Origin of the sequence: Pseudomonas sp. UV AK001 (assembly GCF_046097675.1) — a bacterium.
Lineage (GTDB): Bacteria > Pseudomonadota > Gammaproteobacteria > Pseudomonadales > Pseudomonadaceae > Aquipseudomonas > Aquipseudomonas kribbensis.
Map to the genome: position 1 here is coordinate 1 of NZ_JBJUVZ010000011.1, position 55,713 is coordinate 55,713.

Below are 55,713 nucleotides of genomic sequence, written 5' to 3' on the forward strand. Positions count from 1 at the left end.
GCGTTCGGCGGTGATCTGGCCGTAGGCGCTGTAGGACCAGGCACGGGTGGCGCCATTTGGCGAGGTGGTCTGGATCAGCCGGCCAACGGCGTCGCAGGCGTGGTGAGTGACCGCACCGTGCTCGTCCTGAACAGTCGTCCGCCGCCCCAACGCATCGTAGGAAAACTTTCGAACCCCGCCATCCGGCAGGCTTTCCTCGACCAACTGTCCGAGGTCGTTCCACACGAACACATGCCGGCCACTGTCCGGATAACGGATCGACCGCAACCGCCCCTGCAGGTCGTAGTGGTAATGGGTGACATGACCATCCGGATCGACCGCCTCGGTGACATCGCCCTGAGCGTTGCGCCGGTAGGTCCACTCCGCGTCGCCCCGACTACGGCGGTGCAGGAAACCATTGCGGTATTCGTAGGACGTCGGCGCATCGTCCGGCGGAATCAGCGCGATCAGCCGTCCGACATCGTCATAGCGGTATTCGGTGACCGCCCCCAGCGCATCCTGCTCGGCGACCAAGCGGCCCTGCGCGTCGTAGGCCTTGAGCTGCTCTCCACCGTCGGCGGCCACCTGGCGTACCAGCCGCGCCGTATCGTCGTGGACGTAAACCTCTTCACGGCCATCGACGTACTGCACCCGAACGCTGCCGGCGTCATCCCAGACGTAACGCGTGTCCATCTGCGAAAACGACGCCCAGTGCCGCACGCAACGTGCCGCCTTGCCGGCACGCTCCCACTCCCAGAAGAAGCTCGCGCCGCCCGTTAACTGCCGCTGCAGGATGACGTGGGCATCGTCGTAGTCGTAACGCTCGCTCTCGCCAACCGCGTTGGTCGCCTCGATCAGTCGATGACGGGCATCAAAGCGGTAGCTGACCAGCGTCTGCTCGGTGCGCCAGGCAGCTTCGCGCCAGACTTGATAGTCCACGGCCACCAGATGCGCCCGCTCATAACGCAGCAGCAGCGAACGACCGGCCCCGTTGTCGAGGCGCTCAATGCGATCCAGACGATCCCGGGTAATACGCAGCCGATTGCCGTAGGCATCGCTGACAACCGTCAGACGCCCAGCCCGAAAGTGATAAAACCGCGCCGCCTCACCCGCCAAAGCGAGGATCAACTCCTCCGGCTCATCCCCGAGAAAGATCGCCGCCCGCGACAGGCTGTTGTGAATCGCCGGCCGCTCGACACTCGGCAGCGGAAACCGCGTCCGCCGGTTCTCATGGTCAACCCAGACCACGTCATCGCCCTCGACCTCCAGCCGATGCGCCAGCGAATGACTCCAGCCAAACCCCAACCCGACATCGATCTCAACCGCACTGGTGCGATACAACCGGCTGAACTCGAACGGCAACAACCCATCGAGCACGCCATCGGTCAGGGTCAGCAGCTCTTCGCCGGTGACCATCGACACCGGGCAACCGTTGGTGCAGGTGCGGGGGACGCAATCGGCGCTGTCGCCGTTGGGGTTCTTCGCCTGATCAGGCTTGTCGTCGTGATGCTCGTCTTTTTTCAGGGAAGCGTTGCGTTTGGCATCCCAACGCAATTGCATGCGGCCCTTTTTCACCCCGGCGGCGATGCCCCGTGCGGCAACGGATTTGTATTGGTTCACGTAGCCGATGAAGGTGCTGACGATGCCGAACATCGCCTTCATCAGACGCGTCACCGCCGACAACAACTGAGCGCCACGATCCACCAGGCGCAAGGTCAGATACGCAATCCCCGCCCCGGCACCAACGAAGGTCAGCACAACGCCGATCAACACATCGATTAGCAGTTGCACTACCACCATCGATAATGCCTCGGCGGTTTTCCCGGCAATTTCACTGGGTGGCAGCATCTCCAGCCAGAGGCTGGCAGTCCGCAGCAACAAACACAGCGCCGCCTCGTCACTGACGAGCAGTTGAAGCTGCTCCATTTTCTCCGGCATCGACTGCGCGAAATCGGCCAACGCCGTCGCGCTGTCTCCCAGCCGGTCAGCAAACTGAAGAGGATCCTTGAGAATCTCCGACAACAACCCGATGCTGTCCCACACCCCCTCGATCGCCGCCCAGCTCCCGGCCAGCATTCCGTTGCCGGCAGCAGTGGCCACCGACTGCGACCACTGCGGCTTGAAGCCCTGCCACTCGCTGCGCAGCCAACTGTCCAGTTGCCGAGTCAGGCCATCGTAGGACTCGAAAAGCTCATCAACCTGTTGCTCGCTGGCGCCGCCGTGCACCACCACCCGATAGAACTTGCCCGGCTCACCGGCGAACAAACCCTTGCCCTGAGCATCGAGCGTGACGGACTTGACCTCGCCGCTATCCACCGCCACCACATCGACAGCGATGTCGCCCAATGGAATGTCGTACACCGACTCGAACTTGCTCTCGATCTCCATCCGCCCGGTTTCCGGGCATTGCACGACGGCCGAAGAGAAACGTTTGTCGTCAATGGCGACCGCCGTGCTGTGTTCGCCGAAACGGATGATCCGCTCCATCCCCATCAGCGACGGCAGATCGGCTGCATGGCTGATGCTGTCTGCCGAGCGACTGAGCCAATGCCTGAGCTGTTCGCGATAGAGATTGAGGGTACGGGGAAAGCTGTCGAGCGCTTGCTCGATGCGGGTGACGGCTTCCATCAACGCATTCCCATGCGCATGACGAAATGAAAAACCGGGTCGAACATGGGCGTTCCCTCGCGCAAAAATCAGGCGAAGGACTTTGCGGGGGATCAAACAGAAAAGAAGTCAGGCGAGTAGGCGGAGGATGTAGGATAAGTCTGTAACTGATCTTTATCGAATCGCAGATGCAAAAACGGGGCGGGAGGTTTCCCTCACGCCCCGCTCACGGAACAGATGACTTATTTACGAAGAACAGTCCGGGCCGGCCAGCTCCTTCAATTTGAGCTCGGCCAATGGATGTCCTGCCTTGGCGGCCATGGTCCACCAGCGAGCAGCTTCCGAAGGGTCCGGAGCCTTGCTCGGCGTACCGGCAAGACTGATGACACCGACCTGATACGCAGCCTTGCCATCCCCGGCCAGCGCCGCCAGCCGCAGCAACCGGACGCCCTCCTCACGCGCCCCCAGGCCCACGCCGCGAAACGTCAGGATGTGCCCGTAAAAGCTTTGCGCGCCGACATCGCCCAGGTTGGCCATTCGCGCAAATTGCCCTTCGAGCCAACGCCAGCCTCGGGGCTGACGGACAAACCAAGCCCAGTGAAACAGCCTACGGGCGAGCCAGTAACTTGCCCGCGCCTTGAGTCGTAAAAACACTCAGGCCTCCGCCGATTCCGGGTACTCGTACTCAAAGACACGCACCACTTCCGAGGCATGCCATGAGGCGGCGGCAACACCATCGGACGGCCCGGAAAAACGCCCCAGACGCTCGACACATTCAAAGAAACCGGTGCGTGGCAGGCGACTGGCGCCCTGGCTGATGACCAGCGAACTGCGCAACGGTTGTTCGGCTTTCGCGTCCAGCGCAGCCAGATGCTCCAGTGCAGCGGTCAGGGTCTGCATCGCCGGAGTCGGCAATTGCAGACGTTCGAGCAAGGCTCGATAGGTCAGAAGATGGCGCTGCCTGCGCGCCTGGTCCAGCTCCCCCAGCAATCCGTCCCAATGTTGACGACTGATGCGTACGCTCACGATTGTTCCCTCCACCCTGGCACCGTCAACTCCCAGGCCAGGCTGCGGCGAATCGCAGCGTCGGGCAGACGCTCACCGCTTTCGATCATGGCCAGGTAAGACGGGCTGATGCCTACCGTGCGGGCGAGCGCCTCAATGGCGATGCCCTTCCCTTCGCGCAAACTGCGTAATTGATCCAGACCTGGAAGAATCGGGTCCGGTGTGGCCGCAAGCGGCGCTGGAGCCGGTTGCGACGATGCTTCGTTAATGCCTGCTGCTTTCAGTAGAGCCTGATACTGAGCCCATGGCAGAACCGCATATTCGGGTTCGCCATCGCGTGCAATTATCTGAATATCCATGACTACCCCGTAGGACAACAACACTTAGCGAGTCGGCACTTTTCCCTAGAAGTGTAATCCTAGCAGCGGCCAAGGTCGTGGGGGGTATCTATCTGTATAAGAGGCTGTCGCGATTCAGGACTTTTTCGGACCCTGAAGCTGAAGTTGTTCGGGTGTATCGGGCAATCGCTCGACAACCCTGAGCTTTTCCGGCGCCTGCCGTTGACGCCACAAACGGAACGCACTGAGCTCGTCGTCGAGGGTTTTCATGACCCAGGCAAGAACCGCAATGTCATCGAGCATGCCGAAAACGGGAATGAAATCCGGGATCGCATCCACCGGACTGAGGAAGTACATCAGGGCCGCAACGACCGAAACAATGGCCTTGGGACTGATCGCGCGATACTCGCCACGCCAGTACGCCAGACACAGCGCCTGGAGCAGGCGCAGATCATCCTTCAGCTTGCCGAGACGATTGCCCTGGGCGGCGCCTTTGCTGGCCACGGCAAACAGCAGCGTCGGCAAACGGCCACGGGCCAGGAGTCGTCCGGCCAATGGCAGGAACCGGGCGAAATCCCATGGAGTTTTCATCTATTTCTCCCGTTGAAATGTTATCCACACAAATTGTGGATAACCTTGTGAACAGAGCTGCATTTCAACGCTGAGAGCCCCGGTTCATAAGGGCTGCGCTCAGATCGGGCGTTTTTTACTCACATAAAAAACCCCAATATTTCATTGACTTGGCGGCTCAGGGCGTCTAGCGCGGGCAGCTACAAAGTCTAGGACTGTCGTGGCGCCTGTCGGTTCGCTCTGTTTACGCCGGGCGCCGACCAGATGCAACAACGCCCCGCATTAGCGAGGCGTTGTTGTCGAAACCGGGGCCAATTACTTGGCTGCGGCGTCTTCCTTGGCTGGATCCTTGATGGCCAGCAGTTCCAGGTCGAAGACCAGAACCGAGTTGGCCGGAATCGCCGGGCTTGGCGATTGGGCGCCGTAAGCCAGATCGCTAGGGATGTACAGCTTGTACTTCTCGCCAACGTGCATCAGTTGCAGGCCTTCGACCCAACCCGGGATCACACCGCTGACCGGCAGATCGATCGGGCTGCCGCGCTCGACGGAGCTGTCGAATACGGTGCCGTTGGTCAGCTTGCCGGTGTAGTGAACGGTCACTACGTCGGTAGGCTTAGGCTGTGGGCCGTCGGCTTTCTTGACCACTTCGTACTGCAGACCGGAAGCGGTGGTAGTCACGCCAGCTTTCTTGCCGTTTTCTTCGAGGAATTTCTTGCCGGCGGCTGCCGACTCTTCACTCATCTTGGCCATGCGCTCTTCGGCACGCTTTTGCAGTGCAGCGAAGGCTTCGACCAGATCTTCATCTTTCAGCTTCTGTTCTTTCTTGCCGACGGCATCTTCGATGCCCTGGGCTACCGCTTTGGAGTCCAGATCATCCATGCCTTCCTGAGCAAGGCTCTTGCCCATGTTCAGGCCGATACCGTAGGAAGCTTTTTGCGCCGGGGTTTTCAGCTCTACGCTGGTCTGCGAGTCACAACCCGCGAGTACCAGGCTAACCAGGGCAACCGCCGCCGCCAACCGATGCTGTTTCATGCTATTTCCTTGTTCATGCGCCGAAAGGGCAATCGAGTAAAGCCGCGAGCTTATCAGGCCGCCACGACCAATGGCTACCGGCATGAGAGCAGGAATCTTCCGATAAGTTCAGGGATTAAAAAGCATTTGGGCAAAGCCATGATGAAGCTTCTGTCATCTTGCCCTGACAGTGACCGATACCCCTTCCCACAACACTTGGCGTAATGGCCACTTGCCGCACACGACCCGGCTCAGGCATAACAGCGCAACAACTCGACAAGGATGTTCATCTTGCGCCTCTTATTCCGTGTACTGATGCTGATCGTGGTACTGCTGGGACTGGTCCTGGCGGTGGTTCTCTACTATGTCGCCAATCCCAAATTGCCCTTCCCCGCGCCTGCAAAACAGGTGCATTACCTGAACCAGTGGACTGAGCAAGAGCGCCAGACCTATTACTTCACGCCGCAAGGCACTCAGGTCAAAGGCCTGCGTTATGAGTGGTTCCAGGCTCTGGAGCTGCCGTTCTCGCAGCAACGTTTCGCGTCCCCGGAATACCTCGCACGCTTCGGTTTTCTGATTGATCCGCAACAAAAAGCCACGCCGAACAACCCGGGGAATCTGCCAGTGGGTTTCACCCGGCATCAGAATCCGGGCAGTTCCGAGCAATATCTGGACATCACCTGCGCGGCCTGCCACACCGGTGAACTGCATCTCAATGGCCAGGCCGTGCGCATCGACGGCGGCTCGGCGCAGCACGTATTGCCTTCCAGCGTTCCTACATTGCGCGGAGGCAGTTTCGGGCAGGCCCTGGTTGCCAGTCTGGCTTCCACTTACTACAACCCGTGGAAATTCGAACGCTTCGCCCGAAACGTATTGGGCAACGATTACGACGCGCACCACGAACAACTGCGCAAAGACTTCAAAGGCTCGCTGAACACATTCCTGAAAGTGGCGTGGAACGACACCCATCGCGGCCTCTATCCCACCGAGGAAGGTCCTGGCCGAACCGATGCATTCGGACGGATCGCCAACGCGACCTTCGGCGACGCGATTTCCCCGAGCAATTACCGCGTGGCCAACGCTCCCGTGGATTACCCGCAACTGTGGGACATGTGGACCTTTGACTGGGTGCAATGGAACGGCTCGGCGCAGCAACCGATGGCTCGCAACATCGGCGAGGCGCTGGGGGTTGGCGCGACCTTGAATTTCTTCGATGCCAACGGCCAGCCGCTGCAGGGTGATGAACGTTACGCCTCGAGCGTGCGCGTGCGCGATCTGCACAAGATCGAAGAAACCCTGCAAAAACTACAGCCGCCCGCCTGGCCGGAAGAACTGTTCGGAACAGTCGACAAGCCACTGGCGGCCAAGGGGCGAGCCCTGTTTGCCGAAAACTGTGCCGGCTGCCATGTCCCTCGGGTGACGCAAGAAGCTGAACGCTGGGTCCAGCATCTGCACATGCTGCCGGTGGATGTCATCGGTACCGATCCGAACGCGGCCAACAACATCGCCAACCACCGTTTCGACCTCACAGCCCTGCAATGGAATCCGGCAGAGTTGGAGCAAATGGACGTGAAGTTACACCCCACGCCCAAAGAACCGCTCGACCTCAGCCAGTTATCCGTGGCCAAAGGTCTGGCTTACGTGACGGCATTCGTTGAAAACCGCGCTTATCGTGAAGCGGGCGTCACAGCGGAGGAAAAACCAAAACTCGACGGTTTCGGTCTGCCCATCGGCGTACGCGAGAAAATCGCCTATAAGGCTCGCCCGCTCGCCGGTGTGTGGGCCACCCCGCCATTCCTGCACAACGGCTCGGTGCCGAGCCTGTATCAACTGCTGTCGCCGCAGGATGAACGCTCCACCACGTTCTACAAAGGCACTCTGGAATACGACCCTCGGCATCTGGGTTATCGCACCGAAGCCTTTACCAACGCGTTCCTGTTCGACACGCGCATCACCGGCAACCACAACAGTGGCCATGAATTCCGCGCTGGCGAGCGTGGTAACGGGGTCATCGGGCGGTTGCTGCAACCAGAGGAGCGCTGGGCGCTGCTGGAATATCTGAAAGTGCTGGGCGGCCCACTGGAGGCGCAATTGCCATGATCTTCAATTCGTTCAAGAAGCCATCGATGCTGGCGCGTTTCTGGTTGTGGCTGGGGCGGTTGCTGGGCAAAACCCTGCTGTTCTTGCTGGTGATCGGCCTGATCAGCTGGGCTTTGGCGACCGCCTGGTTTGCCTGGCAGCACCGGGGACCGGTATCGGCACGGGAGCAGATTCCGGACGGCGAAGCGGCCATGACGCAGGACGTTATCCAGACCGCTGTGCGAATTGTCGATCAGCACCGGGAAAGCACGCGTTTTCTGCGCGACGCCCATGCCAAGGCCCACGGTTGTGTGAAGGCCGATGTGCAAGTACTACCGGATCTGCCTCAGGATCTGCGGCGCGGTGTGTTCAGCGAGCCGGGCAAGATCTGGCAGGCGACGATGCGCCTGTCCAACGGCAACGCCTATCCGCAGTTCGACAGCATCCGCGATGCCCGGGGCATGGCGATCAAATTGCTCGATGTGCAGGGCAAGCAGTTGCTGGGTGATCGTCAGGGCCTGCACGAGCAGGATTTCGTGATGTTCAGCCATCCGAATTTCTTTGTCAGCGATGTCGCTGAATATCGTCAGAATGTGGCAGCGCAGGCTGATGGCAAGAAGGTCATGGCGTTCTTTCCGGGCTGGGACCCGCGAAACTGGCAGATCAGGCATTTGTTCATTGCGTTGGCAACGCTTTCTCCACCACCAGAAAGCCCGACGCGTACGACCTACTTTTCGGTTTCGCCCTACAAGTTCGGTGAGGCCAATGCGAAATTTCGGGTGATGCCGGATCCGGACAACTGCCCGGCCTACACGCTGCCGAAGCAAAACCAGGATCTGCCGAACTTTCTGCGCAGTGCGTTGAATCAGCAACTGTCCACGGATCGGGTGCCTGCGTGTTTTGTGTTGCAGATCCAGCGCCAGGACGCGAACAAGTACATGCCGATCGAAGACACAAGCATCGAGTGGCGCGAACAGGACAGTCCATTTCAGACCGTAGCCAAAATCACCCTGCCCCCGCAGGACTTCGACACCCCGGCCCTGAACCTGCAATGCGACAACCTGTCGTTCAACCCCTGGTTCGGAATCGACACCCATCGCCCGATTGGCGGAATCAACCGCCTGCGCAAAGCGGTGTATGAAGCAGTGAGTGATTACCGGCATAGCCGCAACGCCAGCCAGTAACAAACCGCAGAAACGAAAAAAGCGACCCGCAGGTCGCTTTTTTTTCATGCCCGGACGAGCAAAAAGCCAATCGCCAGACAGCAAAAAGCCCGCACTTGGCGGGCTTTCCGTGGTGACCTGGCGTTCAGTGTTCCAGGTTACCGAATATGGCGCAGCGGACGGGACTCGAACCCGCGACCCCCGGCGTGACAGGCCGGTATTCTAACCGACTGAACTACCGCTGCGCGAAACGCTTGAAACGAATGGTGGGTGATGACGGGATCGAACCGCCGACATTCTGCTTGTAAGGCAGACGCTCTCCCAGCTGAGCTAATCACCCTTCGCTTCGTTACGGGACGCATTATGCCACAAGTTTTCGTAAAGTGTTGATTTAATTGAAGTATTTTTCAAATAAATCCGAAAACCGGTGAAACGACACATTCCGCATGTACAACTCGAGGCAGAAAAAAACCCGCCTTGGCGGGTTCTTCCGTGGTGACCTGGCGTTCAGTGTTCCAGGTTACCGAATATGGCGCAGCGGACGGGACTCGAACCCGCGACCCCCGGCGTGACAGGCCGGTATTCTAACCGACTGAACTACCGCTGCGCTAAACACTTGAAACGAATGGTGGGTGATGACGGGATCGAACCGCCGACATTCTGCTTGTAAGGCAGACGCTCTCCCAGCTGAGCTAATCACCCTTCGCTTCGGTGTGGCGCGCATTCTACGGAGCGACCCAACCTCTGGCAAGCACTTTTTTAAATAATTTTCTCAGGCCTTCCAAAGGCTTAGAGAAGGGTTGGCCTATGACCCGGCGAAGACAATAATGCCCCCCTTTGTATAAAGGAGAGACTCACCCCATGTGGTTCAAGAACCTGCTTATCTATCGCCTGACCCAAGACCTGCCTGTCGATGCCGAGGCGCTGGAAACTGCACTGGCCACCAAACTGGCGCGTCCATGTGCAAGCCAGGAGTTGACCACCTACGGTTTCGTCGCACCGTTCGGCAAGGGCGAAGATGCGCCACTGGTGCACGTCAGCGGTGACTTCCTGCTGATTTCCGCCCGTAAAGAAGAACGCATCCTGCCAGGCAGCGTCGTGCGTGACGCGGTCAAGGAAAAGGTCGAAGAGATCGAAGCCGAGCAGATGCGCAAGGTCTATAAGAAGGAACGCGATCAGATCAAGGATGAAATCATCCAGGCGTTCCTGCCGCGCGCCTTTATTCGTCGCTCGTCGACTTTCGCTGCCATCGCGCCGAAACAGGGCCTGATTCTGGTCAACTCGGCCAGCCCGAAACGCGCCGAAGACCTGCTCTCCACCCTGCGCGAAGTGATCGGCACCCTGCCGGTTCGCCCGCTGACCGTGAAAACCGCACCGACCGCCGTGATGACCGAATGGGTCACCACCCAGCAAGCCGCCCCGGACTTCTTCGTCCTGGACGAATGCGAACTGCGCGACACCCACGAAGATGGTGGCATCGTCCGCTGCAAGCGTCAGGACCTGACCAGCGAAGAAATCCAGCTGCACCTGAGCACCGGCAAAGTGGTGACTCAACTGTCGCTGGCCTGGCAGGACAAACTGTCGTTCATGCTCGACGACAAGATGACCGTCAAACGCCTGAAATTCGAAGATCTGCTGCAGGATCAGGCGGAACAGGACGGCGGCGATGAAGCCCTCGGCCAACTGGACGCCAGCTTCACCCTGATGATGCTGACCTTCGGCGACTTCCTGCCGGCGCTGGTTGAAGCACTGGGTGGTGAAGAGACGCCGCAGGGAATCTAAGCCTCTGCCCAGTCTTTAAGTTATCTTCAAACGCCACCGCTTCGGTGGCGTTTTCACATAATAAGGAACAGGCCATGCGCGCACTGGCTGCACTGAGTCGTTTTGTCGGCAACACCTTCGCTTACTGGGTTCTGATTTTCGCCGTGGTCGCGTTTCTGCAACCGGCGTGGTTCCTCAACCTGAAAGGCGCCATCGTGCCGCTGCTCGGGCTGGTGATGTTCGGCATGGGCCTGACCCTCAAACTCGACGACTTCGCCGCCGTCGCCCGCCACCCATGGCGTGTGGCGCTGGGCGTGGTCGCGCATTTCGTGATCATGCCGGGAATGGCGTGGCTGCTTTGCCAGGTTTTCCACCTGCCGCCGGAAATCGCCGTCGGGGTGATACTGGTTGGTTGCTGCCCGAGCGGCACGTCCTCGAACGTCATGACCTGGCTGGCTCGGGGCGATCTGGCGCTGTCGGTAGCCATCGCAGCCGTCACCACCCTCCTCGCCCCGCTGCTGACGCCGGCGCTGATCTGGCTGCTGGCCTCGGCCTGGTTGCCGGTTTCGTTCATGGAATTGTTCTGGTCGATTCTGCAAGTGGTGTTGCTGCCGATCGTACTCGGCGTGGTGGCGCAACGTGTACTCGGTGAAAAGGTCCGACATGCGGTGGAAGTGTTGCCGTTGGTATCGGTGGTCAGCATCGTGATCATCGTCGCCGCAGTGGTGGCTGCCAGTCAGGCGAAAATCGCCGAATCCGGCCTGCTGATCATGGCCGTGGTGATGCTGCACAACAGTTTCGGCTATTTGCTGGGTTACTTCACCGGGCGCCTGTTCGGTTTGCCGCTGGCTCAGCGAAAATCTCTGGCGCTGGAAGTCGGCATGCAGAACTCGGGGCTGGGTGCCGCGCTGGCCAGTGCGCACTTTTCGCCTTTGGCGGCGGTGCCGAGTGCGCTGTTCAGCGTCTGGCACAACATTTCCGGGGCGCTGCTTTCGACGTACTTCCGACGCATGAGCGAGAAGGAAGATCGTGAGGCTTTGGCTCAGCAGCCTGCAGACTGACCGGAACCCCGGCGCACATTATTAGGTACTATGTGCGCCACGCGGGGACGACCCTGCGGCTCAATCGAGTTTTCAATCCGGGGACGGCCCCGTCAATCGATGGAGGTCTTTCATGTCCTGGATCATTCTGTTTTTCGCCGGTCTGTTCGAAGTCGGCTGGGCCGTCGGCCTGAAATACACCGATGGCTTCACCCGTCCACTTCCGACCGTTCTCACCGTCGCCGCCATGGCGGTCAGTCTTGGCCTGCTGGGCCTGGCGATGAAAGAACTTCCGCTGGGCACGGCTTACGCGATCTGGACCGGCGTCGGTGCCGTGGGCACGGTGATTGCCGGGATCATTCTGTTCGGTGAGTCGATGGCGTTGATTCGGCTGGCCAGTGTTGCACTGATCATCACCGGGTTGATCGGGCTCAAGGTCAGCGCCTGAGCCATTGCCGCCATCCTTCGGGGATGGCGGCTTCACCCACATCAGCTACCTGACTGCCCCGCGCAACTCTCCGACCAGCGCCTGCAACTCGGCAGGCTGAGCCGACTCGACCGCCACTGGCGAGCCCGCCACCAGCGTCACTCGCGACCACAAGCGGTGAAACAGTCCTTTATTCGGATCGCGACTGAAGAAACTCCCCCACAACCCCTGCAACGCGAGCGGAATCACCGGTACCGGTGTCTCTTCGAGAATCCGCGTCAGCCCGCCCTTGAACTCGTTGATCTCGCCATCGGCGGTCAACTTGCCTTCCGGGAAGATGCACACCAGTTCACCGTCCTTCAGATACTGGGCAATCCGGGTGAAGGCCTTTTCGTAGATCTGGATGTCTTCCTGGCGTCCGGCGATAGGAATGGTCCCCGCCGTGCGGAAGATAAAATTCAGCACCGGCAGGTTGTAGATCTTGTAGTACATGACAAAGCGAATCGGCCGACGCACCGCGCCGCCAATCAGCAAGGCATCGACGAACGATACGTGGTTGCACACCAGCAACGCCGCGCCCTCATCGGGAATCGCTTCAAGGTTGCGATGCTCGACGCGGTACATGGAATGGCTGAGCAGCCAGATCATGAAACGCATGCTGAACTCGGGGACGATCTTGAAGATGTAGGCGTTGACGCCGATGTTCAGCAGCGACACAGCCAGGAACAACTGCGGAATCGACAGCTTGACCACGCTCAGCAACACGATGGAGACGATGGCCGAAATCACCATGAACAATGCGTTGAGGATGTTATTGGCGGCAATCACCCGCGCCCGCTCGTTCTCGGCGGTGCGTGACTGGATCAGCGCATATAAAGGCACGATGTAGAAACCGCCAAAGATGCCGAGGCCGAGGATGTCGACCAGCACAGCCCAGGTGTGACCGAAGCCCAGGACTTCAATCCAGCTGTGGCCAACGGCACTCTCCGGGATTCCACCGGAATGCCACCACAGCAACAGCCCGAAAACCGTCAGGCCGAACGAGCCGAAAGGCACCAGACCGATCTCGACCTTGCGCCCGGAAAGCTTCTCGCAAAGCATCGAACCCACGGCGATGCCGACCGAAAACACCGTAAGAATCAGGGTCACCACGGTTTCGTCGCCGTGCATCCATTCCTTCGCGTAAGCCGGGATCTGCGTCAGATAAATCGCCCCGACAAACCAGAACCACGAGTTGCCGACAATCGAGCGCGACACCGCCGGCGTCTGGCCCAGACCGAGTTTCAGCGTGGCCCAGGACTGGCTGAAAATGTTCCAGTTCAGGCGCATTTCCGGCGAAGCGGCGGCCGCTCGCGGAATGCTGCGGCTGGCGAGGTAACCGAGTACGGCGATGCCGACAATCGCGGCCGACACCAGCGGTGCATAGTGCGACGAGGACATGATGACCCCGGCGCCGATGGTGCCGGCCAGAATCGCCAGAAACGTGCCCATTTCCACCAGACCGTTGCCGCCGACCAGCTCATCCTCGTGCAAGGCCTGCGGCAGGATCGAATACTTCACCGGCCCGAACAGCGCCGAGTGCGTGCCCATGGCAAACAGTGCCACCAGCATCAGCGACAGGTGATCGAACAGGAAACCGACGGATCCCACGGCCATGATGGCGATTTCTGCAAGCTTGATCAGACGGATCAGCGCATCCTTGGCGAACTTCTCGCCGAACTGTCCGGCCAGCGCCGAAAACAGAAAGAACGGCAGAATAAACAGCAGCGCACACAGGTTGACCCAGATCGAGCGGTCACCTTCGATGGTCAGCCGATAGAGAATGGCGAGGATCAGCGATTGCTTGAACACGTTGTCGTTGAACGCGCCCAGCGACTGAGTGATGAAGAACGGCAGAAAGCGCCGGGTACGCAGAAGGTTGAACTGTGAGGGGTGACTCATCTTCCGTGTGTCCCTGATGTTGGGTAACGAGTGGCCTGGATACGCTTATTGGAATGTCGATCCGCGATCCAGGCCACACCTTACCTAAACTTTTCAGGTTATTTCTTCAAACCTGCAATGCACGGTGAAACAAACAGCTCGCCGCGCCAGGCGCCTTGCAATGTGCGCTTGCCGACGATCAGCCACATCACCGCCAGCAACGTCACCAGCACGCAACCGGCCACGCTGAAGAATGTCAGGTGCAACGTGCTGCCCAGTTTCAGGGTCGCCAGCGAATACACGCCCAGCGGAAAGGTAAAACCCCACCAGCCGAGGTTGAACGGGATGCCGTCGCGCAGGTAACGCACGGTGATCAGCAGCGCCATCAACATCCACCACAAGCCAAAGCCCCAGAGCGTGATCCCGGCCACCAGACCCAGGCCCGAGGCAATTTCACCGATCCCCGGCAGGCCGTTGGCCGCGAAGATCGCTGGCGCATCGCCGCCCAGCAGCAACATGCCCAGGGCACCGGTGCCGATCGGCCCCAATGCGAGCCAGCTCGATGCGGCCATGTTTTCGTGAGGCAGTTTGTGCAGGGCCATGCGCAACAGCAGGATGGTCAGAATGCTGAACGCCACCGGTAGAGAAAACGCCCAGAGCACGTAGCTGGTCGTCAGCACCACCAGTTGCGAGTGCGCGTCGACCAGATGCGGCGCGAGCAGTCCACCGCTGGCCGCCGCCACTTCCGCCGCCACCACCGGCAACAGCCAGACGGCGGTCATCTGATCGATGCTGTGTTCCTGTCGGGTAAACATCATGTAGGGAATCAGCACACCACAGGCCAGCGACATCGCCACGTCCAGCCACCACAGCACTTCAGCCAGATGGATGACACCCTCGCCCCAGCGCGGCAGACCGAACAGCAGAAAACCGTTGATGATGGTCGCCAGGCCCATGGGAATGGTGCCGAAGAACATCGAAACCGTGGAGTGCCCGAAGATTCGACGCGCCTCGTCGAAAAACAGAATCCAGCGCGCGGCGTAAGCAGCGGTAAACAGCACGAACAACAGAATGTTGAACATCCATAGCCCTTCGGCCACGGCGTGCAGTCCCGGGATGGCGACGGGCAGTTGCGCCAGCGCTAACGCCAGCACACCGGTACCCATGGTCGCGGCGAACCAGTTCGGTGTGAATTGGCGGATCACTTCACGGGGATGCTGAAGCTGGCTGAAAGGCTTGATACCGGGTTTGGCACTGTTGGGGCAAATCATCATGAACTCCTGTCCTCAGGTGAGGTTGAGTCCATGGTAGAACCGAATCGAATATCTATATAACGGGTAATTTCTCTAACTGTTATCTATTTTGCAGATATAGGCCTAAACGCTGCCCTCAGTCTCGATCACCAGAATCCGCGCGGCGCCTTGCGGGTGGGCAACATGCTCGGTACCGACGGAGGCGTAGAAGATGTCACCGACATCGAGTTGCACCTGCTTTTCTTCGCCCTCTTCGCGGTAGCGCATAAGCACCTGACCGTCGAGCACCACGAACACTTCCTCGCCGTCGTTGACGTGCCATTTGTACGGCTGATCGGTCCAGTGCAGGCGCGTGGTGATGCCGTTCATGTTGGCGATGTCGAGCGCGCCCCAGGCACGCTCGGCGGTGAAGGACTTGCTGCGGATAATCTTCATGAATCGATCCGTGAGAAGAATGGGCTGGCCAAGGCTAACCGAATCCGCAGGTTTATGGCGCGCTGCAGGTCTTGGCCGCCTGCGCACGGAAACTCATCAACAGCGCGCCGACCGCCAGCACGATCAGTACCGCGCCATACACATCGGTGGTCGCCAGCAGGCCCAGGCTGTGGGTGAAGTGCCCGGCCAGCAGCGCCGGCAGACAGAACGCCAGGTAACTCAGCACATAAAATGCCGACATCAACCCGGCCCGTTCGTGGGGCAACGCCAGCGGCACCAGACTGCGCACCGCCCCCAGAAACCCGGAGCCGAATCCACACCCGGCGACCAGCGTACCGAAGAAGAACAACGACAGACTGGCGCTGTGCACGCCCAGCAGCATCAACACGATGCCGGCCGGTAACAGGCTTGCGCCAAGTTGCAGCGCCCGGGAAGCAGGACGATTGCGCAGGGTGAAAATCATCAACGCGCCGGTAACGGTCAATGCCGCCACGGTCGCGCCGCCAATCAGATTGGAAGTAGAACCGGTCGCCGTGCGTACCAGCGACGGAGCGAGCGAGGCATAGAAGCCGCCGAGTGCCCAGGTCGCGGTGTTCAACGGCAATACCCGCCAAAGCGTGGAACGAGCCTGAACCGGCACATGCAGGGTCGGCCGCAGCGAGGCCCACGCTCCGGCCTGTGGCGAAACGCTTTCCGGCAGGCGCCAGACATAAACGCCCTGCAACACAAACAGCACGAGCAGCAGCCAATAGGTCAGTTGCAGTGGTGCAGGCGCGAATTCCACCAGCAAACCGCAGCCCATCGAACCTAGCGCCATGCCAAGCAACGGCGCCACACTGTTGATCAGCGGCCCTTGTTGACGGTCAGTGTCCAGCAGCGTCGCGCTCAACACAGCGGTAGCCATGCCGGTGGCAAATCCCTGCAGCACTCGCGCGCCGATCAGCCAGCCGACACTGTCGGCGTAGATAAACAGCAGCATCGCCAAGGCGTTCAGGACAACCGCGGTGAAAATCACCGGTTTGCGTCCCAGGTGATCCGACAGCGAACCGACCGTCAGCAGCGCGGCCAGCAGACTCAGCGCGTAAACGCCGAAAATCAGGGTCAGCACCGCTGCCGAGAAATGCAGGTGGTCCTGATAGAGGTGATACAACGGCGTCGGCGCGGTGGATGCGGCGAGAAAACTGAGTAAGGTGATCGCCAGAAACCACAGGCTGGAACGGTTGGAAGCAAGGCCGGACATGAGCACACTCCTTAAAAGCTATTTTTTTGCTTTTGCGGAGTGTGCGCCCGACTTGCGCTTAAAGCAAATTCTTTGTGTTAAGGTCTGGCACATGCCAATTAAAGAAAGTAGCCGTCCCGGCGGCCGAAGCGCCCGGGTACAGGAATCGATTCACGGCGCTGTGCGCGCACTCCTCGAAGAACAGGAGCGCTCCACCGTGACCGTCCCGCAAATTGCCGCTCGGGCCGGGGTCACGCCCTCGACCATTTACCGGCGCTGGGGCGATCTGGCGGCGCTGCTCGCCGACGTCGCCCTCGCCCGCCTGCGTCCTGAAAGCGATCCGCTGGAAACCGGCAGCCTGCGCGGTGATATCCGCGCCTGGGCCGAGCAGTATCTGGACGAAATGAGTTCCGAGCCGGGGCGCAATGTCATGCGTGACGTGCAGGCCAGCGCCACACCGGGATTCTGCGTCGCGATCATCGCCGATCAGTTGCAGACCATTGTCGACCGTTTCCCGGATCAATCGCCGCCGAGCGTGGATCACCTGATCAACCTGGTGGTTTCGCCGACAGTGTTCCGCATTCTGTTTGCCGTGGCACCGCTGGAAGTCGAAGAACTGCACCGGCTGATCGACATCGCGCTGCGTCAGGACTGACAACGCAGAACCGCCCGGTTCTGCGCCTGCGACACCCCGCCACGCCACGACCTTGGTCGACACTGACTAACCGCCGCGCACATGCGAGACTGTCTGGCCGGGCGCGAGTCCGGTCGTATTTTGTCGGGAGTGCTCCATGTCGTTGTCCACCGGGCTGATCGCCGCCGTCGCCCTGGCCTATATGGCCATCATGTTCGCTATCGCCTTCTACGGCGACCGTCGCAGCGCGCCGTTGCCGCCGCGGATGCGTGCCTGGGTGTACAGCCTGTCGCTGGCGGTCTACTGCACCAGCTGGACGTTCTTTGGGGCGGTCGGTCAGGCGGCCGAACAACTGTGGTCATTCCTGCCGATTTACCTCGGGCCGATCCTGCTGTTGCTGGGCGCGCCGTGGGTCCTGCAAAAAATGGTGATGATCAGCAAGCAGGAGAACATCACCTCCATTGCCGACTTCATCGCCGCCCGTTACGGTAAATCTCAATCGCTGGCGGTGGTGGTTGCGCTGATCTGCCTGGTCGGCGTCCTTCCCTATATCGCTTTACAACTCAAAGGCATCGTCCTCGGTGTGAATCTGCTGATCGGCGCTGGCGCCGATGCCATGGGCACCCGTGCCCAGGACACGGCGCTGATCGTGTCACTGGTACTGGCCTTGTTCACCATCGTCTTCGGCACGCGCAACCTTGACGCCACCGAGCACCACCGGGGCATGGTGCTGGCGATTGCGTTCGAGTCGCTGGTGAAACTGTTCGCCTTCCTCGCCGTCGGCGCCTTCGTCACTTATGGCCTGTATGACGGCTTCGACGACCTGTTCAATCAGGCGATGCTCGCCCCGCGCCTTGAGGAATACTGGAAAGAAACCATCAACTGGCCCTCGATGGTGGTGCAGACCGGTGTGGCGATGATGGCAATCATCTGTTTGCCCCGGCAGTTCCATGTGACAGTAGTGGAGAACATCGACCCCCAGGATCTTCGTCTGGCCAAGTGGGTGTTTCCGACTTATCTGGCCTTGGCCGCGCTATTTGTAGTTCCGATCGCGCTGGCCGGTCAGATGATGTTGCCCAGCTCCGTCATCCCCGACTCCTTCGTCATCAGCCTGCCGCTGGCCCAGGCCCACCCGGCGCTGGCGATGCTGGCGTTTATTGGAGGCGCCTCGGCGGCCACCGGCATGGTGATCGTGGCGAGTGTGGCGCTGTCGACCATGGTGTCCAACGACATGCTGTTGCCGTGGCTGTTGCGGCGCAACAATGCCGAGCGGCCGTTCGAAGTGTTCCGCCAGTGGATGCTTTCGGTACGCCGGGTCAGCATCGTGGTCATTTTGTTGCTGGCTTACGTCAGCTACCGCCTGCTCGGTTCCACCGCGAGCCTGGCAACCATCGGCCAGATCGCCTTCGCCGCCGTGACCCAACTGGCGCCGGCCATGCTCGGCGCGCTGTACTGGAAACAGGCCAACCGCCGGGGCGTGTTCGCCGGCCTTGCCGCTGGCACATTCCTCTGGTTTTACACCTTGATTCTGCCGATTGCCGCCCGCAGCCTCGGCTGGTCGCTGGACACGTTCCCCGGTCTGGCCTGGTTGCACAGCAACCCGCTGAACCTGCCGATCACCCCGCTGACCCAAGGCGTGGTGCTGTCGCTGGCGGGTAACTTCACCCTGTTCGCCTGGGTCTCGGTGCTGTCGCGCACCCGGGTGTCGGAACACTGGCAGGCCGGGCGCTTCATCGGCCAGGAAATCAGCGCCCGGCCGAGCGCACGTTCGATGCTGGCGGTGCAGATCGACGACTTGCTGCAACTGGCGGCACGGTTTGTCGGCGAAGAGCGTGCGCGGCAGAGCTTCATCCGCTTTGCCTATCGCCAAGGCAAAGGCTTCAACCCGAACCAGAACGCCGACGGTGAATGGATTGCCCACACCGAACGCTTGCTGGCCGGTGTCCTCGGCGCTTCTTCGACGCGAGCTGTAGTAAAAGCCGCCATCGAAGGTCGGGAAATGCAGCTGGAGGACGTCGTCCGGATCGCCGACGAAGCCTCGGAAGTGCTGCAGTTCAACCGTGCGCTGCTGCAAGGCGCCATCGAAAACATCACCCAGGGCATCAGCGTGGTCGACCAGTCGCTGAAACTGGTGGCCTGGAACCGGCGTTATCTGGAGTTGTTCAACTACCCGGACGGTTTGATCAGCGTTGGCCGGCCAATTGCCGACATCATCCGCTACAACGCCGAACGCGGTTTGTGCGGCCCCGGCGAAGCGGAAGTCCACGTCGCCCGACGCCTGCACTGGATGCGTCAGGGCCGCGCTCACACCTCCGAGCGATTGTTCCCCAATGGCCGGGTGATCGAGCTGATCGGCAACCCGATGCCCGGCGGCGGTTTCGTGATGAGTTTCACCGACATCACCGCGTTCCGCGAAGCCGAACAGGCACTGACCGAGGCCAACGAAGGGCTGGAGCAACGGGTCAGCGAACGGACTCAGGAACTGTCGCAACTCAACGTCGCGCTGACGGAAGCCAAAGGCAACGCCGAGGCGGCCAACCAGTCGAAAACCCGCTTCCTCGCGGCGGTCAGCCATGACTTGATGCAACCCTTGAACGCCGCACGGCTGTTCTCCGCCGCCCTCTCCCATCAGGACGATGGCTTGAGCGGCGAGGCACAGAAACTGGTGCAGCATCTGGACAGTTCGCTGCGTTCTGCCGAAGACCTGATCAGCGACCTGCTGGACATTTCCCGCCTGGAAAACGGCAAGATCAACCCGGATCGCAAGCCGTTCGCGGTCAATGAGCTGTTCGACACCCTCGGGGCCGAGTTCAAGGTTCTGGCACAGGAGCAGGGTTTGAACTTCCGGGTACGCGGCAGCCATTTGCGCATCGACAGCGACATCAAGTTGCTGCGACGGATATTGCAGAACTTTCTGACCAATGCCTTCCGCTACGCCAAAGGCCCGGTGTTGCTGGGCGTGCGCCGGCGCCAGGGCGAAATCTGTCTGGAGGTCTGGGATCGCGGGCCGGGGATTCCGGAAGACAAGCAGCAAGTGATTTTTGAAGAATTCAAACGCCTCGACAGCCACCAGACTCGCGCCGAGAAAGGCCTGGGCCTGGGTCTGGCGATTGCCGACGGCTTGTGCCGGGTGCTCGGGCATACCTTGCGCGTTCGTTCATGGCCTGGACGCGGCAGTGTGTTCAGTGTGCGGGTGCCGCTGGCGCGGACGCAGACTGCACAGCCGAGCGCTGCGGTCGAACTCAACGGCAAGTTGCACAGCGGCGCGCAGGTGCTGTGCATCGATAACGAAGACAGCATTCTGATCGGCATGAACAGCCTGCTCACGCGTTGGGGTTGTCAGGTGTGGACGGCGCGCAACCGCGAGGAATGCGCTGCGCTGCTTAACGATGGCGTGCGGCCGCAGCTGGCGCTTGTGGATTTCCACCTCGATCACGGTGAAACCGGCACCGACCTGATGGCGTGGTTGCGTACAAGCCTGGGCGAACCGGTGCCCGGTGTGGTGATCAGCGCCGACGGGCATCCGGAAACCGTGGCGCGGGTACACGCGGCGGGGCTGGATTATCTGGCCAAACCGGTGAAACCGGCGGCGCTGCGGGCGTTGTTGAGTCGCTATTTGCCGCTCTAGAAAAGCAACTTATTCAGGCAGTTCGACCAACCCGTCGGCGTCGGTCATGGCGCGCTCCAGCAGATCTGCCGGCAGGCTCTTGCTCGCTCGTGCGCCGAGCAATTTCAGCTGCTCGCTGCGGCTGACCAGGTTGCCGCGCCCTTCTGTCAGTTTGTTTCGCGCTGCGCTGTAGGCTTTGTCCAGTTGCTGCAGACGATTGCCGACTTCGTCCAGATCCTGAATGAACAGCACGAACTTGTCGTACAGCCATCCGGCACGCTCAGCGATTTCCCGGGCGTTCTGGCTCTGGCGTTCCTGTTTCCACAGGCTGTCGATGACCCGCAGGGTGGCGAGCAGCGTGGTCGGGCTGACGATCACGATATTGCGGTCGAAGGCTTCCTGGAACAGCGTCGGTTCGGCTTGCAGCGCCGCGGAAAACGCCGCTTCGATGGGCACGAACAGCAAGACGAAATCGAGGCTGTGCAGCCCTTCAAGGCGCTTGTAATCCTTGCCGGCCAGGCCTTTGACGTGACTGCGCAGCGACAGTACGTGCTGCTTCATGGCGATCTGGCCGATGGCATCGTCGTCCGCCGCAACGTATTGCTGATACGCGGTGAGGCTGACCTTGGAGTCGACCACCACCTGCTTGTCGCCCGGCAGGTAAATGATCACGTCCGGCTGGAAGCGTTCACCGTCCGGCCCCTTGAGGTTGACCTGGGTCTGATACTCGCGGCCCTTCTCCAGCCCGGCATGTTCCAGCACTCGCTCCAGGATCAGTTCGCCCCAGTTGCCCTGGGTTTTCTGGCCTTTCAGGGCGCGGGTCAGATTGGTGGCTTCATCGCTCAGGCGCAGGTTCAGTTGTTGCAGACGCTCAAGCTCCTTGGCCAAAGAGAAGCGCTCGCGGGCTTCGGCCTGATAGCTTTCCTCGACCCGTTTTTCGAAGGACTGGATGCGTTCTTTCAATGGATCGAGCAACTGTCCGAGGCGCTGCTGGCTGGTTTCAGCGAAACGCTGTTCACGCTCATCGAAGATCTTGCCGGCCAGCTCGGCGAACTGGGCGCGCAACTCGTCGCGGGAGCCCTGCAGGTCATCGAGACGTTGTTGATGGCTTTCCTGCTGTTCGCGCAATTCGGCATTCAGGGAAGCAGCCTGGGCGTCCAGGCGCCGCAGTTCGGCTTCCTTGCTGGCACGTTCGAGGTTCCAGGCATGGGCGGCGTCACGGGCGTCGTCACGCTCGATCTGCAACAGTTCGACTTCTCGGCGCACGGCCGCGAGATCAGCCTGTTTGGCGGCATTGGCCTGGCCGAGGTCGGCGATTTCATCGCGACTGGCTTCGAGCTGGGCGTTGAGGCCGTCCTGGGCCATCTGCGCCATGGCCAGCCGCTCTTCGAGCAACGCGACTTCGGACTCGCCATGACTGGCCCGGCGCTGCAGTTGCCAGGCCAGTGCCAGCAGCGGTAACGCCGCGCCTGCCAAGCCGAGCAAGATGCTGGTCAAGTCCATCGCCATAGTGATTCCCGCCGATCCGATAAAGCCTGAAGGTTAACCAAGGCGTCAGGTCTTGGACAGCTCAGTCTTCGATCAGGCCGAGTTCCTGTTGTGCGCGCCGATCACCCGCACGGGCAGCCTGACGCAGCAGGTCCTGGCCGATACGACGATCCCGCGCGTTGCCGCACTCACGGCACATCAACTGGCCAAGGCGGCTTTGCGCCACAACCACGCCTTCCCGGGCCGGTTGTTTGAGCAGGCGGCCGGCGAGGTGTTTGGCGTTCTGGCTGTCGCCCAGGCGCGGGCTGTCGAGCAGCCATTCGGCAACGCGCACGGAAAATCGCTTGGGAGCGGTAACACGAAGGGGTTGGGAAGTAACAGAATCTGGAGATGAACGAAACTTCATAAAGCACTGTGGGACAGATCGAAGGGCGCGCCACTCTACTCTTTTTTTCGCACAGGTAAAGTCGAAAAAAACCCGGCACGCCCGTGCTAGAGCAAGCGCTCGGGACAATCCACAGAAGCTGTGGATAACTCAGTGGACAACCGCCCCCGACTCGCCGCAAAGCCTTGTGGAATGGGGCCCGCAGTCAAACTGACGATTTTTTCACCAGTAAAAAAAAGCGATGTTTTTCATTGACTTAAACTTTCGTTACAGGCAGCCACCGGGGTCAGGTTCGATGTGACAGCGTCGTTACCGTCCGCGCAACTAATGTGCACAAGTACCTGTTACGCGGTTATATCGGTGCGCTTTTTCGGGTCGTTTTGCCAGCCGGGCTGGGAATAAGCCCCGGCGTTGTGCCTGTTCGGCTTGCCCACCGCGACGACCGACGGTCGGAATGTGAGCCAAATCGGGGCGGGGCCGGGGCTCAAGGAACAGTCCGTCTGTTCTTTTTAAAAATCAGGTTTGCCTTCCTCGATGTGTTCCGTTAGTATCCGCGGCGTTAGTACCAAGCTGAAAGTCAATTCCGGTCGAACAACCCCCACGGTCAGCCTTCTCTCGGAGAAGCCTCCACCGACAAAGCGGGCCCGACCCCTCGATGGTTTCCAGGTAAATCTTGCGACGACACAGCCTTTGAATCGAATCAAAGGATGTTGCAAAGAGCCCTTACTCTGACCGAACCAACCTGCAAATTGATCAGGATCTTCACCCCGGGCCCAGAACCTCTGCCCTCGATGTGTTGCCTGTCCTCCTAAGTACCTACCTGCCAGCCCAAGCGCGACAACTTATCAGCGCTTCAAACTGGCTGCTTTGTTCCAGTCGGGTTCTTCGTTCGACCAATGGTGGTCTGCGTTACTGGAACGTTTTAACGTTGCACGGTTCTTATCCGTGTCATTTGTAGGAACACCTAATAACTATGTCTACTCAAATCCAGACTCAGGATGCCATTCGCACCCTAACCAACGCTTTTGCTCCAATGAACTGCCTGATCATGGCCGCTCGCAAAGGCTGCTTCAGCTTCACCGTGGTCAATGAGCACGGGATCGCCCGCCACAGCGAGCGTCTGTACCCTGATCAATACTCCAGCGCCGAACCGCTGCAGGCCGTGATTGATCGCACCCGTCAGGCATTGATCGCCTGAGAGGCCGAAATGGCTGCAAAAGCAAAAGCCCCGCCTGAAAAGCGGGGCTTTTTATTGCCCGATGTTTCTCTTTTTACCCTTCCCGGTTAAGCACCAACCGATATAACGGTTATAACTGCCCGCCGGAAATATTTTAAAAACAGGCCTTTACGTCGCGAATATGACACTACACTTCAACTCAAGCGGCGTGATCCGCTTCCGGCGAGCCTGATTCGATCCACAGCTGCCAAGCTCCCCTTCAGGTCTCGCCGCCCAATAACAAGATCCGAGGGTTTTATGGGTATCGCTGCCAGCGAACTGTGCCGCTATGTGATCCGTCCCACGCTGATTTATCTGGGACGTCACTGCGCCACCGCCGAATCCCTGCTGCTGGGCATCGCCGCCAGCCAGTCCGCCCTGGGTTCCGCCCTGCATGACCGCCGTGGCCACGGCCTGTACCGGATTGCCGAACATCGCCACCAGGCGCTGTGGGACCATTACCTGGCGCTCGATCCGGAGCGCGCCAGCCTGGTTCGCGGCCTCGCCAGCCAGCATGCCTTTCTTAGCAGCCCGCACCTCGAACTGACCGTCAATCTGCGTTACGCCACCGCCATCGCATGGCTGCTGGTAGAAGAACAGACCCCCACCCTCCCCGACCCGGACGACCTGCTCGCAATGGCCCGTATCTGGCGTCAGACCTTTCAACCCCAGGGTCGCCTGCGCGACTTCACCTGTGCATGGCAGACCAGTGTTTCACCGCTGAATCAGGTCGCGTGCTGACTCACCGGTTTCGCAAGATCGGCCAACGGGTCGCGAATCTGGTCGGATTGTCCTACAAAACCGCTCTAACTCAAGCCATACGGACTATAGCGCTAGGACGAAAATGTTGGTAATTTTCGCCCCGGTGATCACCAGGAGTTCTAATAATGAAAAAAGTAATGCTCAAAACCACCATTAGCCTCGCCGTTTCCCTGGCATCCACGCAGATCTTCGCCGCTGGCTTTGCCATCAACGAACACAGCATCAGCGGGATGGGGACCGGGTACGCCGGGCGATCTTCTTCTGCCGACGACGCAAGCACTGTTTACGGCAACCCTGCCGGCATGTCGCGCCTCACTCGCGAACAAGTCACCGGTGGCGTTGCATTCCTCGATGCCAAGACCGATATCAGCGACGCCAGCTCCAGCCCCAACGGCGGCAGCAACAAAGGCGACATGGTGCCCTTCACCTCGGTTCCTATGGGTTTCTACGTCAAGCCGATCGATGAGCATTGGGCATTCGGCCTGGGTGTGTACGTACCCTTCGGCCTGATTACCGACTATGAAAAAGGCTTTGCCGGCCGCTACTTCGGCAGCAAGTCCGAAGTACAGGTCATCACTTTCCAGCCAACCGTCAGCTACAAATTCAACGACGTGGTTTCGGTCGGTTTCGGTCCGACCATCAACCGTATCGACGGCACCCTGGAATCCAACCTGTCGATCACTCAGGCCCTGCCGGACGGCAAGGTCAAGATCAAGGGTGACGATACCGCGCTGGGCTACAACATCGGCGTGCTGGTTCAGGCAACCGACACCACTCGCCTGGGCCTGACCTACCACTCCAAGGTCGATTACAAGCTCGAAGGCAACACCAAGGTCAATTACGGTGCCCTGGGTCTGGTCGGTCTCGGTACAAGCCAGAAATACGACGCTTCGCTGAAGATCACCACGCCTGAATCCGTGGACTTTTCGGTAACCCAGGCGATCAACGATCGCTGGAACGTCTACGCCGGTACCACCTGGACCCGCTGGAGCCAGCTGGAAAAGATCACTGTCAAGAACTCCGGTGTACAGCCTCTGCTGGCCGGTCAGTTCGGCGAGATCACCGAAGAGCAGAACTGGCATGACAGCTGGGCTTACGCCGTCGGTACTTCCTACCAGTTGAACAAGGAATGGGTACTGCGTACCGGTCTGACCTTCGACCAGTCGCCGACCAACAACGTCGACCGTTCGCCGCGCATCCCTACCGGTGACCGGACCATTTTCAGCATCGGTGCCGGCTGGAGCCCGACCGAAGACCTGACCATCGACGTAGCCTACTCGTACCTGAAGGAAGAAGCCGTCAAGATCCGCAACGAAAACGATCGTGGCCAGACCTACGATGCCAAGTATGAAAACTCGGCAAACGGTTTCGGTGTCGGTGCGACCTACCGCTTCTGATGCTGTACGGCGAGGCTAACCCCTCGCCCATTAAAAAGCCCCGCTCTCTCGACAGAGGCGGGGCTTTTTAATGGGCGTCGATCAGGGTTTCAGGGGTTTGGATGCAATGGCTTTCTCAATGGCCGCCAAAAACTCCGGATCGTCAGGTTTGGTCAGGCTGGAGAAATTGGCGATCACCTTGCCCTGACGATCGACTACGTATTTATAGAAATTCCACTTCGGCGCACTGCTTTGCGCGGCCAGCACCTGGAACAGATGGGTGGCACCGTCACCACGGACTTTCTGCGGCTCGGTCATGGTGAAGGTCACGCCGTAGTTGGCGTAGCAGACCTTGGCGGTCTCGGCGCTGTCCTTGGACTCTTGCTTGAAGTCATTGGAGGGTACGCCGAGCATTTCCAGCCCTTGCGCCTTGTAGCGCTGGTTGAGCGCTTCGAGGCCCTCGAACTGCGGGGCGAAACCACAGAAGCTGGCGGTGTTGATCACCACCAGCGGTTTGTCGGCGTAGCGCTGGCACAGGTCGATGGATTCCTTGGCCCGCAATTTGGGCAGCGAACCTTGCAACAATTCCGGACAGTCCGCGGCCTGGGCCAGTCCGGTCAACGCCATCAGCAACGCGGGAACAGCACACCAGCGCTTGAGCATGTCGGGCATCCTTGAGCAGTCGTCAGAACCCGACGTTACTCGCCCTCAGAGCCTACAGGCAAGCGCCCATGCCCAACTGCATCAGCGCCAGGCCGCCCTGATGCCAGCCCCACCACACCAGCGCCAGCAAGACAGCGCCGAGTGCGGTGATGGCGATTCGTGGCCAGATTCGCTTCATGCCGCGCTCGTACGGGCCTGCAGACGCTCGACCGGACGCTCGCGCACCGGCCAGTTCAGCGCGGCTGCCAATAGGCTCAAGAGAATCGCCACTTGCCAGATCAAGTCATAACTCCCGGTACGGTCATACACCACCCCGCCCAGCCAGCCGCCGAGGAATGAGCCGATCTGATGGAACAGGAACACGATCCCGCCGAGCATGGACAGGTTTCGCACGCCAAACAAGGTCGCCACCGTACCGTTGGTCAACGGCACCGTCGACAGCCACAGGAACCCCATCGCCATACCGAACAGATACGCCGTAGTCGTCGTCACCGGCAGCCACAGGAACAGCACGATCACCACCGCCCGCAGCAGGTACAGCCCGGTCAGCAAACGCGGCTTGGACATGCGCCCGCCGAGCCAGCCGGCGGTGTAGGTGCCGAAGATGTTGAACAGGCCGATCAACGCCAGCACCGTGGTGCCGACGGTGGCCGGCAGATGCTGGTCGACCAGATACGCCGGCAGGTGCACGCCGATAAACACCACCTGGAAACCGCAGACGAAGAAACCGAACGCCAACAGCCAGAACCCGGAGTGCGAGCAAGCTTCACGCAGGGCTTCGGACAGGGTTTGTTCATGCCCGAGCACCGGCAGCGGCTTGTCCTTGAGCATGCTCACCAGCGGCACGATCAGCGCCACCAGCAAACCCAGCACCAGCAACGCGGCCGACCAACCCAACCAGCCAATCAGCCCGAGGGTGCCCGGCAGCATCGCGAATTGGCCGAAAGAACCAGCGGCGCTGGCGATACCCATGCCCATGCTGCGTTTTTCCGGCGGAACGGCACGCCCGACCACACCGAGAATCACCGAGAAAGAAGTACCGGAGAGCCCGACACCGATCAGCAAACCGGCACTCAGGGACAGACCCAAAGCGGTCTCCGACAGCCCCATGAACACCAGTCCCAAGGCGTAAAGCACGCCGCCGATCAGCACCACTTTCGCCGCGCCGAAGCGGTCGGCCAGTGCGCCGGTGAAGGGCTGTGCCAGGCCCCAGATCAGGTTCTGCAAGGCGATGGCGAAGGCGAATACCTCGCGACCCCAGCCAAACTGGGCGCTCATCGGCGACAGGAACAAGCCGAAGCCGTGCCGCACGCCCAATGACAACGCCAGAATCAGCGCACTCCCCAGCAACACCCAACCGCACGTACGCCACATCGAACTCATTGTTATTCTCCAGTCGCGGGTATATACCCGCTTAGATTCGGAAAAAACCGGCCCTCAGGCCAGTTCATCCAACAGCCGCAGCAAGGTTTCACGCTTCTCGGCACCCAGTCGGTCGATCAACCGCTGTTGCGCCGCTTCCCAGGCCGGCAGGGCCGCTGCCAGGCGCTGTGCGCCGGTTTCAGTCAGCCGGACGATGCGGTTGCGCATATCTTCGCCCTCGGCCAGCGCCACCAGCCCATCGCCTTCCAGCACCCGCAGATTGCGCCCGAGGGTGCTGCGATCCAGCCCCATGGCCTCGGCCAGTTCGGAAATGCTCGGCTGATCCAGCCGCTGCAGATTGCACAGCAAAGAATACTGGGCAACGTTAATCCCGAAGCCGTCGAGAGCGCCGTCGTAATGCCTGCTGACGCCACGAGCGGCGCGACGCAGGTTGGTGCACAAACACTGAGAAGGAAGCATGATGCGTGTATATACCCGCGACTGTGTTAAATCAAGTTACAGATCAAAGTTACTTATCAAAACAAGGCCAGCCCGACCAGCACTGACATCTCCAATAATTCCAGCAACGCACCGGCCGTATCACCGGTGGTTCCGCCCAGTCGCCGCACCATCAAATGCCGCAGCCAGATGAACACGACGACCGACAGCAGCAGCGCCACGACAGCGTTGAACCCGGCGATCAGCACGCACACCACTGAACTCACCGCCAGCACCTGCCAACCCGCTTTGCGCGGCAGATGATCGGCCAGCGCTTGCCCCAATCCGCCGGCCCGCACATAGGTCGTGGTGAGGAACAGTCCGAGCAGCGCTGCTCGCCCCATCAGCGGCACGATGATCAACGCCATTCCTTGGTGCTTTTCGATCAAAGCCAACAACGCGGCGTATTTGAGCAGCAACACCAGCACCAGCGTCACCACCGCAATCGGACCGCTACGCGGATCCTTCATGATCGTCAGCGTGCGCTCACGATCACCGAAACCACCGAGCCACGCATCGGCGCTGTCCGCCAGCCCATCGAGGTGCAGCGCGCCGCTGAGCAGCACCCACACCGTCAGCAGCAACGCCCCGTGTAGCAGCAATGGCGCGCCGGCAAGAGCAATGTTCAGTGCCCAGAGAATCACACCGAACAACAAACCCACCAGCGGATAAAACAGCAGCGAGCGCCCAACCTGTTCAGGCGCCGGCATGCCCGGCAGACGAATCGGCAGGCTGCTGAGAAATTGCAGGGCGATCCACAGGGGCAGCATGTCAGCACACTTCCTTGAACGAACCATCGGCCTCGACGATCAAGGAAAACAACGCGCCATGACCAACTTCGACATTAAGCAATTGTTCACGGGGCAAACCACGGGCCCGGGCCAGCAACAGGCGCATGACGCCACCATGACTGACCAGTAACACTCGCTCCCCCGCATGTGCTGCGTGCAAACGCATGACCGCCGCCAGCACCCGCGCTGAAAAGTCGCTGACCGCCTCACCCTGCGGCGGAGTAAATGCATAGGGATCGGCCCAGAACAGCCCAAGCGCTTGGGCATCGGTCTCCATCAACGCCGCCGCGCTCTGCCCTTCCCAGGCACCGAAATGCAGCTCTTGGAAATCCTTGTCCAGAGACACCGACAGATCCAGTCGCGCGCCCAACTCATCAGCGAATCGCGCGCAACGCTGCAACGGCGAACTGACCAGCCGATCCCACGGCCCCTGCCCGATCACCGCCTCGCGCATCTGCGCCCAGCCCTTTTCGGTCAGTGCATCGTCGAGACTGCCACGCAGGCCGCCGCCGAGTTCGGTTTCACCGTGTCGCAGCAGGTCCAGACGCAAGGTCATGCCGGGCGATCCGCCACCGCCGCTTCGGCGAAGGTCGCCATCTGCCCGTGCAGGTCGCAGGCCAGACGCAGCAACGGCACCGCCAGCGCCGCACCGCTGCCCTCGCCCAGACGCAAGCCCAGTTCCAGCAGCGGTTCGGCGCCAAGGGTTTCCAGCACATGACGATGGCCCGGCTCGGCGCCGCGATGGCCGAACAGCAGCCATTCACGGCAGGCAGGATTCAGCCGCACCGCCACCAGCGCCGCAACGGTGCAGATAAAACCGTCCACCAGCACCGCAACCCCTTCCTGAGCGCACGCGAGATACGCGCCGACCAAAGCCGCAATCTCGAACCCGCCGAGATTGAACAGGGTCTGCAACGCGTCCCCACGTTGCGCCGCGTGCAGCGCCAGCGCCCGCTCGATCACCTGCGCCTTGTGGCTGACGCCTTCGGCATTCAACCCGGTGCCGGGCCCGGTCAGACGCGCCACCGGGCAATCGAGCAGCGCACAGGCCAGCGCACTGGCAGCCGTGGTGTTGCCGATGCCCATTTCGCCGGCGATGAACAATTGCGCACCCGCCGCCTTCGCGCGCAGCACGCTGTCGCGGCCGCCCTGCAAGGCCAGTTCACCCTGAGCCTGAGTCATCGCCGGGCCCTTGGCGAAATTCGCCGTGCCCGGGCCGATGTTGAGGTGGCGCACACTCGGCAGGTTCAGCGACGGGGTCACGGTGCCCAGATCCACCACTTCCAGTTGCGCACCGAGTTGCCGCGCCAGCACGCTGATCGCCGCACCGCCACTGACGAAGTTCAGCAGCATCTGCCCGGTGACTTCCTGCGGGAACGCGGAAACGCCTTCGGCGACAACGCCGTGGTCGCCTGCAAAAATCGCGATCCAGACCTGATCGAGTGTCGGCTTGATCCGGCCCTGCAATCCGGCCAGTTGCACCGCCACCGATTCGAGCTGCCCGAGGGAGCCGGCGGGTTTGGTCAATTGCTGCTGACGCGCCGCGGCGTTTTCAACGGCGTTCGTATCCACCGGTTTGCACGGGTTCAGCCACCAGGCTTGAGTCATAACGCAGGTCCTTTCAGAGTCAGGGGCAGGCCGGCGACGGTCAGGACGACTCGCTGACAACGCTCGGCCAGAGCTTGATGCAGCCAACCGGTTTCATCGACGTAGCGGCGAGTCAATTCGCCCAGCGGCACGACACCCATTCCGGTCTCGTTGCTGACAAAAATGATTTCACCCGGCAGCGCCGCCAGGCATTCGAGCAGGGCTTCGCGTTCGGCGACGAGACGTTCGGCGTCTTCGAGCATCAGCAGATTGGTCAGCCACAGCGTCAGGCAGTCCACCAGCAGGCAACGCTCGGTGCTGGCGGTTTCGCGCAGCACACGGGCCAGTTCCAGCGGTTCTTCGATCAATGCCCATTCGGCAGGACGCCGCGCCCGGTGATGAGCGACGCGTTCATTCATCTCGCCATCCAGCGGCTGGCTGGTGGCGATGTACGTCACGGCCAGCGCGCTGTCAGTGGCGAGTTTTTCGGCCAGGCGACTTTTGCCGGAGCGGGCGCCGCCGAGGATCAACTGGAGCATGGGGACATTCCACAGAGTTCACGTAACAGCCCGGTATCCAGGTGCTTCTCCACCAGATCCGCCAGCCGCTCGATATCGCGCTCGCGCAGGCCGTGGTAATCCACTTCCTGCACATCGTTCAAGCCGGCCCAGCGCAACAGCGCCGCACTGGCCGCCGGCGATTCGAACAAGCCGTGCAGGTAGGTGCCGAAAATCTGGCCGTCAGAGCTTTGGGCGCCGTCGCAACGGCCATCGTCCAGATGAACAGCGGCGTTTTCCAGCGCAGCCCCCGTCGTCACACCCGCATGAATTTCATAACCGCTGACCTCTGCATCTTCCAGCGCCAGACGCCCGCGCACATTGCGCAGCTGCTTCTCGGCTTCGAGCTGGGTTTCGAATGCCAGCAGCCCCAGACCAGCACTGGAACCCGGCGCGCCTTCCAGGCCGAGCGGATCGTGAACCTGATCGCCGAGCATTTGCAGACCGCCACAAATCCCCAACAGCTTGCCGCCATAACGCAGATGTCGGCTGATGGCGGTTTCCCAGCCATTGGCGCGCAGATAGGCCAGATCGCTACGGACGCTTTTCGAGCCCGGCAGGATGATCAGGTCGGCTGGCGGAATCGCCTGCCCCGGGCCGATGAATTGCAGGTCAACCTGCGGATGCAAACGCAGCGGATCGAAATCGGTGTGATTGCTGATGCGCGGCAGCACCGGCACCACCACTTTCAGGACTTGCTCGGCCTTGTCGGTCTGACGCTGGTCGATGCCGTCCTCGGCTTCCAGATGCAGATCCATCACGTACGGCAGGACGCCCACCACGGGTTTGCCGGTGCGTTGTTCCAGCCAGTCGAGGCCCGGTTGCAGCAAGGCGATATCGCCACGAAAACGGTTGATGATGAAGCCCTTCACCCGTGCCTGCTCGCTCGGTGACAGCAGTTCCAGCGTGCCCACCAGATGGGCAAACACGCCGCCTCGATTGATGTCAGCAATCAACAGCACCGGGCAGTCCACCGCTTCGGCGAACCCCATGTTGGCGATGTCACCGGCGCGCAGATTGATCTCCGCCGGCGAGCCCGCGCCCTCGACCATTACCAGCGGATACGCTGTGCTCAAGCGCTCGTGAGAGGCGAGCACCGCCTGCATGGCGATGGCTTTGTAGTCGTGATAGGCAACGGCGTTCATGCTGGTGACCGCACGCCCGTGGATGATGACCTGGGCGCCGGTGTCGCTGTTGGGCTTGAGCAGCACCGGGTTCATGTCGGTGTGCGGTTCAAGATGCGAGGCCTGCGCCTGCACCGCTTGCGCCCGGCCGATTTCGCCGCCGTCGGCAGTCACCGCGCTGTTGAGCGCCATGTTCTGCGGTTTGAACGGCACCACGGCGACACCCTGACGGGTTGCCCAGCGGCACAGCGCCGTCACCAGCGTACTTTTGCCGGCATCGGAGGTGGTGCCCTGCACCATTAAAGTGGTCATGCGGGTGTCTTTTCCATAGAGCGGTCAATGGCGAATGCTTGCAGAGCCTGCTCAAGACGCGCCTCATCGGCGGCATTGGCCGGCAGGCCGAAACGCAGGCTGCTGTTGTGCGTGAAAAGACGCAGCAGGATGCCGCGACGGGCCATGAATTCGTGCAGTGCGTGAGCATGCTCGGTGATCAGCCACTGAAACAGCGCACAGCCGCCCTGAGGCTTGAAGCCGTAGCGTTCGAGCAGCGCAGCCAGTCGTTCGCTGGCTTCGTCGCTGCGAATTCGCTGACGAGTGTGGCCTTCGGTGTCTTGCAGGCAGGCCTGCCCCAGCACCCGGGTCGGCCCGCTGACAGCCCAGGGACCCACCTGCTCGGCCAGTAAACGGAGCAACTTGCGCTCGGCCAGCACGAACCCGAGCCGCACACCGGCCAGCCCGAAAAACTTGCCGAAGGAACGCAACACGATCAGTCCGACCTGATGGGTATGCGGCGCCAGGCTCAACTGCGGGGTGTTGTCCATGAACGCTTCGTCCACCACCAGCCAGCCGCCGCGCTGGGCCAGTCGCGCGTGCCAGTCGAGCAACTTCGCCGGCGTCAGGCTCAGGCCGGTGGGATTGTTCGGGTTGACCACCACCAGCACGTCGAGGCTGTCGAGGAAGAAATCGACTTCCTGCTCCAGCACCTCGCGCACGATGTAACCGCTGCGCCGCCAGGCCTCGGCATGCTCGGCATAACACGGCGACAGCACACCGACCTTGCCGGCCCGGCGCAGACGCGGCAGCAACTGGATGGCCATCTGCGAACCGGCCACCGGCAGCACCTGCGCAGCGCCGTAGTAGTCGCAGGCCGCCTGTTCCAAGCCGTCATCGGTTTCCGGCAAGCGCGCCCAGGCTCGCAACGGGATCTCCGGGACCGGAAACGGCCATGGCGCCAGCCCGGTGGACAGGTCGAGCCAGTCTTCTTCGGCGATGCCGTACTCCAGCGCCGCCCTGCGCAGCCGGCCACCGTGCTCAAGCATAGAATTCAGCCCCCACGCAGAGAATCAGCAGCCATAACCATACCCCGCGCTGGACCAATTGCCAGCCGCGATCGATGGAATCGGCATCCGCCGGGGCACCCTCGCCCAGTTGCGGACGTTCGTGCAGCTCGCCGTGATAGATCGCCGGACCACCCAGCTCGACGCCCAAGGCACCTGCACCGGCCGCCATCACCGGACCGGCGTTCGGGCTGTCCCATTTCGGCGCCTGGGTGCGCCAGCATTTCAGCGCGAGTCGGGTCTTGCCCAGCAGCGCGTAGGTCAACGCCACCAGACGTGCAGGAATGTAGTTAAGGACATCGTCGATCTTTGCCGCGGCCCAGCCGAAACGCTCGAAACGTTCGTTGCGATAGCCCCACATTGCGTCGAGGGTGTTGCTCAGGCGATAGAGCACCACGCCCGGCGCACCGGCCACGACAAACCAGAAGATCGCGGCGAACACCGCATCGCTACCGTTCTCCAGCACCGACTCGGTGGCAGCACGGGCGACGGCGGTGCTGTCCAGTTCACTGGTCTGGCGGCTGACCAGATACCCCACGCGTTTGCGCGCTTCCTCCAGATCATCGCTGCGCAGGGCCTTGGCCACCGGCTCGACGTGCTCGCCGAGGCTGCGCATGCCAAGGGCGCAATACAGCGCGATGATCTCGACGATCCAGCCCACATAAGGCGCCCACGACAATGCCGTGGCAAGTAACGTCAGCGGCAGCACCGCGATCACCCACGCGGTGACACCATGGCTGCGCCAGCCGCGCCCGCCGGTGTTGAAACGTTGCTCGATGCGCCCGGCAAAATTGCCGAACGCCACCAGCGGATGCCAGCGTTTCGGTTCACCCAGCAGCGCATCCAGCGCAACCGCGGCGACACTCAACAACGCCACACTCATTGACTCACTCCCCAGAAATTTTCATACAGCAGCTCATTGAGCGGACGCGCCTGCGCCCACCCTTCGAGTACCAGCATCGGCGCCGGATAGAATTCCTTGACCGGCCCCAGACAAAGAACCGCCAGCGGCTTGGCCCCGGCCGGCAGTTGCAGCAGATCGGCCAGCGCCTGCGGTTCGAACAGCGACACCCAGCCCATGCCCAGGCCTTCGGCTCGCGCCGCCAGCCACAGGTTCTGGATCGCGCAGGACAGCGACGCCATGTCCATTTCCGGCAGCGTGCGACGGCCGAAAATGTGACGCTCGCGATCGTCCATCAAGGCTGCGACCAGCACTTCCGCACAGTCGTTGATGCCTTCGACCTTGAGCTTCATGAACTCGTCGCTGCGCTCGCCGAGGGCTTCGGCGGTGCGTACCCGTTCTTCTTCCACAAGATTCTGGATCTGTTCGCGCAAGGCGCGGTCGCTGATGCGGATGAAGCGCCACGGCTGCATCAGGCCGACGCTCGGCGCCTGATGCGCGGCTTCCAGCAAACGGCGCAGCAGTTCCGGCTCGACCGTGCCGCCGCTGAAGTGGCGCATGTCGCGGCGTTCGGCGATGGCGCGGTAGACCGCTGCGCGCTCGGTTTCAGTAAAGGCGTTGTCGGTCATGGCACCAACAGTGCGGCAATCGCCGACGGGTTCGACGGGAAATAAAAGTGCACGTACGAGGCAGTCATCCGCCCTTCCCGGTACACCGCTTCGGCGCCGCGACCGCCATTGGGACTGTGGCCTCGGGCAATCGGCGTCAATTCGGTGGTGGTCAGGGAATGGTGATAGGTGTGACCGCGCAGCAAGCCTTCCGGCAGTTCGACGGATTGCAGGGCCAAAGCTGCCAGGCGCTTCTGCATCACTGCGTCACCACTGAGCAACCCGACCAGTTCGGCGCGGGAGCCTTCGACATCGGTCAGCGAATCCAGCAGATAGAGCATGCCACCACATTCGGCGAGCAGCGGTTTACCGGTGGCGTGATGCGCGCGGATCGCTTTGAGCATATCGGCGTTCTGCGACAAGGCAACGTGGTGCAATTCCGGATAACCGCCGGGCAGGTACAAGCTGTCGGCTTCGGGCAATTGCGTATCGCGGATCGGCGAGAAGAAACTCAACTCCGCGCCCATCGCCCGCAACAGGTCGAGACTGGCGCCGTAGGTGAAAGCGAAGGCTTCGTCACGGGCGACGGCAATCCGCACGCCTTCGAGCAGTCTTTCGGTCTTCACGACTTCAGGTGCAGCGAACTCCACGGCCGGTGGCAGCGCTACCTCGCAAGTGCCGGCCAGCGCTTCGGCGGCGGCGTCGAGGCGTACGTCGAGATCATTGAGTTCGCTGGCCTGCACCAGACCGAGATGGCGGCTCGGCAGTTCGATCCCGGTTTCCCGGGACAACGCGCCGTACCAGCGCAGGCCTTCGGTCAGGCTGCCTTCAAGCAACTGCGCATGGCGCACCGTGCCGACGCGGTTGGCCAGCACGCCGGCGAACGGCAGATCAGGCTGATAGCGCGCCAGGCCCAGAGCCAGTGCGCCGAAGGTCTGGGCCATGGCCGTGCCGTCGATCACGCCGAGTACCGGCACGCCGAAATGCCGCGCCAGATCGGCGCTCGATGGTGTGCCGTCGAACAGGCCCATCACGCCTTCGATCAGGATCAGATCGGCTTCAGCGGCGGCTTCCCACAACAGACGACGGCTTTCCTGCTCGCCGACCATCCACATGTCCAGTTGATAGACCGGCGCACCGCTGGCGCGCTCGAGGATCATCGGGTCGAGAAAGTCCGGGCCGCACTTGAACACGCGGACCTTGCGGCCCTGATTGCGGTGCAAACGGGCCAGTGCGGCAGTGACGGTGGTCTTGCCCTGGCCGGAGGCCGGCGCGGCGATCAGTACCGCCGGGCAGTGACGTGGTTGATTCAAAGTTCGACGCCTTTCTGCGCTTTGATGCCCGCCTGGAAGGCGTGCTTGATCATGCCCATTTCGGTGACGGTGTCGCCCATCTCGATCATTTCCGGCTTGGCGGCGCGACCGGTGACGATCACGTGCTGCATCGGTGGACGGGCCTGCAGATCGCTGAGCACCTGATCCAGATCGAGGTAACCGTGCTTGAGGGCGATGTTCAGTTCATCGAGCACCACCAGACCGATCGACGGATCACGCAGCAGTTCGCGGGAGACTTCCCATGCAGCCTCGGCGGCGGCGATGTCACGCTGGCGGTCCTGGGTTTCCCAGGTGAAGCCTTCGCCCATCACATGAAAACGCACCTGCTCCGGGAAACGGCGGAAAAACAATTCTTCGCCTGTGCTGTTACGGCCCTTGATGAACTGCACCACGCCGCACTGCATGCCGTGGCCCATGGCGCGGGCGAGCATGCCGAACGCCGAACTGCTTTTGCCTTTGCCGTTGCCGGTCAGCACCAGCACCAGGCCGCATTCGTCGGGCGAATTGGCGATGCGCTCGTCGATCACGGCTTTTTTGCGCTGCATGCGCGCCAGATGGCGCTCGTCGCGTTCGGGGGAATCAGTCATGGGGGAGCTCTCCGTTGAGGCTGGATAACGGCGGGCAGGCACAAGAATAGACGGCAACAAGCCTGGCATCGCCCACCGTGATGCCGCTGGATGGATCAGGCCGGTCTCCGGACTCATGAGCGGCGTTCGCCTGGCTGCGCGCCTTCCCGCTTTGCAGCAGTGGCATTAGGCGCAGCTTTCACTCATTTACCGTTGCGGGGGCAGCGCCGGGATCGTGATGGTTCTTCGCTTGAAGACAATCCTCACCGGCTTCCCTGTTTCACTCTGTCGACAGCGGTCACAGAGCACCTGAAACAAGCCGCGAAGGTTAGAGGGTTGGGGGTGGAGCGTCAAATGAAGAGGGGGTCGTGCGGCAAATAACTGCCGTCGATCAATTATCTGACGCCAATCTTGTGCCACACTGTCAGCAGTGATATCAAAGAGCCATGCTTTTTGACTGCAGAGAGCACATCACAATAACAAGGGAGAGCACCATGCAAGGCATGATCATCAGCAATCCGCGGCTGGAATTCCTGCGCCCGGTGCTGGAACGATGGTTTGACTGTATCGACCGCTACAACGCCGTGCGCGGCGACAACGACACACCCTATTGGCACGACGAAAAAGCCAACCTCGGCCTGTTGTCCGCCGCCGCATGGATGGCCGAACTGGTCACCCTGCGCGACACCGCCACGCGCAAACAGAACGAAGAAGGCGAACGCAATGCCCGGGCCGACCTGTTCCTGGCCGGCGCCGAAGATCGCGCCTACATTCAGGCGACCCAACGCTGGCCGCGCGTCAACAGCCTGAATCTGACTCAGGCCCTGGCCGATATCACCAGCGACGCCAAGCGCATCAGCTACGCCAGCGATCTCAAACTCGGCTGCCTGTTCGTCGCTCCTCAGAAAGCCCAGCACAGCGCCAGCCCTGAAGAGCTGCAGGACATGGTTGACGACCTGCAGAAGGAACACACCTGCGCCGTCGCCTGGTACTTCCCGTACGCCTACCGCAAATTGCGCAGCGAGGCCGGCAATTACCATCCCGGCATTGCCGTGCTGTTCAAGGAGGCACGCGGCTGAGAGGTTGAACCATCGGGCTCGTGTGCTTCTCTATGATTAGGAATGCATTCATAGGGAAGATCAGTAATGCGCAAGCCCCACCTCGTTTTCGTCATCGCACTCGCCGGAGGGCTCACCGCCTGTGGTGAATCCTCCAGCCTGCAAGTCTCGGACGGCACCGGCCCGTCCCCCAAACTGCCCGAACCGAACAAGACCCTGATCCCGACGGTGAACATCGCCCCGGCGATCGGCTGGCCGGCGGGCGCGAAACCGACGCCAGCAGCAGGCACCCAGGTGGCGGCGTTTGCCGAGAATCTCGATCACCCGCGCTGGCTCTACGTGCTGCCCAACGGCGATGTGCTGGTGGCGGAAACCAATGCCCCGGCAAAACCGGACGATGGCAAAGGCATACGCGGTTGGGTGATGAAAAAAGTCATGGGCCGCGCCGGTGCCGGCGTACCGAGCCCGAACCGCATCACCCTGCTGCGGGATGCCGATCACGATGGAGTGGCCGAGACACGTACGGTGTTTCTGCAAAACCTCAATTCACCGTTCGGCATGACGCTGGTCGGCAACGATCTTTACGTCGCCGACACCGACCGCCTGCTGCGCTTTCACTACGAACCCGGCACAACCGAAATCAAGAGCCAGCCGATCAAGGTCGTGGACCTGCCGGGCGGCCCGCTCAACCATCACTGGACCAAGAACGTCATTGCCAGCAAGGATGGCAGCAAGCTGTACGTCACGGTCGGTTCGAACAGCAACGTCGGCGAAAACGGTCTGGATCAGGAAGAAGGTCGCGCGGCGATCTGGGAAGTGGACCGGGCGACCGGTAATCACCGGATCTTCGCTTCAGGCATTCGCAACCCCAACGGCCTGGCCTGGGAGCCGAAAAGCGGCGCGCTGTGGACTGCGGTAAACGAGCGTGACGAGATCGGCAGTGATCTAGTGCCGGACTACATCACTTCGGTCAAGGATGGCGGCTTCTATGGCTGGCCGTTCAGCTATTACGGCCAGCACGTCGATGTGCGCGTCGAACCACAAAACCTGGACCTTGTTGCCAAAGCCATTGCTCCGGATTACGCCGTCGGCCCGCACACCGCCTCACTGGGCCTGACCTTCGCCGAGGGCAGCACGCTGCCGGCCCAATTCAAGGAAGGCGCATTCATCGGCCAGCACGGCTCGTGGAACCGCAAGCCGCACAGTGGCTACAAGGTGATCTTCGTGCCGTTCAGCGCTGGCAAGCCGAGCGGAACGCCGGTGGATGTACTCACCGGTTTTCTGGACAAGGATGAAAACGCTTTGGGTCGCCCGGTTGGCGTGGTGATCGACCAGCAAGGTGCTTTGCTGGTCGCAGACGATGTGGGGAACAAGGTGTGGCGGGTGTCGGCGGCCAAATAGCCCACGCCCTGAAACAAAAAAACCGTGGGAGCCAATGTGCTCCCACGGTTTTTTATTGATTCGCAGCTTTACGGGTTGTGCGCCAGATGCTCCGGTTGCAGAACGCGCTTGGCACTCAGATAGGCTTTCTGCCAATACGCTTTCGACAGACTGTCCAGCTTCACTGTACCGCCGGTGGCCGGGGCGTGAACGAAACGCCCTTCCCCGACATAAATTCCCGCATGACTGACCTGAGAGCCGCCATTGGTGGCGAAGAAGATCAGGTCGCCGGTCTGCAGCCCTTCCTTGCCGACATTCGGCGCCTGCATGACGATCATCTCGCGGGTCGAGCGCGGCAGGCTGATGCCGGCCGCATCGCGGTAGACAAAACCGATCAAGCCGCTGCAATCGAAGCCCGAGTCCGGCGTGTTGCCGCCCCAGCGATAAGGCGTGCCCACCAGCCCGAGCGCGCGGAACAGCACGTCTTCGGCAGCGGGAGAGAAAGCCTGGGAAGATCCGAACACAATCGGCGCGCGAACCACGGGGGCTGGCGGCGGAATGCGGCTGGCGCAAGCGCTGAGCAGCGCTGCGAAGAACATCAGGGCAAGGCGGGCCGTCATCGTCATAAGCAGAACATCCTGATCTGGCTGCGGCTTTTACTGCCGATTCGACAGAAAACAAAACCGCCTGCGTTGGGACGCAGGCGGTTTGCCATCAATATAGATCAGGATTCTAGCGGCTACGCGGCAAACTTCAAGTAAGACTTTAACTTCACCTTGTAAAGTTTAAGTCTATTGCCTCTGAAGGACCGCCTGTCGCCACGAGCGTGGCGACAAAAGCGTGATTACTTGCGAGCGGTAACCACGGTTGGAGCGTTCGCCAAAGCGCGTTTGGCTTCGATGAAGGACTTGCTCCAGTAGCTGTCACCCAGGCTGTCGATACGGACACCGCCGCTGCGACGACTGCTGGAGTGAATGAACTGGTTGTCGCCCAGGTAGATCCCGGCGTGGCTGACACGACCGCGACGACCATTGGTGGCGAAGAACAGCAGATCGCCCGGCTCGAGGTTGCCGCGCGATACCAGCGGAGCATCCACGTTGATCATTTCGCGGGTGGAGCGCGGCAGGTTCATGCCGGCTTCTTCGCGGAACAGGTAGCCGATGAAACCGCTGCAATCGAACCCGGCTTCAGAGGTACCGCCGAAACGGTAACGGGTACCGATCAGGGACATGCCGCGTTCAAGAATGCTGTCGGCCAGAACCGGAAGCTGGTAAGGCTTCTTGCCGTTGAAAGCGGCCAGTTCCTTTTCGGTGTCCAGCTCTTCCTGGTAAATAACGGAAGACTGGGCGGTGGCAGAATTTTTAGCCTGTTGTTGCTGCTCTTGAACAGGTGAATGAGCAGCGCAACCGAACAACAGGGTGACGAGTGCGAGAGGCACGAGGGGTGCGAAGCGCTTTAGCATGGGCACGACCGTGGCTGATAGTTGTAAAGAAGCCGAGACTATGCCCGCTATCAGCCTCATTTGCAAATTCAATCGATCTTTTTGTGACTTCCCGGTTTCTCGTTTACATCTAAGCGCTTAAGCCTATTTGAATCGAGACGCAGCCTGCGCAATGCACAGGAAAGCGGATTTTCTGGCGCCTGAAATATGCCGAAACCCGCTGAAAGCCCCGGTTTTACCAGCCCAGGGTTTCTTTCAGGAAGGGAATGGTCAGCTTGCGTTGAGCCTGCAAAGAGGCCTGATCGAGTTGCTCGAGCAGGTCAAAAAGCGCGCTCATGCTGCGGGTGCCGCGAGTCAAAATAAAATGCCCGACTTCATCAGTCAGATGCAGACCACGACGGGATGCACGCAGTTGCAGGGCACGCAATTTGTCTTCATCGGAGAGAGGACGCATCTGGAAAATCAGCGCCAGGGTCAGGCGCGACTTCAAGTCAGCCAGCTTTACCGGCAATTCACGCGGCGAGGTGGAGGCGGCGATCAGCAATCGACGACCACTGTCGCGCAGACGGTTGAACAGGTGAAACATCGCCTCTTCCCAGTCGGGTTTGCCGGCAATCACCTGCAAGTCATCCAGGCAGACCAGCTCATACTGTTCGAGGTTGTCGAGGATTTCGATGCCGCGATCCATCAACTCGGCCAGCGGCAGGTACACCGCCGGTTCGCCCATCTGCTCGAAACGCAGGCACGCGGCCTGCAACAGATGCGTACGCCCTACCCCGTGCTTGCCCCACAGATAGATCAGGCTTTCGGTCCAGCCGGCGTCGGCTTCGCATAGACGCTCGACATAGCCGAGTGCAGCGGCATTGGCGCCTGGGTAGTAGTTGATGAAGGTGGCGTCGTCACGCAGACGCACACCTAGGGGCAGCTGAATCGGTTTCATGCTGACTGAACAGTTCCCAAGGAACCGTTAGTGGCCTCTGTGTAAAGTGTGCGAAGTTTATACCCGTGAAGCGGAGCGCACAATGCGACAGACCCCAAGCAAAATCAAAGGTTTGCGTTAACACACTGGTTTTATGACAGTTTCTTTGGCGCACAGGCGCCAGCATTGCCTGCACGAGACGGGCCAACCCGGCAATCCACCGGGCCGCCCTCCATCGCATCAGAGCTTCGGATCATCGACTCCGCTATACATTTCGGAGTCCTTGTACAAATCATGGACGTGGCGCACCAGCACCATGATCACCGCCGCCACCGGCAACGCCAGCAACACACCAGTGAAGCCGAACAGCTCACCACCGGCCAGGATCGCAAAGATCACCGCTACGGGATGCAGGCCGATTCGATCCCCCACCAGCAGAGGCGTCAGCACCATGCCTTCCAGGGCCTGACCGACCATGAACACCGCAACAATCCCGATCATCGGGTACAGATCGCCACCGAACTGAAACAGCCCGGCAATCAGCGCCGCGCCGATCCCGATCACAAACCCCATATAAGGCACGATGGCCGCCAGACCGGCGATCAGGCCGATCAACAGGCCCAGCTCCAGACCGACAATCATCAGCCCCGCCGCATAGATCACGCCCAGCGCCAGCATCACCAGCAACTGCCCGCGTACGAACGCCCCGAGCACCTCGTGACATTCGCCTGCCAGCGCCACTACGCGCTCTTCACGATCACGCGGCAACAGACTGCGGATCTTGGCCATCATCACGTCCCAGTCGCGCAGCAGGTAGAAACTCACCACCGGGATCAGCACCAGATTCGCCAGCCAGCCGATCAGCGCCAGACTGGAAGCGGTGGCCTGGCTCAGTACCACGCCGACGATGTCGGTGGTCTGGCCCATGTGCTCGGTGATCGCGGCCTTGACCTTGTCGAACTTCCAGAAGCCATCCGACAACCCCAGCTTCGACTGCGCCCATGGCAACGCCGTGTGCTGCAGCCAGTCGAGCATCTGCGGCGCCAGTTCGTACAGACGCAGCAACTGCTTGGCGAGCATCGGCACCAGCACCAGCAGCAACGTGGTGAAGATCAGGGTGAACAAGGCGAACACCGCAATCACGCCCCAGGTGCGGGACAAACCGAGACGTTCCAGACGATCCACCAAAGGGTCGAACAGATAAGCGAGCAACAGCGCCACCAGAAACGGCGTGAGGATCGGATGCAGCAACCAGACAAACGCGCAAAGCAGGAGCACCCCACCGAGCCAGAACCAACGCCGCGTATCGGCCATGTAACACTCCATTGCTTCTATATATGAAAGAAAAACCTACCAGCGGAATCGCAACGACGGCGCCGCAGGTACCGGCGCCGGCGCAACGGCAGGCGCCCCGCCTGGCACTGCAGGCTGCGGAGCCACCGGAGCTGGCGCCTCGGCCGGCATTTCCTGCAACTTCGCCAGCGACAATTGCGCCCGCAACTGATCGGCGCTGCCGTTGACCCGATAAACAATGCGATCGGCATCGACACTCTGCAGCCGCACACCAAAAGGCTCGAGCATCCGCAGCAACGTCGCGTAATGCTCCAGATTCATGCCCTGCACTTCCAGAGTCTGCTGACCCGAAGCGCCAGGCTTGGCGACAAAGCGCGGCGCCAGCCGCTCGGCCACCGCCAGCATCACGGCATCGGCGACAGCGGCCTGATCAGCCCCCTGCACACTTCCCGCCTCTTTCTGATCACCCAACCACAAGTGCCATTTGGCTTGCCACTGACCACCTTCTTCGCGGGCATGCACGGCGAGCAAGGCGTCAGCGTTGTAGCGTTCAGACGCCGCATGGAGCGGCGCGGGGTCGGTGCCTTCGAGCGTCGGCGCGGTCGCGACCAGTTGCTCACTCAGATCCGCCAGCGGCAGACGCAACGGCAACCCTCGGTGCTGGGCGGCACGCCGCAATGGCGCCGCACTGGCCTGACCGTCACCCACCAGGCTCGAGCCTTCGGTGGAGTCGTTCAGCCACCAGCTCAGAATCGACGGCCGGCTCGCGCCCCACAGCGACAACCCGGCACGGCGTAGCGCCTGCTCGGTGGTGGCCGGATCGAAGTCGACTTTCAACACTTCCGGCGGCCCCGCATCGAAACCAAACTGGCTGATGATCTGTTGCGGATCCTTGCGAATCGGCGCCAGCCCGGGATTCTGCGGCGCCTTCGGATCCCCCGTGAGACGCAGCACCAACGTATCCAGTGCCGCTTGCGTGGCACGATCACGCTCCTCCGGCGACTGGCCGTTGACCGGTTCGCGCACCTGATAAAGCCCTTTGACGTTTTCGGCCTGGCTCGCCAGGCTGACCAGAGACAAGCAGCCCACAAACAGCAATTTACACAAACGCATGGAGAATTCCCGTCGACAAGAGCGGCTGGAACAGGCCGCGTGAACCGGATTGAGCAAGCCTGTGACCACTGGCCGTTGCAAAACATTCACACGCTGGCGATAAGTTTTTGCACAGCCCTAACGATAGACGGTTCCTTATACAGGCACCCGTGATGTCACCCACAGCTTCATTTGCAAAAAATTTCGGCCGATATGCCCCTGCCCGTCGGCGTGAGGATGGCCGCTGCCCCTCAAGCCTGATAAAATCGCGCGCCTTCGCAGACCGGCAACAGCCGGGCACCTCGAAACTCGCGTGAGGCCATCGCCCCCTCGATTTCGAAGTTCCCGCTGAACTCGGTCGTTACCCCTGAATCCCCTCCCCTAAAGGCCTGGATCATGAGCAAGCAACCCTCCCTGAGCTACAAGGACGCCGGTGTAGACATCGACGCCGGTGAAGCATTGGTCGAACGCATCAAGAGCGTCGCCAAGCGCACTGCGCGCCCGGAAGTCATGGGCGGCCTGGGCGGTTTCGGCGCCCTCTGCGAAATCCCGGCCGGCTACAAGCAGCCAGTACTGGTTTCCGGCACCGACGGCGTCGGCACCAAGCTGCGCCTGGCACTGAACCTGAACAAGCACGACAGCATCGGCCAGGACCTGGTCGCCATGTGCGTCAACGATCTGGTGGTGTGCGGCGCCGAGCCACTGTTCTTCCTTGACTACTACGCCACCGGCAAGCTTAACGTCGACGTAGCCGCCACTGTCGTCACCGGTATCGGTGCTGGCTGCGAACTGGCTGGCTGCTCGCTGGTTGGCGGCGAAACCGCTGAAATGCCTGGCATGTACGAAGGCGAAGACTACGATCTGGCCGGCTTCTGCGTCGGTGTCGTGGAAAAAGCCGAAATCATCGACGGCTCGAAAGTCGCCACCGGTGACGCCCTGATCGCCCTGCCGTCGTCCGGCCCGCACTCCAACGGCTACTCGCTGATCCGCAAGATCATCGAAGTGTCCGGCGCCGACATCGAAACCGTTCAGCTCGACGGCAAGCCGCTGACCGATCTGCTGATGGCCCCGACCCGCATCTACGTGAAGCCGCTGCTCAAGCTGATCAAGGACACCGGCGCCGTCAAGGCCATGGCCCACATCACCGGTGGCGGCCTGCTGGACAACATCCCGCGCGTTCTGCCAAAAGGCGCTCAAGCCGTGGTTGACGTGGCCAGTTGGACCCGCCCGGCCGTCTTCGACTGGCTGCAAGAGAAAGGCAACGTCGACGAGACCGAAATGCACCGCGTACTGAACTGCGGCGTGGGCATGGTGATCTGCGTCGCTCAGGAGCACGTTGAAACTGCCCTGAACACCCTGCGTGAAGCCGGCGAACAGCCTTGGGTCATCGGCCAGATCGGTGTCGCTGCCGAAGGCGCTGCCCAGGTCGAGCTGAAAAACCTCAAGGCTCACTAATGCCTAATACCTGTGATGTCGTGGTGCTGTTGTCCGGCACCGGCAGTAACTTGCAGGCCCTGATCGACAGCACGCGGACCGGCGACAGCCCGGTCCGCATCGCTGCGGTGATTTCCAACCGCGCCGACGCCTACGGCCTGCAACGCGCCAGTGACGCGGGTATCGCCACCCGCTCGCTGGATCACAAGGGTTTCGAAGGTCGCGAGGCCTTCGATACCGCCCTGATCGAACTGATCGACGAATTCAATCCGAAACTCGTGGTACTGGCCGGCTTCATGCGCATTCTCAGCGCTGACTTCGTCCGGCACTATCAGGGTCGCCTGCTCAATATCCACCCGTCGCTGCTGCCCAAATACAAAGGGTTACACACTCATCAGCGCGCGCTGGAAGCCGGCGACGCCGAACACGGCTGCTCCGTGCACTTCGTCACCGAGGAACTCGATGGCGGACCACTGGTCGTACAGGCAGTAATACCGGTAGAGTTGCACGATTCGCCGCAGAGTCTGGCGCAGCGGGTTCACGTTCAGGAACACCTGATCTACCCGATGGCCGTACGCTGGTTTGCCGAAGGACGGCTGACCCTCGGCGAGCAAGGTGCTTTACTGGATGGCCAGTTACTCGGGGCCAGCGGTCACTTGATTCGAAACTAGGAGATTTTATGCGTCGCGCCCTGCTCTTCGCTTGCGCTCTGCTCGCCCTGCCTTTCGCCCAGGCGGCAGACCTTCAACCGTTCTCCGCCAGCTACACCGCCGACTGGAAACAGTTGCCCATGAGCGGTACCGCCGAACGCAGCCTGACCAAGGAAGCCAACGGCGTCTGGAAGCTCAGCTTCAAGGCTTCGATGATGATCGCCAGCCTGTCCGAGGAAAGCACCCTGACCCTGGACAAGGACACCCTGCTTCCGCAGTCCTACCACTTCGAACGTGGTGGCCTGGGCAAGGCGAAAAAGGCTGATCTGGACTTCGACTGGAACAACAAACTGGTCACCGGCACCGACCGTGGCGACGCGGTCAAAGTCCCGCTGAACCGTGGCATGGTCGACAAGTCCACCTACCAGCTGGCGCTGCAGCATGATGTCGCCTCCGGCAAGAAGACCATGAGCTATCAGGTGGTCGACGGTGGCGATGTCGATACCTATGACTTCCGCGTCCTGGGTACCGAGAAAGTCGAGACCAAGGCCGGCAAGATCGACGCGATCAAGGTCGAGCGCGTGCGTGATCCGACACAAAGCAAGCGCACCACTGTCATGTGGTTCGCCAAGGACTGGGATTACCTGCTGGTCCGCCTGCAACAGGTCGAGACCGACGGCAAGGAGTACAACATCATGCTCCAGGACGGCACGGTCAACGGCAAGACAGTCAAAGGCAGTTGATTCAACGAAAAGCCCCGCAAACGCGGGGCTTTTTTTCGCCTGTCATTCGGTGATCAAACTGAAAACTTGGCCACCATGTTGTTCAGGTCCACCGCCAGCCGCGACAATTCCTGGCTCGCCGCACTGGTCTGATTGGCCCCTGCCGAGGTCTGCATCGCCAGGTCGCGGATATTCATCAGGTTGCGATCCACTTCCCGCGCCACGGCAGCCTGCTCTTCCGAAGCGCTGGCGATCACCAGATTGCGTTCGTTGATCAAGGTAAATGCGGAAGCGATTTCCTCCAGCGCCACGCCCGCCGCTTTCGCCAGCTCCAGTGTCGAGCGCGCACGAACATTACTCTGCTGCATCGAACTGACCGCCGAATCGGTGCCCTGCTGAATGCCGCCGATCATCTGCTCGATTTCCTGGGTCGACTGCTGGGTGCGATGGGCCAGCGCCCGTACCTCGTCGGCCACCACCGCGAAGCCGCGCCCGGCATCACCGGCACGGGCCGCTTCGATCGCCGCATTCAGTGCCAGCAGATTGGTCTGCTCGGCAATCGAACGGATCACCTCCAGCACTTTGCTGATGCTGTAGACCTTCTGCGCCAGATCCTCCACCTGCGTGGCGTTGGCAGTAACGTCATCCGCCAGCAGTTCGATGGACGACACAGTCTGCTGCACTTGCTCACGGCCATGCTGGGCAATGCGGTCCGATTCCCGTGATGCCTCGGAAGTCGCCACGGCGTTGCTGGCGACCTCTTCAACGGCGGCGGTCATCTGATTGACCGCGGTGGCGGCCTGCTCGATTTCCAGGCTCTGCTGATGCAAGCCGCGCGTCGCATCTTCGGTGACGCAGCTCAGCTCTTCCGAGGCCGAAGCCAGTTGGCTGGACGATTCCGAGATCTGCCGGATGGTGTCGCGCAGACTGTGCTGCATGCTCTTGAGCGCATGCAGCAGCCGCGCCGGCTCATCCTTGCCGATGATGCTGATATCGCCGGTCAGATCGCCGCCGGCCACCACCTCAGCAACTCCCAGTGATTGCGAGAGCGGCACCACGATGCTGCGGGTCAGCAGCAACGCCAGGCCAATGGTGATCAGTGCCGTGATGCCGATCATTACCCCGACCCAGACCCGCGAATTGATGAACACCAGCCGCGCGGCCTCGGTGGCGAGGTTGGCGTTGTGCTTGTTCAGTTCCACCAGTTCTTTGAGGGTCGCGGCGATGTCGTCGGCCAGCGGGTTCATCTGGGTATTGAGAATGCTGGCCGCGTCTTCCACCTTTCCCTGAGCAGATAGAGCCATCACCTGAGCCTGCAACTCCAGATACTTGTGCTCCGCGACTTTGAAGCGATCAAACAATGCTCGCTCTTCTGGCAGCACGATCAATATGTCGTAACGTTGCTGGGCTTCGCTCAACACACTGCGCAGCTCGTTGAGCTTGGCGACATTCTGGTCCAGGGCCTGCGGATCGCGATTGAGCAACAGACGCATGGTCAGGGCGCGCAGACGCAGCATGTCCTGGCTCATTTCGCCCACTGCCATCACGCTGGGCAGCCAGTTCTTGTCGACCTCGTCGGACTGGGCCCGCATGTTCGACATCTGCAGCAGGGCGAACGCTCCGAGGGCAAACACCATCAGTGCCAACAGACCGAAGCCCAGGCCGGCACGGGGGGCAATATTGAGACTGCGGATACTCATTGCTCTGGTTCCTTCCAAAAGCGCTGCATCAACCCTGCAGCTGGCTGCTTTAGAAGGTATCGGCCCGGCGAAAATTTGCGTAAGACCAAAAGGTGATATCAAAAGGCCTTAATACTTCGAACCCTCGGCATTAACGATTCAGCGACGGTTTTGCCGGACTTGAGCGCTGTTCGCCGCATGATCAACGGCAAGTTACCTGAAAACCCTGAAGCAGGTCGGCAGACGAAACACCGGCACAAGTATTCCTCGACTCACCGGCATAACCTGACGCTCTGCCGCACGCCGGCAAGAAAGTGGAACGCGCCCCTGCGGGAATGCTCTATACCTGCAAGGTCTTATTTGATCGAATGACTTTTCCTACTGCTTGCGAGGTTCACATGACCGTTACCGTCAATACCGTGTCCGCCGAAGGTTTCCGTCACACCGTACAGATCGATGAGCACGAATTGTTTACCGACGTCCCCACCACGGCAGGCGGCGAAGGCTCCGCGCCTGAACCCCATGATTATTTCGACGCTGCCCTCGGCGCCTGCAAGGCCCTGACCCTGAAGCTGTATGCGAAGAAAAAAGACATCCCGCTCACAGGCGTCGGCGTAGAGGTGAAGCGCGACAACAGTCAGGAACAGAAAGGCAAATACGCCCTGCACGTCACCCTGACACTCAAAGGCGTGCTCACCGATGCCCAGCGTGAAGAACTGCTGCGCGTCGCCGACCGCTGCCCGATTCACAAACTGATGACCACCAGCGAAGTCACCATCGAAACCCACGCCCCACAAGGCTTCGACAGCCAGTAATCATCACGATGACACCGGCGGGTTATGCTCCACGCATCACCCGCCCAGCCTGGAACGCACCATGGACACCCAACCCCTGATCATCCGCCCGCGCGCCGAAGACGTCGAAGGCCAGCCGATCCTGCGCCCGCTGCCGTCAGCCAAATGCCGCAGCGTCGGGCCTTTCGTGTTTTTCGATCACATGCTTGAAACGCTTTATCCCGCAGGCAAAGGGATGAACATCCGACAGCATCCGCACATCGGCCTGTCGACTTTGACCTATCTGTTCGAGGGGCAGATCCAGCACAAGGACAGCCTCGGCTCGGATCAGGTCGTCAATGCTGGCGATGTCAGCTGGATGACGGCGGGCAGCGCGATTGCCCATGTCGAGCGCACGCCCAAACCGCTTTGGGAACAAAGCTTCAAGATGCATGGGCTGCAAATCTGGCTCGCCTCGCCCAAGGATCACGAACAGGGTCCCGGGCATTACAGCCATCACCCGGCCTCGACGCTGCCGGTCAGCGATAACCTCGGCGTGCAGATCCGCATGATTGCCGGGTCAGGCTTTTGCCTGGAATCGCCGGTGCCGGTACTTTCTCCGACGTTGTATGCCGAACTGAAAATGCAGACTGCAACCACCCTGTTGATCCCCACCGAACATGAGGAGCGAGCGCTGTATGTGTTGAGCGGTGATGTGCAATTGAACGGAGAAACCGTGGAGCCCCACGATCTGGTGGTGTTGCCGGCCGGGGAAGCGATGAGCCTGTTCGCCGAGAGCGACAGCCATGCCGTGCTGTTTGGTGGCGCGCCACTGGACGGGCCACGGCGGATCAACTGGAATTTTGTCGCGAGCGATCCGGCGGCGATCGATGAAGCTCGGCGCAAGTGGGCGGCCGGGGATTGGCCGACGGTGCCGGGGGAAAGTGAGCGAATCGAGCTGCCGCGTTAAACCGCTTGCCCTCACCCCAGCCCTCTCCCAGAGGGAGAGGGAGCCGACCGAGCTGTCTTGCGTTATACACCGACCTGAAAAATCATGGCGATTATGGATTCAACACAGCCATTTCAGGTCGGTGTAATACTTGAGCACCCCCAATCAATCCCCTCTCCCTTCGGGAGAGGGTTAGGCGGGCGGCGTTCCGATGAGGGGCTTTTGCTCTTCAGGCTTCAGCCGTTGAACACTTCTTCCAGCAAATCATGCATCGACTTGAAAGCGCGCTTGGCGGTCTTCGCGTCGTACATCATCTTGCCCGGAACATTGGCGTGCGGATCGGTGAACGAGTGCACCGCGCCGCCGTAGCTCAGCAATTGCCAGTCCACGCCAGCCGCGTTCATTTCGTCTTCAAATGCCGGCAGTTGCTCTTTCGGCACCAGCGGGTCGGAAGCACCGTGCAGCACCAGCACCGAGCCCTTGATGTTCTTCGCATCCGCCGGGTTCGGCGAATCCAGCGTGCCGTGGAACGACACGGCAGCCTTGACCGCCGCACCGGTGCGGGCCAGATCCAGTGCACAGCAACCGCCGAAGCAGAAACCGAACACCGCCAGTTTCGAGGTATCGACGGCGGCTTCGCCCTGCTTCTGCAATTGTTCGAACGCAGCCTGCATACGCTTGCGCAGCAGTGCGCGGTCATTCTTCAGCGGCATCATCGCCGCACCCGCCTGGTCGCCATTCTGCGGACGCACGGCTTGCCCGTACACGTCGGCGATCAGCACCACATAACCCTTGGCCGCCACCGATTTGGCGATTTCTTCCGCGCCAGCGCTGACGCCCATCCAGTTCGGTGCCATCAACAGGCCCGGACGTGCGCCTTTGTGCTCGGCGTCGAACGCCAATCGACCTTCATAAGGCTGGCCATCGATCTGATAGACCACGGAACGTACAGTGACTTGGCTCATTTCTGACTCCTGATGGGTTGAATACCAGAATGAAAAAACCCGCCGAAGCGGGTTTTTCTACATTTCGATCAAGCCGACAGCTCGACCAGCAGCTTGTTCAGACGGCTCACGTATGCGGCCGGGTCTTTCAAGCTGTCGCCAGCCGCCAGGGCGGCCTGGTCGAAGAGGATGTGCGACAGGTCGCCAAAACGCTCTTCGCTGGTCTCGTTGTCGAGTTTCGCGATCAGCGGGTGGCTCGGGTTGAATTCGAAGATCGGCTTCGAATCCGGCACCTTCTGCCCGCTCGCCTCGAGGATCTGACGCATTTGCAGACCCAGATCCTGCTCGCCGATGGCCAGGATGGCTGGCGAATCGGTCAGGCGATGGGAAACGCGGACTTCGGCAACGGACTCGCCCAGCGCGGTTTTCAGACGCTCGACCAGACCTTCCTTCGACTTGGCGACTTCTTCTGCGGCCTTCTTGTCCTCTTCCGAGTCCAGGTTGCCCAGATCCAGGTCACCGCGCGCGACGTCGACAAAGCTCTTGCCGTCGAATTCGCTCAGGTAGCTCATCAGCCACTCGTCGATACGGTCGGTCAGCAGCAGCACTTCGATGCCTTTCTTGCGGAAGACTTCCAGGTGCGGGCTGTTCTTGACCTGCGCGTAGGTTTCGCCAGTGAGGTAGTAGATCTTGTCCTGACCTTCCTTGGCACGCGCCAGGTACTCGGCCAGACCGACGATCTGCTCGCCATCGGTGCCGTTGGTCGATGCGAAACGCAGCAGACCGGCAATTTTTTCCTTGTTGGCGAAATCTTCTGCCGGGCCTTCTTTCATGACCTGACCGAAGTTTTTCCAGAAGCCCTTGTATTGCTCAGGCTCGTTCTTCGCCAGTTTTTCCAGCATGTCCAGCACGCGCTTGGTCAGCGCCGACTTCATCGAGTCGATGATCGGGTCTTTCTGCAGGATTTCCCGCGAAACGTTCAGCGACAGGTCGTTGGAGTCGACCACGCCCTTGATGAAGCGCAGGTACAGCGGCAGGAACGACTCGGCCTGATCCATCACGAACACGCGCTGTACGTACAGTTTCAGGCCTTTCGGCGCTTCACGCTGGTACAGATCGAAAGGTGCGCGGGCCGGCACGTACAGCAGCGAGTTGTACTCGAGCTTGCCTTCCACCTTGTTGTGGCTCCACGACAGCGGATTTTCGAAGTCGTGGGCGATGTGTTTGTAGAACTCCTGGTATTCCTCGTCCTTCACTTCGGTGCGAGGACGGGTCCACAGGGCGCTGGCGCGGTTGACGGTTTCCCATTCTTGCGCAGGCTGCTCTTCGCCTTCAGCGGCGGAGACTTCTTTCGGCAGCTCGATCGGCAGCGCAATGTGGTCGGAGTACTTCTTGATGGTGTTGCGCAGACGCCAGCCGTCGGCGAACTCGTCTTCACCGGATTTCAGGTGCAGGACGATACGGGTGCCACGCTCTGGTTTGTCGATGGTGGCGACTTCGAACTCGCCCTCGCCTTTCGACGACCAGTGCACGCCTTCGCTGGCAGCGGTGCCGGCGCGACGGCTGTATACGTCAACCTGGTCGGCAACGATGAAAGCGGAATAGAAACCCACGCCGAACTGACCGATCAGGTGCGAATCCTTCTTCTGATCGCCGGACAGGTTTTTCATGAAATCAGCAGTGCCGGATTTCGCGATGGTCCCCAGGTGGGTGATCACATCGTCGCGGTTCATGCCGATGCCGTTGTCTTCGAGGGTGACGGTCTTGGCGTCCTTGTCGAAGCTCACACGGATTTTCAGTTCAGCGCCACCTTCGAGCAACTCAGGCTTGGCCAGGGCTTCGAAGCGCAATTTGTCGACGGCGTCGGAGGCGTTCGAGATCAATTCGCGAAGGAAGATTTCCTTGTTGGAATACAGCGAATGGATCATGAGGTGCAGCAGTTGCTTCACCTCGGTCTGGAAGCCCAGGGTTTCCTTTTGAGTTTCCACACTCATGGTCATCAAACTCCAATCAGATGGCATTGGCCGCGACCCAGGTGGTCTGCGGCGGGTTGTTCACTGAGTTGGGGGCGGTGTTCAGGATTTCAAGGGCTCGTCGATTTTGAAGTGGGCGCGGGCAGTGGCAATCGGTTCACTTTCGGTGCTTTGCCAGGCCGTGACCGCGACGTTGGCCACCCGCCGTCCCTGACGGCAGACCTGACACCTGGCCCAGGTATCGCGGAACTGCCCGGCCCGCAGGTAATCCAGAGAAAAGTCGATGATCTTCGGCACGCCGGGCGCACCGGTGAAAATCAGCAGGTGTAGCGCAGCGGACAGCTCCATGAACCCGGCAATCACCCCGCCGTGGATCGCCGGCAATAAAGGGTTACCTATGTTGTCCTTGTTTGCCGGCAGCTTGAACAGCAGATCATCCCCGACTCGAGCGCATTCGACACCGATCAGTCCCGCATAGGGGATCAACGCCAGCAGCGGAGCATAGTCACCCTTCTCGTGGGCTTCTTGGAGTTGCTGCTTGAAATCATCGCTCATGGGTTTTCTCCCTTGATCGCGCCACCAAAGCCCTTGGTACCTTTGAGTCCCTTGCCCATGCGCATGAACGTTCCGACGACATGGGCAATGGGATGTTCGGGATCATCCTGATAGGCGAAGCCCCGGGCGAAGATCACGTCGGTGGTGACCCGGTAGCACTGGGCGAAACCGTAGACGTCCTTATGCGGTTCGGCGGCGTGCATATAGTCGATGCGCAAATCCAGGGTCGGGCAGACTTCGAATTCCGGCAAAACACACAAGGTGGCCATACCGCACGCAGTGTCCATCAGCGACGTGATCGCCCCGCCGTGGACCACACCAGTCAGCGGGTTGCCAACGATTTGTGCGCTGTACGGCAAGACCACCGTCAGGCCTTCGCTGCTGGCGCTGTGCACTTTCAAACCCAGTACCTGGCAGTGGCGCAGGGCCGAGAGAAAGCGGGTCGCACGCTCAAAAACAGGGTTTTCGGCCATTTGACAATTACTCTTGTTAGTCACTGTTCCCGGTAGTGGAAAGAACAGCAAAAGTTCCATTGCAAAACAAACTTATATATCTGTGAGAAATGAGGAACTTAACCCTTGGGGCTGCGCTCTTAAGGCCAGTAGTTATTTTCCATAAGGAGAAACACCCCATGCGTAAGACTTTAGCTATTGCCTTGATGTTGACCGCTTCCCTCGGTCTCGCTGCCTGCGATAAAAAATCCGAGGACAAAGCTCAAGATGCCAACCAACATGCTGAACAAGCTCAGCAGAAAATGAATGAAGCTCAGGATAAAGTGAACGACGCGGCGAAAGAAAACGCCGAAGCCGCCAAAGATCAGGCCGAATCGAACGCTGCAGCGCAAGAAGAAGCTGCCAAGAAGCAATAAGCCGCTTCTCGATGGCAAAAAAGAAAACCCGCCAAGTGCGGGTTTTCTTTTGCCTGTCATTTTCTGGTAATGCCTTGTTAGAGCAATGCGGTTTTAAAAGTCGGACTAATCATCAGCAACAATGAACATACTAAGCCGACCAGCCACACCAGACTGCGCAGCTTGGGAATATCGGCCAGGTAGAACCACAAGTAGAGAATCCGTGCGATCACAAAGATGATCGCCAACGTATCGATCAACCATCCTGCCGTTTGCGTGGTATGCGCCATCAGTACGCCAACGGCAAACAGGATGAACGCTTCGATGCTGTTCTGATGTGCCGCCAGTGCCCGGGCGCCGTAGCCGGTGAGTTGCGCCTGCTGCTGACGCGGCAGGTGATT

General features: G+C 60.7%; 55 protein-coding genes, 4 tRNA genes and 1 riboswitch (1 of these 60 only partly in view). Of the genes, 18 read left to right on the plus strand and 41 right to left on the minus strand.

The features are described from left to right. The 6 genes from ACKLNA_RS24785 to ACKLNA_RS24810 all read right to left on the minus strand — a co-directional run. Positions 1 to 2,607 (minus strand): DUF6531 domain-containing protein (locus ACKLNA_RS24785; protein WP_408987389.1); only part of this gene is annotated, 2,607 nt, incomplete at its 3' end. A 225-nt stretch (positions 2,608 to 2,832) separates the two neighbouring features. Beyond that, positions 2,833 to 3,240: a sel1 repeat family protein gene (locus ACKLNA_RS24790; protein WP_408987390.1), complete on the minus strand. Its 408-nt coding sequence runs from the start codon at positions 3,238 to 3,240 to the stop codon at positions 2,833 to 2,835. Further along, positions 3,241 to 3,612: a hypothetical protein gene (locus ACKLNA_RS24795; protein WP_003223109.1), complete on the minus strand. Its 372-nt coding sequence runs from the start codon at positions 3,610 to 3,612 to the stop codon at positions 3,241 to 3,243. Next, positions 3,609 to 3,950, minus strand: a complete 342-nt coding sequence (locus tag ACKLNA_RS24800; protein WP_408987391.1) for a multiprotein-bridging factor 1 family protein — start codon at positions 3,948 to 3,950, stop codon at positions 3,609 to 3,611. The genes ACKLNA_RS24795 and ACKLNA_RS24800 overlap by 4 nt, the downstream gene beginning before the upstream one ends. A gap of 114 nt (positions 3,951 to 4,064) precedes the next feature. Then, entirely contained in the window at positions 4,065 to 4,520 is a 456-nt protein-coding gene (locus ACKLNA_RS24805) for a YkvA family protein (protein ID WP_408987392.1), read from the minus strand. A 294-nt stretch (positions 4,521 to 4,814) separates the two neighbouring features. Then, entirely contained in the window at positions 4,815 to 5,531 is a 717-nt protein-coding gene (locus ACKLNA_RS24810) for an FKBP-type peptidyl-prolyl cis-trans isomerase (RefSeq protein WP_201227346.1), read from the minus strand. A gap of 270 nt (positions 5,532 to 5,801) precedes the next feature. Between ACKLNA_RS24810 and ACKLNA_RS24815 the strand changes: the two genes are divergently transcribed. Together ACKLNA_RS24815 and ACKLNA_RS24820 are read left to right on the plus strand one after the other, a co-directional pair. Continuing rightward, positions 5,802 to 7,610 (plus strand): di-heme-cytochrome C peroxidase, encoded by a 1,809-nt coding sequence (locus ACKLNA_RS24815; protein WP_408987393.1) that lies wholly within the window; start codon positions 5,802 to 5,804, stop codon positions 7,608 to 7,610. Between the two features lie 26 nt (positions 7,611 to 7,636). Further along, positions 7,637 to 8,773, plus strand: coding sequence for a catalase family protein (locus tag ACKLNA_RS24820; RefSeq protein ID WP_408987534.1), 1,137 nt, complete (start codon positions 7,637 to 7,639; stop codon positions 8,771 to 8,773). A 147-nt stretch (positions 8,774 to 8,920) separates the two neighbouring features. Here the strand turns inward: ACKLNA_RS24820 and ACKLNA_RS24825 are convergent. From ACKLNA_RS24825 to ACKLNA_RS24840, 4 genes are all read right to left on the minus strand, one after another. Beyond that, a tRNA-Asp gene (locus ACKLNA_RS24825) sits at positions 8,921 to 8,997 on the minus strand. 19 nt (positions 8,998 to 9,016) lie between these two features. Next, positions 9,017 to 9,092: transfer RNA gene (locus ACKLNA_RS24830), tRNA-Val, on the minus strand. Between the two features lie 190 nt (positions 9,093 to 9,282). Then, a tRNA-Asp gene (locus ACKLNA_RS24835) sits at positions 9,283 to 9,359 on the minus strand. Positions 9,360 to 9,378: 19 nt separating this feature from the next. Further along, a tRNA-Val gene (locus ACKLNA_RS24840) sits at positions 9,379 to 9,454 on the minus strand. A 159-nt stretch (positions 9,455 to 9,613) separates the two neighbouring features. Here ACKLNA_RS24840 and rdgC point away from each other — a divergent pair. The 3 genes from rdgC to sugE all read left to right on the plus strand — a co-directional run bounded on the left by rdgC (position 9,614) and on the right by sugE (position 12,001). Further along, the gene (gene rdgC, locus ACKLNA_RS24845) at positions 9,614 to 10,534 is read left to right on the plus strand and encodes a recombination-associated protein RdgC (RefSeq protein ID WP_007950430.1); all 921 of its coding nucleotides are present in this window, start codon (positions 9,614 to 9,616) and stop codon (positions 10,532 to 10,534) included. A 74-nt stretch (positions 10,535 to 10,608) separates the two neighbouring features. Then, the gene (locus ACKLNA_RS24850; protein WP_408987394.1) at positions 10,609 to 11,574 is read left to right on the plus strand and encodes a bile acid:sodium symporter family protein; all 966 of its coding nucleotides are present in this window, start codon (positions 10,609 to 10,611) and stop codon (positions 11,572 to 11,574) included. A 112-nt stretch (positions 11,575 to 11,686) separates the two neighbouring features. Beyond that, positions 11,687 to 12,001, plus strand: a complete 315-nt coding sequence (gene sugE / locus ACKLNA_RS24855; protein WP_085682912.1) for a quaternary ammonium compound efflux SMR transporter SugE — start codon at positions 11,687 to 11,689, stop codon at positions 11,999 to 12,001. A gap of 45 nt (positions 12,002 to 12,046) precedes the next feature. Here the strand turns inward: sugE and ACKLNA_RS24860 are convergent, their stop codons facing one another. From ACKLNA_RS24860 to ACKLNA_RS24875, 4 genes are all read right to left on the minus strand, one after another. Then, positions 12,047 to 13,921 (minus strand): MFS transporter, encoded by a 1,875-nt coding sequence (locus ACKLNA_RS24860; RefSeq protein ID WP_408987395.1) that lies wholly within the window; start codon positions 13,919 to 13,921, stop codon positions 12,047 to 12,049. A 98-nt stretch (positions 13,922 to 14,019) separates the two neighbouring features. Beyond that, entirely contained in the window at positions 14,020 to 15,171 is a 1,152-nt protein-coding gene (locus tag ACKLNA_RS24865; protein WP_408987396.1) for a TDT family transporter, read from the minus strand. A 105-nt stretch (positions 15,172 to 15,276) separates the two neighbouring features. After that, the gene (locus ACKLNA_RS24870) at positions 15,277 to 15,588 is read right to left on the minus strand and encodes a cupin domain-containing protein (protein ID WP_248742967.1); all 312 of its coding nucleotides are present in this window, start codon (positions 15,586 to 15,588) and stop codon (positions 15,277 to 15,279) included. Between the two features lie 52 nt (positions 15,589 to 15,640). Then, the gene (locus ACKLNA_RS24875) at positions 15,641 to 16,828 is read right to left on the minus strand and encodes an MFS transporter (protein ID WP_408987397.1); all 1,188 of its coding nucleotides are present in this window, start codon (positions 16,826 to 16,828) and stop codon (positions 15,641 to 15,643) included. Between the two features lie 91 nt (positions 16,829 to 16,919). On the opposite strand from ACKLNA_RS24875, the gene ACKLNA_RS24880 reads away from it, so the two are divergent. Continuing rightward, positions 16,920 to 17,462, plus strand: a complete 543-nt coding sequence (locus tag ACKLNA_RS24880) for a TetR/AcrR family transcriptional regulator (RefSeq protein WP_408987398.1) — start codon at positions 16,920 to 16,922, stop codon at positions 17,460 to 17,462. Between the two features lie 136 nt (positions 17,463 to 17,598). Then, on the plus strand, positions 17,599 to 21,069 hold the full coding sequence (locus tag ACKLNA_RS24885) for a NahK/ErcS family hybrid sensor histidine kinase/response regulator (protein WP_408987399.1): 3,471 nt from the start codon (positions 17,599 to 17,601) through the stop codon (positions 21,067 to 21,069). 9 nt (positions 21,070 to 21,078) lie between these two features. Here the strand turns inward: ACKLNA_RS24885 and rmuC are convergent, their stop codons facing one another. Both rmuC and ACKLNA_RS24895 read right to left on the minus strand, forming a co-directional pair. Continuing rightward, complete coding sequence (gene rmuC / locus ACKLNA_RS24890; RefSeq protein ID WP_408987535.1) at positions 21,079 to 22,443, minus strand: DNA recombination protein RmuC; 1,365 nt, start codon at positions 22,441 to 22,443, stop codon at positions 21,079 to 21,081. A 175-nt stretch (positions 22,444 to 22,618) separates the two neighbouring features. After that, positions 22,619 to 22,942 carry a sel1 repeat family protein gene (locus ACKLNA_RS24895; protein ID WP_248742963.1) on the minus strand — a complete coding sequence of 108 codons (324 nt, stop codon included), beginning with the start codon at positions 22,940 to 22,942 and terminating at the stop codon, positions 22,619 to 22,621. Positions 22,943 to 23,894: 952 nt separating this feature from the next. On the opposite strand from ACKLNA_RS24895, the gene ACKLNA_RS24900 reads away from it, so the two are divergent. The 3 genes from ACKLNA_RS24900 (at position 23,895) to ACKLNA_RS24910 (ending at position 26,296) form a co-directional block, all read left to right on the plus strand. Next, a complete protein-coding gene (locus ACKLNA_RS24900; protein WP_007950419.1) occupies positions 23,895 to 24,119 on the plus strand; it encodes a hypothetical protein in 225 nt (74 codons plus the stop codon). 276 nt (positions 24,120 to 24,395) lie between these two features. Then, positions 24,396 to 24,878 (plus strand): hypothetical protein, encoded by a 483-nt coding sequence (locus ACKLNA_RS24905; protein WP_408987400.1) that lies wholly within the window; start codon positions 24,396 to 24,398, stop codon positions 24,876 to 24,878. 146 nt (positions 24,879 to 25,024) lie between these two features. Beyond that, positions 25,025 to 26,296 (plus strand): OmpP1/FadL family transporter, encoded by a 1,272-nt coding sequence (locus tag ACKLNA_RS24910; RefSeq protein WP_408987401.1) that lies wholly within the window; start codon positions 25,025 to 25,027, stop codon positions 26,294 to 26,296. Between the two features lie 81 nt (positions 26,297 to 26,377). Here the strand turns inward: ACKLNA_RS24910 and ACKLNA_RS24915 are convergent, their stop codons facing one another. Genes ACKLNA_RS24915 through cobO form a run of 14 tightly spaced genes read right to left on the minus strand, consistent with a single transcriptional unit; the run spans position 26,378 to position 37,624 of the window. Next, entirely contained in the window at positions 26,378 to 26,938 is a 561-nt protein-coding gene (locus tag ACKLNA_RS24915) for a glutathione peroxidase (RefSeq protein ID WP_085710596.1), read from the minus strand. Between the two features lie 52 nt (positions 26,939 to 26,990). After that, positions 26,991 to 27,116 carry a hypothetical protein gene (locus ACKLNA_RS24920; RefSeq protein ID WP_256576024.1) on the minus strand — a complete coding sequence of 42 codons (126 nt, stop codon included), beginning with the start codon at positions 27,114 to 27,116 and terminating at the stop codon, positions 26,991 to 26,993. Beyond that, complete coding sequence (locus ACKLNA_RS24925; protein WP_408987402.1) at positions 27,113 to 28,321, minus strand: MFS transporter; 1,209 nt, start codon at positions 28,319 to 28,321, stop codon at positions 27,113 to 27,115. Before ACKLNA_RS24925 ends, ACKLNA_RS24920 begins: the two co-directional genes overlap by 4 nt. Positions 28,322 to 28,375: 54 nt before the next feature. Then, positions 28,376 to 28,780 carry a MarR family winged helix-turn-helix transcriptional regulator gene (locus ACKLNA_RS24930; RefSeq protein ID WP_197869584.1) on the minus strand — a complete coding sequence of 135 codons (405 nt, stop codon included), beginning with the start codon at positions 28,778 to 28,780 and terminating at the stop codon, positions 28,376 to 28,378. A 56-nt stretch (positions 28,781 to 28,836) separates the two neighbouring features. After that, positions 28,837 to 29,568: an adenosylcobinamide-GDP ribazoletransferase gene (locus ACKLNA_RS24935; protein WP_408987403.1), complete on the minus strand. Its 732-nt coding sequence runs from the start codon at positions 29,566 to 29,568 to the stop codon at positions 28,837 to 28,839. Position 29,569: 1 nt separating this feature from the next. Then, positions 29,570 to 30,145, minus strand: coding sequence for an alpha-ribazole phosphatase family protein (gene cobC / locus ACKLNA_RS24940; RefSeq protein WP_408987404.1), 576 nt, complete (start codon positions 30,143 to 30,145; stop codon positions 29,570 to 29,572). Further along, the gene (gene cobT, locus ACKLNA_RS24945; RefSeq protein WP_408987405.1) at positions 30,142 to 31,197 is read right to left on the minus strand and encodes a nicotinate-nucleotide--dimethylbenzimidazole phosphoribosyltransferase; all 1,056 of its coding nucleotides are present in this window, start codon (positions 31,195 to 31,197) and stop codon (positions 30,142 to 30,144) included. Before cobT ends, cobC begins: the two co-directional genes overlap by 4 nt. Beyond that, entirely contained in the window at positions 31,194 to 31,715 is a 522-nt protein-coding gene (cobU, locus tag ACKLNA_RS24950) for a bifunctional adenosylcobinamide kinase/adenosylcobinamide-phosphate guanylyltransferase (protein ID WP_408987406.1), read from the minus strand. Before cobU ends, cobT begins: the two co-directional genes overlap by 4 nt. Further along, positions 31,703 to 33,169 carry a cobyric acid synthase gene (locus ACKLNA_RS24955; RefSeq protein WP_408987407.1) on the minus strand — a complete coding sequence of 489 codons (1,467 nt, stop codon included), beginning with the start codon at positions 33,167 to 33,169 and terminating at the stop codon, positions 31,703 to 31,705. The genes cobU and ACKLNA_RS24955 overlap by 13 nt, the downstream gene beginning before the upstream one ends. Then, the gene (gene cobD, locus ACKLNA_RS24960) at positions 33,166 to 34,176 is read right to left on the minus strand and encodes a threonine-phosphate decarboxylase CobD (protein WP_408987408.1); all 1,011 of its coding nucleotides are present in this window, start codon (positions 34,174 to 34,176) and stop codon (positions 33,166 to 33,168) included. Before cobD ends, ACKLNA_RS24955 begins: the two co-directional genes overlap by 4 nt. After that, positions 34,169 to 35,077, minus strand: a complete 909-nt coding sequence (gene cbiB / locus ACKLNA_RS24965; protein WP_408987409.1) for an adenosylcobinamide-phosphate synthase CbiB — start codon at positions 35,075 to 35,077, stop codon at positions 34,169 to 34,171. Before cbiB ends, cobD begins: the two co-directional genes overlap by 8 nt. Next, a complete protein-coding gene (gene bluB, locus ACKLNA_RS24970) occupies positions 35,074 to 35,724 on the minus strand; it encodes a 5,6-dimethylbenzimidazole synthase (protein ID WP_408987410.1) in 651 nt (216 codons plus the stop codon). The genes cbiB and bluB overlap by 4 nt, the downstream gene beginning before the upstream one ends. After that, positions 35,721 to 37,016: a cobyrinate a,c-diamide synthase gene (locus tag ACKLNA_RS24975; RefSeq protein ID WP_408987411.1), complete on the minus strand. Its 1,296-nt coding sequence runs from the start codon at positions 37,014 to 37,016 to the stop codon at positions 35,721 to 35,723. Before ACKLNA_RS24975 ends, bluB begins: the two co-directional genes overlap by 4 nt. Then, entirely contained in the window at positions 37,013 to 37,624 is a 612-nt protein-coding gene (gene cobO, locus ACKLNA_RS24980; protein WP_007950401.1) for a cob(I)yrinic acid a,c-diamide adenosyltransferase, read from the minus strand. Before cobO ends, ACKLNA_RS24975 begins: the two co-directional genes overlap by 4 nt. Positions 37,625 to 37,704: 80 nt before the next feature. Continuing rightward, a riboswitch (cobalamin riboswitch) is annotated at positions 37,705 to 37,931 on the minus strand. A 166-nt stretch (positions 37,932 to 38,097) separates the two neighbouring features. Between cobO and ACKLNA_RS24985 the strand changes: the two genes are divergently transcribed. Together ACKLNA_RS24985 and ACKLNA_RS24990 are read left to right on the plus strand one after the other, a co-directional pair. After that, positions 38,098 to 38,682: a hypothetical protein gene (locus ACKLNA_RS24985; protein ID WP_085710581.1), complete on the plus strand. Its 585-nt coding sequence runs from the start codon at positions 38,098 to 38,100 to the stop codon at positions 38,680 to 38,682. Positions 38,683 to 38,748: 66 nt separating this feature from the next. Beyond that, the gene (locus ACKLNA_RS24990) at positions 38,749 to 40,062 is read left to right on the plus strand and encodes a PQQ-dependent sugar dehydrogenase (protein WP_408987412.1); all 1,314 of its coding nucleotides are present in this window, start codon (positions 38,749 to 38,751) and stop codon (positions 40,060 to 40,062) included. 68 nt (positions 40,063 to 40,130) lie between these two features. On the opposite strand, the gene ACKLNA_RS24995 is transcribed toward ACKLNA_RS24990, so the two are convergent. The 5 genes from ACKLNA_RS24995 to ACKLNA_RS25015 all read right to left on the minus strand — a co-directional run bounded on the left by ACKLNA_RS24995 (position 40,131) and on the right by ACKLNA_RS25015 (position 44,807). Then, positions 40,131 to 40,667: a C40 family peptidase gene (locus ACKLNA_RS24995; RefSeq protein WP_408987413.1), complete on the minus strand. Its 537-nt coding sequence runs from the start codon at positions 40,665 to 40,667 to the stop codon at positions 40,131 to 40,133. Between the two features lie 218 nt (positions 40,668 to 40,885). Further along, positions 40,886 to 41,503, minus strand: coding sequence for a C40 family peptidase (locus ACKLNA_RS25000; protein ID WP_248737912.1), 618 nt, complete (start codon positions 41,501 to 41,503; stop codon positions 40,886 to 40,888). A gap of 214 nt (positions 41,504 to 41,717) precedes the next feature. Further along, positions 41,718 to 42,422, minus strand: a complete 705-nt coding sequence (hda, locus tag ACKLNA_RS25005; protein WP_025111852.1) for a DnaA regulatory inactivator Hda — start codon at positions 42,420 to 42,422, stop codon at positions 41,718 to 41,720. Between the two features lie 219 nt (positions 42,423 to 42,641). Further along, on the minus strand, positions 42,642 to 43,715 hold the full coding sequence (locus tag ACKLNA_RS25010) for an AI-2E family transporter (RefSeq protein WP_085710575.1): 1,074 nt from the start codon (positions 43,713 to 43,715) through the stop codon (positions 42,642 to 42,644). Positions 43,716 to 43,751: 36 nt separating this feature from the next. Next, a complete protein-coding gene (locus ACKLNA_RS25015; RefSeq protein ID WP_408987414.1) occupies positions 43,752 to 44,807 on the minus strand; it encodes a DUF2066 domain-containing protein in 1,056 nt (351 codons plus the stop codon). Between the two features lie 375 nt (positions 44,808 to 45,182). Here ACKLNA_RS25015 and purM point away from each other — a divergent pair, with 375 nt between their 5' ends. The 3 genes from purM to ACKLNA_RS25030 are packed head-to-tail and all read left to right on the plus strand — an operon-like array spanning position 45,183 to position 47,613. Then, positions 45,183 to 46,241, plus strand: a complete 1,059-nt coding sequence (purM, locus tag ACKLNA_RS25020; protein ID WP_248737914.1) for a phosphoribosylformylglycinamidine cyclo-ligase — start codon at positions 45,183 to 45,185, stop codon at positions 46,239 to 46,241. Continuing rightward, positions 46,241 to 46,891: a phosphoribosylglycinamide formyltransferase gene (gene purN / locus ACKLNA_RS25025; RefSeq protein WP_085732288.1), complete on the plus strand. Its 651-nt coding sequence runs from the start codon at positions 46,241 to 46,243 to the stop codon at positions 46,889 to 46,891. The genes purM and purN overlap by 1 nt, the downstream gene beginning before the upstream one ends. Positions 46,892 to 46,899: 8 nt before the next feature. Further along, on the plus strand, positions 46,900 to 47,613 hold the full coding sequence (locus ACKLNA_RS25030; protein WP_085710569.1) for a DUF3108 domain-containing protein: 714 nt from the start codon (positions 46,900 to 46,902) through the stop codon (positions 47,611 to 47,613). A 53-nt stretch (positions 47,614 to 47,666) separates the two neighbouring features. On the opposite strand, the gene ACKLNA_RS25035 is transcribed toward ACKLNA_RS25030, so the two are convergent. After that, the gene (locus ACKLNA_RS25035) at positions 47,667 to 49,292 is read right to left on the minus strand and encodes a methyl-accepting chemotaxis protein (protein WP_085710562.1); all 1,626 of its coding nucleotides are present in this window, start codon (positions 49,290 to 49,292) and stop codon (positions 47,667 to 47,669) included. Positions 49,293 to 49,669: 377 nt separating this feature from the next. Here ACKLNA_RS25035 and ACKLNA_RS25040 point away from each other — a divergent pair, with 377 nt between their 5' ends. Together ACKLNA_RS25040 and ACKLNA_RS25045 are read left to right on the plus strand one after the other, a co-directional pair. Beyond that, the gene (locus ACKLNA_RS25040; RefSeq protein ID WP_065260454.1) at positions 49,670 to 50,086 is read left to right on the plus strand and encodes an OsmC family protein; all 417 of its coding nucleotides are present in this window, start codon (positions 49,670 to 49,672) and stop codon (positions 50,084 to 50,086) included. Between the two features lie 61 nt (positions 50,087 to 50,147). Then, positions 50,148 to 51,014 (plus strand): pirin family protein, encoded by an 867-nt coding sequence (locus tag ACKLNA_RS25045; RefSeq protein WP_408987415.1) that lies wholly within the window; start codon positions 50,148 to 50,150, stop codon positions 51,012 to 51,014. Between the two features lie 215 nt (positions 51,015 to 51,229). On the opposite strand, the gene ACKLNA_RS25050 is transcribed toward ACKLNA_RS25045, so the two are convergent. The 4 genes from ACKLNA_RS25050 to ACKLNA_RS25065 all read right to left on the minus strand — a co-directional run bounded on the left by ACKLNA_RS25050 (position 51,230) and on the right by ACKLNA_RS25065 (position 54,938). Continuing rightward, on the minus strand, positions 51,230 to 51,958 hold the full coding sequence (locus ACKLNA_RS25050) for a dienelactone hydrolase family protein (protein WP_192553116.1): 729 nt from the start codon (positions 51,956 to 51,958) through the stop codon (positions 51,230 to 51,232). Between the two features lie 68 nt (positions 51,959 to 52,026). Continuing rightward, positions 52,027 to 53,931, minus strand: coding sequence for a molecular chaperone HtpG (gene htpG / locus ACKLNA_RS25055; protein WP_408987416.1), 1,905 nt, complete (start codon positions 53,929 to 53,931; stop codon positions 52,027 to 52,029). 81 nt (positions 53,932 to 54,012) lie between these two features. Further along, entirely contained in the window at positions 54,013 to 54,465 is a 453-nt protein-coding gene (locus tag ACKLNA_RS25060; protein WP_085710558.1) for a PaaI family thioesterase, read from the minus strand. Then, the gene (locus tag ACKLNA_RS25065) at positions 54,462 to 54,938 is read right to left on the minus strand and encodes a PaaI family thioesterase (RefSeq protein WP_085732282.1); all 477 of its coding nucleotides are present in this window, start codon (positions 54,936 to 54,938) and stop codon (positions 54,462 to 54,464) included. The genes ACKLNA_RS25060 and ACKLNA_RS25065 overlap by 4 nt, the downstream gene beginning before the upstream one ends. Before the next feature lie 158 nt (positions 54,939 to 55,096). Here ACKLNA_RS25065 and ACKLNA_RS25070 point away from each other — a divergent pair, with 158 nt between their 5' ends. Then, the gene (locus ACKLNA_RS25070; protein WP_011333123.1) at positions 55,097 to 55,333 is read left to right on the plus strand and encodes a hypothetical protein; all 237 of its coding nucleotides are present in this window, start codon (positions 55,097 to 55,099) and stop codon (positions 55,331 to 55,333) included. A 77-nt stretch (positions 55,334 to 55,410) separates the two neighbouring features. On the opposite strand, the gene ACKLNA_RS25075 is transcribed toward ACKLNA_RS25070, so the two are convergent. Further along, positions 55,411 to 55,713: the 3' portion of an MAPEG family protein gene (locus ACKLNA_RS25075; RefSeq protein ID WP_248737923.1), read on the minus strand. The gene runs 99 nt beyond the window's last position; 303 of the gene's 402 nt are visible here — the last part of the coding sequence; its start codon lies beyond the right edge, outside the window; it ends in the stop codon at positions 55,411 to 55,413.

Coding starts and splice junctions, on each gene's coding strand:
- ACKLNA_RS24910 (WP_408987401.1), top strand. CDS start 25,025: ATGAAAAAAGTAATGCTCAAAACCACCATTAGCCTCGCCGTTTCCCTG.
- ACKLNA_RS24885 (WP_408987399.1), top strand. CDS start 17,599: ATGTCGTTGTCCACCGGGCTGATCGCCGCCGTCGCCCTGGCCTATATG.
- ACKLNA_RS25000 (WP_248737912.1), bottom strand. CDS start 41,503: ATGCTAAAGCGCTTCGCACCCCTCGTGCCTCTCGCACTCGTCACCCTG.
- ACKLNA_RS24875 (WP_408987397.1), bottom strand. CDS start 16,828: ATGTCCGGCCTTGCTTCCAACCGTTCCAGCCTGTGGTTTCTGGCGATC.
- ACKLNA_RS24955 (WP_408987407.1), bottom strand. CDS start 33,169: ATGACCACTTTAATGGTGCAGGGCACCACCTCCGATGCCGGCAAAAGT.
- ACKLNA_RS25040 (WP_065260454.1), top strand. CDS start 49,670: ATGACCGTTACCGTCAATACCGTGTCCGCCGAAGGTTTCCGTCACACC.
- purM (WP_248737914.1), top strand. CDS start 45,183: ATGAGCAAGCAACCCTCCCTGAGCTACAAGGACGCCGGTGTAGACATC.
- cobU (WP_408987406.1), bottom strand. CDS start 31,715: ATGCTCCAGTTGATCCTCGGCGGCGCCCGCTCCGGCAAAAGTCGCCTG.
- cobO (WP_007950401.1), bottom strand. CDS start 37,624: ATGACTGATTCCCCCGAACGCGACGAGCGCCATCTGGCGCGCATGCAG.
- ACKLNA_RS24935 (WP_408987403.1), bottom strand. CDS start 29,568: ATGCTGCCCCTGTGGATCGCCCTGCAATTTCTCAGCAGCCTGCCGATT.
- ACKLNA_RS24985 (WP_085710581.1), top strand. CDS start 38,098: ATGCAAGGCATGATCATCAGCAATCCGCGGCTGGAATTCCTGCGCCCG.
- ACKLNA_RS24820 (WP_408987534.1), top strand. CDS start 7,637: ATGCTGGCGCGTTTCTGGTTGTGGCTGGGGCGGTTGCTGGGCAAAACC.
- cobD (WP_408987408.1), bottom strand. CDS start 34,176: ATGCTTGAGCACGGTGGCCGGCTGCGCAGGGCGGCGCTGGAGTACGGC.
- hda (WP_025111852.1), bottom strand. CDS start 42,422: ATGAAACCGATTCAGCTGCCCCTAGGTGTGCGTCTGCGTGACGACGCC.
- cobT (WP_408987405.1), bottom strand. CDS start 31,197: ATGACTCAAGCCTGGTGGCTGAACCCGTGCAAACCGGTGGATACGAAC.
- sugE (WP_085682912.1), top strand. CDS start 11,687: ATGTCCTGGATCATTCTGTTTTTCGCCGGTCTGTTCGAAGTCGGCTGG.
- ACKLNA_RS24915 (WP_085710596.1), bottom strand. CDS start 26,938: ATGCTCAAGCGCTGGTGTGCTGTTCCCGCGTTGCTGATGGCGTTGACC.
- ACKLNA_RS25050 (WP_192553116.1), bottom strand. CDS start 51,958: ATGAGCCAAGTCACTGTACGTTCCGTGGTCTATCAGATCGATGGCCAG.
- cbiB (WP_408987409.1), bottom strand. CDS start 35,077: ATGAGTGTGGCGTTGTTGAGTGTCGCCGCGGTTGCGCTGGATGCGCTG.
- ACKLNA_RS24930 (WP_197869584.1), bottom strand. CDS start 28,780: ATGCTTCCTTCTCAGTGTTTGTGCACCAACCTGCGTCGCGCCGCTCGT.
- ACKLNA_RS24800 (WP_408987391.1), bottom strand. CDS start 3,950: ATGGATATTCAGATAATTGCACGCGATGGCGAACCCGAATATGCGGTT.
- ACKLNA_RS25070 (WP_011333123.1), top strand. CDS start 55,097: ATGCGTAAGACTTTAGCTATTGCCTTGATGTTGACCGCTTCCCTCGGT.
- ACKLNA_RS24905 (WP_408987400.1), top strand. CDS start 24,396: ATGGGTATCGCTGCCAGCGAACTGTGCCGCTATGTGATCCGTCCCACG.
- ACKLNA_RS24860 (WP_408987395.1), bottom strand. CDS start 13,921: ATGAGTCACCCCTCACAGTTCAACCTTCTGCGTACCCGGCGCTTTCTG.
- ACKLNA_RS24895 (WP_248742963.1), bottom strand. CDS start 22,942: ATGAAGTTTCGTTCATCTCCAGATTCTGTTACTTCCCAACCCCTTCGT.
- ACKLNA_RS24925 (WP_408987402.1), bottom strand. CDS start 28,321: ATGAGTTCGATGTGGCGTACGTGCGGTTGGGTGTTGCTGGGGAGTGCG.
- ACKLNA_RS25030 (WP_085710569.1), top strand. CDS start 46,900: ATGCGTCGCGCCCTGCTCTTCGCTTGCGCTCTGCTCGCCCTGCCTTTC.
- cobC (WP_408987404.1), bottom strand. CDS start 30,145: ATGACCTTGCGTCTGGACCTGCTGCGACACGGTGAAACCGAACTCGGC.
- bluB (WP_408987410.1), bottom strand. CDS start 35,724: ATGACCGACAACGCCTTTACTGAAACCGAGCGCGCAGCGGTCTACCGC.
- htpG (WP_408987416.1), bottom strand. CDS start 53,931: ATGAGTGTGGAAACTCAAAAGGAAACCCTGGGCTTCCAGACCGAGGTG.
- ACKLNA_RS24850 (WP_408987394.1), top strand. CDS start 10,609: ATGCGCGCACTGGCTGCACTGAGTCGTTTTGTCGGCAACACCTTCGCT.
- ACKLNA_RS24805 (WP_408987392.1), bottom strand. CDS start 4,520: ATGAAAACTCCATGGGATTTCGCCCGGTTCCTGCCATTGGCCGGACGA.
- ACKLNA_RS24995 (WP_408987413.1), bottom strand. CDS start 40,667: ATGACGATGACGGCCCGCCTTGCCCTGATGTTCTTCGCAGCGCTGCTC.
- ACKLNA_RS25035 (WP_085710562.1), bottom strand. CDS start 49,292: ATGAGTATCCGCAGTCTCAATATTGCCCCCCGTGCCGGCCTGGGCTTC.
- ACKLNA_RS25015 (WP_408987414.1), bottom strand. CDS start 44,807: ATGCGTTTGTGTAAATTGCTGTTTGTGGGCTGCTTGTCTCTGGTCAGC.
- ACKLNA_RS25065 (WP_085732282.1), bottom strand. CDS start 54,938: ATGGCCGAAAACCCTGTTTTTGAGCGTGCGACCCGCTTTCTCTCGGCC.
- ACKLNA_RS24880 (WP_408987398.1), top strand. CDS start 16,920: ATGCCAATTAAAGAAAGTAGCCGTCCCGGCGGCCGAAGCGCCCGGGTA.
- ACKLNA_RS24990 (WP_408987412.1), top strand. CDS start 38,749: ATGCGCAAGCCCCACCTCGTTTTCGTCATCGCACTCGCCGGAGGGCTC.
- ACKLNA_RS24865 (WP_408987396.1), bottom strand. CDS start 15,171: ATGATTTGCCCCAACAGTGCCAAACCCGGTATCAAGCCTTTCAGCCAG.
- ACKLNA_RS24870 (WP_248742967.1), bottom strand. CDS start 15,588: ATGAAGATTATCCGCAGCAAGTCCTTCACCGCCGAGCGTGCCTGGGGC.
- ACKLNA_RS25010 (WP_085710575.1), bottom strand. CDS start 43,715: ATGGCCGATACGCGGCGTTGGTTCTGGCTCGGTGGGGTGCTCCTGCTT.
- rdgC (WP_007950430.1), top strand. CDS start 9,614: ATGTGGTTCAAGAACCTGCTTATCTATCGCCTGACCCAAGACCTGCCT.
- ACKLNA_RS24810 (WP_201227346.1), bottom strand. CDS start 5,531: ATGAAACAGCATCGGTTGGCGGCGGCGGTTGCCCTGGTTAGCCTGGTA.
- ACKLNA_RS25060 (WP_085710558.1), bottom strand. CDS start 54,465: ATGAGCGATGATTTCAAGCAGCAACTCCAAGAAGCCCACGAGAAGGGT.
- ACKLNA_RS24900 (WP_007950419.1), top strand. CDS start 23,895: ATGTCTACTCAAATCCAGACTCAGGATGCCATTCGCACCCTAACCAAC.
- purN (WP_085732288.1), top strand. CDS start 46,241: ATGCCTAATACCTGTGATGTCGTGGTGCTGTTGTCCGGCACCGGCAGT.
- ACKLNA_RS25045 (WP_408987415.1), top strand. CDS start 50,148: ATGGACACCCAACCCCTGATCATCCGCCCGCGCGCCGAAGACGTCGAA.
- ACKLNA_RS24920 (WP_256576024.1), bottom strand. CDS start 27,116: ATGAAGCGAATCTGGCCACGAATCGCCATCACCGCACTCGGCGCTGTC.